A 57,671-nucleotide genomic window follows, 5' to 3' on the forward strand; every position below is an offset into this window, starting at 1 on the left:
AGCCTTAGCTGGTGCTTCAACTTTAGCTTTAGCAGGAGCAGTTGTTTCTTGTTTCTCAATTACAGGTGCTGTACCTGTTAAGAAAGGAACATGAACATAAGCTGTTTTCCCGTTATATTCAAATTGTAACCACTCATTTTGTACTTGGTTCGTTGTTTCGATTACATCGTCTTTCTTCAACTTTCCAAGAATTTCTGAGTTTGTGTTCGCTTCAGCACGTACGTTTAATACGTTAGCTGTTACGTAGTAGATGCTTTTTGTGAACTCTGCACTTACGAATGCGTCTTTACCGTCTAAAGTAACTTTTGACCATCCGTTCTCTGTATTTTGAACATCTATTTTATTACCGTTTAGTAATTTACCGACAACTTTTGATTCAGTAGTAGGGTTTTCGCGTACGTTTAGTACGTCTGTTGTTACAACAGTTTCTGCATTAGCAGATGATGTGAAAATCCCAAGACCAAAAACTGCTGCTGTTGCTATTCCAATTAATTTTTTCATGATAGCCTCCATTGCGTTTGTTTTCGTGTCCTCATTATAGCAACAGATTTTTTCGGATTTGGGGAAAACACACAATTACAAACCATTCGTAATCAGTCGTTAACATCCTGTAATATAACAAAAAATATAGGAAAGCGTTTTTCATTCTATATGACTCATAGGTTGCTGGTTATATTCAAAATATTTAATACAACATATTTTTTTCGACGTAAATAAAAATATTACAGGAATGTTACATGATGTTTACTAAACGATTACATTCCTTGAGTATTTTACCGTTTTATGGGTAATATAGTTATATAAACATAAACATTTTGTTTGTGAAGCTATAAACACGTGCTATATACTAGCAAAAAAACCGCATAATTGTTACAAAACGAAAGGGTTGCAAGGAAGAAATTCGCCCTTTTTTACATATGTAACACATCCTTTTTTAGGAAAATACATTCCTATCCGCGTTTTTCTCACACAATTTGACAGCAGTATTTCTAACTTGTAGCTCTTGCAGAGTGAAAAGGTTATACGAAAGGTAAGGCTGTCTATAAGAATTCGAATTGGTGAAGGTGAAAGTAAGAAAATCACCGCAAAATTATAGTTTTCTATCCGATTTTACATATCGGAATTTATGTTATTTACAAAAGCGAAACCTACGAAGGGGGATTTGATGAGGAAACTGACAAAAACATTCATCGTTTCATTAACATTATGTATTGCATTTACAATTTGGGGGATTATTCCCGAATCTATTATTGGAAAAGGTAGCTTAGGAAATGTAACAACTGCAATTCAAACTGCATTAGTTAGTAAGTTTGGGTGGTTTTATATTATTTCCGTTTCTATTATTTTAGGTGTGTCTATCTTTTTAATTGTTTCGAAATACGGTTCTATTCGTTTAGGTAAAGATGATGACGAACCTGATTATAGTTATATGACATGGTTTGCTATGCTATTTAGTGCTGGTATGGGTATCGGCTTAGTTTTCTGGGGCGTTGCTGAACCATTAAACCATTTGTACGCACCTCCGTTTGGAGAAGGTGCAACTGAGGAAAGTGCGCGCCTTGCATTGCGTTTTTCATTTTTCCATTGGGGATTACATCCTTGGGGACTATATGCGTTTGTAGCGTTATGTATTGCTTATTTTACCTTTAGAAAAGGAAAAGCAAGTACGATTAGTGCGACGGTAGGTCCGTTATTTAAGGGCGGGGAACACGGACGTATTGCTCATTCATTTGATGTGTTAGCTGTTTTCGCAACTGTGTTTGGTGTTGCAACTTCATTAGGTCTCGGTGCAAAACAAATTGCAGGTGGTGTTAGCTATTTAACATCTATTCCGAATTCATTAACGACACAGTTAGTTATTATTGCAATCGTAACAGTTCTTTTCATGTTATCTGCACAAACAGGTCTTGATAAAGGAATTAAATATTTAAGTAATACGAACATTATTTTTGCATTTGCACTTATGATCATTGTATTATTTGCAGGTCCAACAAACTTTATTATGAATTACTTCACTTCAACAATAGGTTCTTATATTCAGGAATTGCCAAGTATGAGTTTCCGTTTAAGTCCATTGGATGAAGGCGGAAATCAATGGATTCAGTCATGGACAATTTTCTATTGGGCATGGTGGATTGCGTGGTCACCGTTCGTAGGTACGTTTATTGCTCGTGTTTCACGAGGTCGTACAATTCGTGAGTTTGTTATCGGTGTGTTACTTGTACCGACCGTAATCGGTGCGCTTTGGTTCTCCGTTTTCGGCGGGACTGGTATTCACATGGAGCTGTTTGGTGATGCACATATCTTTGAAAAAATTAAAGAGATGGGAACAGAAGTAGGATTGTTTGCTATGTTCGATCAGATGGGAAGCTTTGGATCAGCTTTATCTGTTTTAGCGATTCTTCTTATTTCTACATTCTTTATTACATCGGCAGACTCTGCAACATTTGTTTTAGGAATGTTAACGACACATGGTAGTTTAAACCCACCAAATCGTATTAAAATGATTTGGGGTATCGTTCTAGCCGCGATAGCTTCTACCTTATTATATATTGGCGGATTAGAAGCCTTACAAACGGCAGCTATCATTGCAGCATTCCCATTCGTCTTTGTTATTTTCTTTATGATGGCAGCATTATTTAAAGAGTTACAAAAAGAAGGACGTATGAAGCGTCATTAATAATAGAAGGAAAAGATTAAAAAATTTAATTTGTATTGGGACCATCGATATTCGATGGTTCTTTTTTAGATAAAGTGTTAATCAGAACTTAACAAGAAATTTACATTTTATAAATAATCGGATAGATAAATTCTGTTATATTAATTTTAGAACAAATGACACCGGTGTCTAAGTGAATTTTATCTTTATTTTTGACACCGGTGTCTTTAAAGGAGGAAGAGGGTTTATTTAGTAAGATATAAGGCTTATAAAAAAATATGTGTAATTCAGGAGGAACAGGAAATGAAGCCAAAAAAATTACTATTAATATTGTGCGCTTTTATCTTAAGTATGTTGGCTGCTTGTGGTAGCAAAACAGGAGGTTCAGAGGAGAAAGAAAGTGTCTCGAAAGCGACTACTAAAAATTTAATTGTGTATACAAATTCCGCATCTGAGGGACGAGGAAACTGGCTGAAAGAAAAAGCAGCAGAGAAGGGTTTTGATATTAAGATTGTGGAAGGTGGAGGCGGAGATATTGCCAATCGCTTAGAAGCAGAGAAAAATAATTCACTAGCAGACGTCGTGTATGGCTTAACACAAATGAACTTTGAAAGGCTAAAATCTGAAAAAATATTAGTGCAATATAGACCGAAGTGGGCTGATGAAATTTCAGAGGAATTTAATGATAAAGAGGCGTATTTTCATCCAATTGTAGAACAGGCGAAGTTTATGATTTATAACTCAGACGTTTATAAACCAGAAGAAGCACCGAAAGATTTCATGGATTTATGGACAAAAAAAGAGTTTAAAGGGAAGTATCATGTTCCAAATAATTTGAAAGGTAATAGTGATAGCGCGATTGTTGCTGGAATACTTGTAAGGTATTTAGATCCTAAAGGAGAATTAGGGGTTTCTGCTGAAGGATGGAAGGTAATTAAGGAATATTTTGCAAATGGTTATAAAACACCAGAGGGCGAAGAGAATTTTGCAAATTTAGCAAGTGGAAAAGTACCTATTTCTCATATTTTTGCAAGTGGATTAGTAGGAAAGGCAAAAGCATTTAATCATAAACCTGGGATTGTATCAGCGTCGATTGGAGTTCCTACAACAGTTGAACAAGTTGGTATTATTAAGGGATCAAAAAATGTAGAAGTAGCAAAAGAGTTCGTTGAGTGGTTTGGAAGTGCTGAAGTTCAAGGAGAATGGGCGAAAAAGTTTGGCTCTGTACCAATAAATGAAAAAGCATTGGATCAAGCGTTACCTGAAATGAAAGAAGTTGCTAAAAATACAGTTCCGCAAAATATTGATTGGAAAATAGTAAATAAATATATGAATGATTGGATTGAAAAAATTGAATTAGAAATTTTATAAAAGAATGTTGAATTTACTATGTTATATATCATTTTTATAGTGGAGGGATTACGCTTGATTCAATTTAATAACCTTCAAATTGTCTTTGATAAATTTGTAGCTATTGAAAACTTAAATTTAAATATAAAAAAAGGTGAGTTTTTCACTTTGTTAGGCCCCTCAGGATGTGGGAAAACAACTACTTTACGATCTTTAGTCGGTTTTATTAAGCCGACTAAAGGCTCTATAGTTGTGGATGGAGAGGATATAACGAATAAACCTGTTGAGAAAAGAAGTATAGGTATGGTGTTTCAAAGCTATGCATTATTTCCAACGATGAATGTATATGAAAATATAGCATTTGGTTTAAAAGTACAAAAATATTCGAAAGAACAAATAAATAAAAGAGTTCATGAAATAGCAGAGATAGTGGAGTTAAACCAGGAACAATTAATTAAGAAGGTATCGGATCTATCAGGTGGTCAACAGCAAAGGGTCGCTATTGCAAGAGCCTTGGCTATGTCTCCTAAAATACTTGTATTAGACGAGCCGCTATCTAATTTAGATGCAAAACTAAGAAAACAATTACGAGTTGAATTAAAAAGGCTTCAGAAGGATTTTGGTATAACGATGATTTATGTCACGCATGACCAAGAGGAGGCTTTAACGATGTCCGATCGAATTGCAGTATTTAACAATGGGGTAATTGAACAAGTAGGAACGCCTGAGGAAATATACAATCATTCAAAAACAGAATTTGTATGTAATTTTATAGGAGATGTAAATGTAATTGCATCAGATATTGTAAGGAAGATTGTAGAGGAAACAAAGTCCTTATTATCGTTAGATAAAGTTTCCTATATTAGAACGGAAAAAATTAAAACAAAAGTTTTAGAAGGTGAAGGAAACGTATTTAAACTAGCAGGAAAAGTTGTATCAAAAGAGTTTTATGGAACGAATTCGCAGTATCGATATGAGGTTTTTGGAGCTTATTTAAGGAATATTGAAAAGGAAGATGGAAACATTCGATATAACGTTGGCGATTCAGTGAATTTATATATTAATCCGGAAGATATATTGCAGTATTAGAGGTAGGAATATGATGAAAAAAACATTATTAGCCATTAATGATAAAAGAAAGCAAACTATATATTTTTGGATGCTCGGTCTGCTGATAGCCTGGTTTATTATCACTTTGTTACTCGTACCTAATGCTCAGCTAATTTATACGACGTTCTTTGGTGACGGGAATTTTTCAGTGGAAGTAATCAAGAAGTTGTTAAAATCAGAGCGTGCTATGCAAAGTTTGATGAACAGTTTTATGTTAGCAGCAACTTTAATGATAACTGTAAATATTGTAGGGATATTTTTAGTATTAGTGTTGGAGTATTTTGATGTCATTGGATCGAAGGTATTAAAAATAGGTTATTATACTACATTAATATACGGCGGGATTATATTAGTGGCAGGTTATAAGTTTATTTATGGAGATGCAGGATTTTTAACGAAATTTTTGATGAGCATTTTTCCAGGTATAGAGTCGAATTGGTTTACTGGATATATGGCGGTAGTATTTGTAATGACATTTGCCTCAACGTCTAATCATATTATATTTTTATCAAATGCAATGAGGAATATAGATTATCAAACAGTTGAGGCTGCAAAAAATATGGGGGCTTCGACGTGGACAATATTAATTAAAGTTGTGCTACCGGTATTAAAGCCTGTTATTTTTTCACTTTCAATTTTATTATGCTTATCCGGACTTGGAGCAATGTCGGCTCCGCTTATTGTGGGAGGCGAATCCTTCCAAACGATTAGTCCTATAATTTTAACATTTGCTAAAAATATAGGATCGCGTGATATTGCTGCCTTATTAGCTTTAATACTAGGATTAGCTACAATAGTTCTATTGTTTATCATGAGTATATTTGAAAAAAACGGAAATTATATGTCGGTTTCTAAAGTGAAGACTAAAATTAAGAAACAAAAAATAAATAATAGGTTTGTGAATCTAATAGTCCATATTTTAGCATATGTACTATTTGTTATTTATGTATTACCGGTCATCTTTATTATCATCTTTTCATTTACTGACGCGTATAGCATCTCGACTGGCACATTAACTTTAGCAAGTTTCACATTAGATAATTATATAAAAGTATTAACGGATATACATGCATATCAGCCATTTTTAGTAAGTATGGCTTACGCTGGATTATCAGCTATTATCACGGTTAGTTTCATCTTATTTATTGCTCGTTTAATTTATAAGCATAGTAATAAATTAACTGCTTTATTGGAGTATATGCTACATATCCCTTGGTTATTGCCATCAACATTAATAGCTTTAGGATTAATCATGACATTTGATCGGCCTCAACTTCTCATGGGAAATCAGGTGATGACTGGCACATTAGTATTGATGTTGATTGCATATATTTTAGTGAAAATTCCATTTACATTGAGAATGCTGAAAGCAACATTTTATTCAATCGATCCTTCGTTAGAAGAAGCTGCAAAGAATTTAGGCGCAAAAACGTTTTATACATTTATGAAGGTTGTTTTACCAATTATTTTACCATCTGCATTAGCTATTTTAGCTCTTAATTTTAATAGTCAACTTGCTGATTATGATTTATCAGTATTTCTGTATCACCCATTATTTCAACCGCTTGGCATAGTGATTAAAAATAGTACAGAGCCAACAGCTTCGGCCGATGCTAGAGTATTAACGTTTGTTTATTCGGTACTATTGATGATTATATCAGCAACAGTAATCTATGTTGTTTATGGTAGAAAAGGGTTTGGAAAATAGAAAACAAGAAAAGAGAGAGCATATGAATATAATTGAGCAATTTTCTATGTCAAAAACGGGAATAGAAATAGAAAACGAAGATTCTATCGTTATAACAGATTCATTTGTTTCAATTATTGATGGGATGACTTCAAAAGATAACTCACTTTATCAAAATGAAACTTCCGCAAGAATTGCAACAGAGTTACTTAAAAAGGAAATTCATTCTTTTCCTAGAGATCTTACTTATCAAGAAGCTGTGTATAGATTAACGAAATGTATTTGCAGTTATTATAAAGAAAATAATATTTTTAATGTAGTGCTGAAAGAACCTCATAAAAGGATGGCAGCCAGTATTATTATTTTAAGTAAAGAAAGAGAAGAAATCTGGATAGTCGGAGACTGCCATTGTTTGATAGATGAATTGCATATCACAAATGAGAAATTAGTAGATTACATCATATCAGAAATAAGAAGCGTAATTATAGAAAAATATTTGTTAGAGTATTCTACGGATGAACTGTTAGAGAAGGACTTATCGAGGGAGGATATTCGCCCATTCTTAATTAGTCAGTACTTATATCAAAATAATAGGGCATACTCTCCTCTATCTTACGCCGTTATAGATGGTTTTCCGATAGAGAATAGGATGGTTCGTGTTGTTTCTTGTAAAGATGCGAATTGTATCGTTCTTGGGAGTGATGGCTATCCACAATTAAAAAGGAACCTGAGGGAGACAGAGCTGGAATTACAGAAATTATTACAAAAGGATCCGCTTATGATTAAAGGATATAAATCTACAAAAGGTTTAGTAAATGGAAATAAATCATTTGATGATAGAACTTATATTAAAATAAAACTCTAAACATCCATATATAATGATTTACATTGAAGTTTATTTATCATATATACGCATTAAACTAAGTCTATGAGGAGTAGGTTATGAACACGCAAAAAAATATTGATTATAAATATGAGTGTGAAAATTTTCAATCCTTTTATTCTCAATTTAAAGAATTAGGAAAAGGTTTTTTTCTAGCGATGCATCGTGGGAGTTTTGAATATGCACCTGAAAATTCATTATCGGCAATTCAAAAAAGTATGGAGCTAGGGCTATTTATTATAGAAATTGATGTTCAAATGACAAAAGATGGAGTCATTATTTTAATGCATGATGATTCGATTGATCGTATGACAAACGGATCAGGGGAAATTTCAGAATTAACATATGAACAAATTAAGTCGTTCTATTTGAAAGATAATAATGGAGGTACGGATGCACCTATAACAAAGGAGAAGGTTCCAACATTAGTGGAAGTTATGAATTTAGTTAAAGGGAGAGCTATTGTAAATATTGATAAGTGTTGGGGAATTAGAAATAAGGTTTGTGAAGTATTAAGAGAAACGGGCACTTTTGATTATGGATTACTTAAAAGTGATGCCGGTATTGATGAAGTGAAAGAATTTTTGAATAGCAATGGTGATAATCTACTATATATGCATAAGATAAATGAGGAAAGTATGTATCAATTAGAATTGATAATTGAAGAAATTGCTCCTATTGCCTTTGAAGTAGCATTTATTAATGATAGAAGCCCAATTATAGCAGATGATATGATTAGTAAAATGAAAAAACATGCCAATGTTTGGGTAAATTCGTTAGATGTTTCAACTAATGGAGGGCATACAGATACATTGTCGCTTAAAAATCCTGATGAGGGTTGGGGATGGTTAATAAATAAAGGGGTTAATATTATTCAAACAGATTATCCTTTATTGCTACAATCCTATATGAAAGGAAAAAGGTTAAAACAAAAATTATAGATGTTTTGTAATTAAAATAAATGAAAACCCAAAGTTAAAGATAAGATTCTAACTTTGGGTTTTTTTACGTGTACTATCTCGAATAATTAATTCCGTTTCAATTTTATAAGAAGAAGTAGCTTCATTATTTAATTTTTGTAATAGCTTTTGAAGAAGACTTTGTCCAATTTGGGCAAAGTCTTGTTCTATTGAAGATAATTCTGGAAATATCTCTGTACAAATAGGCATATTTCCAAAGCTAATCATATTCAACTTTTCTGGGCATGGAATATGATACTTGTTAACGGCTTTTATAGCACCTAATGCTGCGAAATCTGAGAAAATGATTAATCCATCCGGGAGTTTTTGTTCCTTAAAGCTTTTTTCTACATATTGAAAGACATCGGCACTATTGTGTAATCCAGTAATAATGTGATTGGAGTTAAAAGGAATATTGTATTCTGCATGGGCCCTTTTAAATCCTTTTATCTTCTCATCATGAGTTGGCCAATTAGGATTATCAAGTAATAACCGTATATTCTTCGCACCAATACTTAATAAATAATTAACAGCGTTATAGGCACCTGTTTCATGATCTGTTCCTACATATGTAAATTTATCATTTTTACCAGATACAATAACTGGAACACCTAATTTTTCAACCTTTTCTAGCAGTACATTGTTGCGAGGGGAATTTAATACGATCATGCCATCATAGTATCCTTTTTCTAAAACGCCCATATAATTTGATTCTAATTCATCTAAGTTATTAATAATTATTACTTTGTATTTGTGATGATTTGCTTCTTTAATAATATTATTAATAATAATACTTGTTCTTTGAACTGGATAAGTATCTCTATCAATATCAGAAACGACAAGAATTTGAAAGGTCTTATTTTGGGATAAACCTTTAGCATAGTAATTCATCGTATAATTCTTCTCTTTAAGGACTTTTTCAACTTTTTCTCTTGTTTCTTTTCTTACACCACTTTCATTATTAATGACCCTTGAAACGGTTTTAAAGGAAACACCAGCTAGTTTTGCAATATCTCGCAATGTATATTTTGATTCCAATTGTATGATCCCTACCTCTATCATGTTATATTTTATAATATCATAAGAGACTCATTATGACACCGGTGTCTATACAATTAAAATATAAAATTTACATTTTATTTAGGATAGGGACAATATATTCTTTTTTATATAGAAGGAACTTTAACTGCAAGTTAGGGAAATAAAATACTTTACTATATAAGTAGTATGCCCTTTATATGAAGAAAAAACGATAGGTTTCGACAATATTCGATACCTTACGAATTCTATTCGTATTTTTGTCAAAAATATGTCGGAAATGTGTTGTCACTTTTATGTATATGTGCTATATTATTTCCTGTAAGCGATTTCAGATAGTTTTAAAGCGCATTCAAGGGGGACATCTAGAATAATGAAACGTTACGAAAGAAAGTGGAAGCATATTTGTTTGAAACGTGTGGCACATCGTAGTGTCCAAGAAAGCACGGAACCTAAGACTGAAACGCGCAAAGAACAGCAAGAGAAGCAATTGGTTCTACAAAAATAGCAATCACTTTTTCGTATATAAATGAAGGTCGATCGTTCGTTGGGGGATGGACGTGAAATTACTTTCAGCTAAGGGGTATTGTCTGATATATAATTTATACGGCAATAAATAAGCACAGAGCATACGGCGCTCTGTGCTTATTTTTATTTATCTTTTTTAAATCGAACTGTCTTATCCCAGCCGATGACTTGTTTCTTGCTCTTTGCACGTAAATATAAGATTAAGCTGCGAATAAATAAGTACGTAAAGAGCTGTGCATACGTAAAGTACATAATAACGCTAATAAAAATATTAGTCGGTGTAAAGGTTCGTTCGACACTCTGGGCACTAAATAATTGTGAAACATATGTAATATATGCTACATACCACATAAATAGTAGCGGAATGCTATATTGAATTTGGAATATCCCGAGTAGCCCAATTACAAACCAAACGTTTGAAATGATTAGGAATAGCCAAAATACAACATACACTAGAACTTGTTGTAAGGAATGAACGAGCAGTTTTCCTTTAAAGAAACTTAATGACGAGAACATTTTTTCTAAAATGTATAAATTTCCTTGGAGCCAACGTGTACGTTGTTTAATAAGAATTTTTAAATGCTCTGGTTCTTGTTCCCAAGTAACTGATTCTGGGACGATTGGTAAGAGATAACCTTTTTGTGTAATTCGTAATGTTAATTCAGCATCTTCTGCAATTGCATAAGGGTCATAGCCACCAAGCTCTTCTAGTGCAGAGCGACGAAGAAGCATGTTTGTTCCTGTCAGTGAACCCGTTTGGAGTAGTAACCAGCGTCCAGATTGCATAAGGAGCTGGAAGATTTGAAATTCTAGCGAAATCATTCGCGTCAGCCAGTTTCTTTTTTCATTTACAGTACGAACGTGTCCAACTGCTCCAACCGCATCTTCAGTTGTTTCAGCGTGCTCTACAAGCATTCGCAGTGCGTGTGGTTCAGGTTGGTTATCTGCATCGTAAACACAGAAGTATTCACCATCTGAAATACTAAGCCCATAGTTTAGTACACGTGATTTACCCTTCGGTTCACCGGAGGGAACACGAATGTGGCGAATATGAGCATAAGCTTTGTCGAAATCATCGCCGATTTCAGGTGTTTCATCTTGAGAGTTATCATTTAATAAATAAATAGTTAGCTTTCCTGGATATTCAATCTTCGCCATCGCCTCTAAAGTATCTTTAATAACGACCCCCTCGTTATGGGCAGGTATGAAAATATCGACGCTAGGATAATGTTCTAGTGTACGATCTTTTCGTTTGCTATTTCGGTGAATTAAACCCGCGATTGTTAAGAAAGAGTAGTAAACGAGTAAGCCAGAGAATAGAAAGGCCGTAAAAATAAGTACATATTTAATTGAAAATGTGATACTGATCCAAAAAACGAGTACGCAAAACAGAAGAAATAAAAGAAGTATAACGAGAGTCATCATAACAATGTCTGTCCTTTGTTTCCAATTTGCTCGCGTGAAATTTTTATATCTTGGATTGCTTCAGCTGCAAGCCATTTTTCTAATTTTGGCTGTAGACGGTTCATTACTATATCTGCACCAGCCTCATTTGTGTTCTGTAATAAAATAACTAATGTACTCTCATCATATTCAGCAGCAAGGTCAAAATCATTCCTTACCGTTTCAACTAATAAGGAAGCTACACGATCCATAACACTTTCCTTCGTATATTTACTAAAGGAAGTGAAATCAAAGTAAACGATAACGCCTGTTTCATTACGACGATTCATTGCAGTCGTTAATAACGCTTGGCGTCTCTCGAATTCTTGTCTAGTTAATAATTTTGATTCTCCAATATATTGTTCCAACGTTCTCACACGCTCAGTTAAAGTTTTATTTTCATGAATCACTTTTTTTAGTAGGTGAGTTGTTATATATACAATGAAGAAGTTAGCTACCATCAGGAAGTGGGTAATCATATATTGCCATTGATCTGATGTACTCCATAAATGAAGCCATGCTTGATAAAATAAATAAAATACGGAAATAATGGTTCCTAGTATGAAGAAAATAAATGCTGTTTTATCAGCTAAAAATAAGAATAGTACATTTACGATTACGTATATTATTGTAAAAATGAGCGCATGCTCATAATTCGTCACATGTACAGTAGTAAAATAAAATACAATTTGTAGAATCCACATAGAGAGGATTTTATAGAACTTATCTTTCACAAAACTTTCCTCCTTAAAGCTATTTCATCCATAGATACTTGTAGTATGCGCAATTATTAAGAAATTGACTATGTCGTTAAATTCTTTTGAAGGGCAACAACAAGTAGTATCTCTATTTTCATAAGAAAAATAAAAAGACTTAAACATTATTGTATCATAATGTTCTCATATTTGGGATAAGGTGATTGATAGATACATAAAAGGCGTTTGGAGTGCATGAAAAAAGTCTTCTCTTGGAGAAAGAGAAGACTCTATATAAGTTTATAGGAACATCATACCTGCAACTGCTGCATTTAAGAAGTTAGCTAATGTACCAGCGATAACTGCTTTAATCCCTAATTGTGCAATTTGTTTACGGCGAGTAGGAGCTAGCGTTCCTGTTACACCTAATTGAATTGCAATAGAAGAGAAGTTTGCGAATCCACAGATTGCGAATGTTAAAATTAGATTTGTTTTGTCAGAGAACTCTGCCATATGTGGTCCTAAGTTTGCGTATGCAACGAATTCGTTGATTGCAAGTTTTTGACCGATAAAGCTTGCTGCTTGTACAGCTTCACCTGGAGAAACCCCGATTAAGATTGCAAATGGTGATAATAAGTAACCGAAGATTAAATCAAGGCTAAGTTTAATATGGAATAAAGACCCAACTAATCCTAATAGACCATTTAATAAAGCGATTAATGCAATGAAAGCCATTAACATTGCTGCTACGTTAATAACAAGTTGCATACCTTCAGATGCACCACGTGCAGCTGCGTCGATAACGTTTGCGTCTTCACGTTCTGTAGAAAGTTCAACGTTATTATCTACTTTTTCTGTCTCTGGCATGATTAGTTTCGCAATTAATAAGCTTGATGGAGCTGCCATAATTGCAGCTGCTAATAAGTGCTCTAACGGAATACCCATTGCTGCATAGCCGACAAGAACTGATCCGGCAACAGCTGTCATACCGCTTACCATAATAGTGAAGAATTCACTATTTGTTAAGCGTGCTAAGTAAGGTTTAATTAAGATTGGAGCTTCAGTTTGTCCTAAAAATACAGTCGTTACTGAGTTTAAGCTTTCTGCTTTAGAAGTTCCAAGAAGTTTACTTAATGCACCACCAACGACGCTAACAAATTTCTGCATAATACCGAAATGATATAAGATTGCTACTAATGAACTAATAAATACGATTGGAAGTAGTGCTTGAATAAAGAATACAAATCCCCAAGGTCCTTTTGCGTTGACTAAATCCCCAGCAACGAACTTAATTCCCTCGTAAGAAAAATTAATTAATCCTTGAACACCGTCAGCAGCGTGTTTTAAACCTGCTTTACCAGCATCCCATCGTAATACGATAAATGAAAATGACATTTGTAATGCTAGCGCAATTAAAATTGTGCGCCAATTAATAGCTTTGCGGTTGGAAGATAGTAAGAAAGCAATTGCTAATACTCCAATCACGCCGCCAATTCCCCATAAAAGATTCATGCAGTGTATGCTCCTTCCTCATAGTAAAAACAGTGTATAAACCAGTTGTCTATACATTTACGAATATAACATCTTAAGTAACTTATCATAATGGACATCAGAGGTCAAACGTCTAATGAAAAGTTTAAATAAAAAGAAAATTCTTCAAAAAAACACATATAAAATAAATAGACATGAAATAGGTTATGTTTTTTATGAAAATATATACATTATGATAACGTTATGCATTGTTTTTGCAGAATAAAGTGTATGAAATAGAAGAATGGATACATTATTTTTGTAGAGAGAAACTAGGGGAAAGGGAGTAATGTGTTGAACTCGTAACAAAAAAGCCTTCTAGTAAACTAGAAGGCTTTGAAACTATTAATTAAGGTGCTTTCGTGTATCCTAAGAAGTGGCTCTTCCAATAAGAGTTACTTAATGAAGCGATTGCTACACCTTTATCTCCAGCTTGGATAAATGATCCGCCCCCAAGGTAAATACCCATGTGAGAAGGACCAGATTTATAAGTGTTTTGGAAATAAATTAAGTCACCAGGTTGTGGACTTGAAGTTTTTGGTAGGCTACTCCAATATCCCGCAACACTTTGACGGCTAATGTTATGACCAAATTTCTTAAATACATGGTAGATGTAGCCACTGCAGTCTACGCCGTTAGCAGAAGTTCCGCCCCAAACGTATGGTACACCTTGCATTGATTTTGCATATGCAAGTACGGAAGAACTGTCGCCACTATTATTGCCTGTATTATTATTATTATTATTATTGTTGTTATTGTTTTGATTGTTATTTTGGTTATTGTTAGGCTTATTATCTACTGCGCCTCCAACTGGTGTTTTAGATAGGTAACGTGTTCCGATATAACCAGTTTGACCGTTGTAGTTAATTTTGCTCCATCCAGAGTTTTCAGAGATTACTTGAACCTTCTGTCCTTGTGGAAGTGCACCTATGATTCTATAATTTGTACCTTCGCCGCTACGTACATTTAGTGCAGAAGCATTGATGTAGTAGTCGCCAATTGCACCTTGGTTAGGTTTTTCAGGTTGTTTTGGTTGCTCAGGAGTAGTAGTACCACCTTTAACGAATTTTACAAATTCGCTACTAACAAAGCCTGTTTTTCCTTGGTAATTTACTTTAAACCAACCGTTTTCAGATCCAACTACGTTTAATGTTGTACCGTTTAAAACACCACCAATTACACTATGGTAAGCAGCAGGGCCTGTACGAACACGTAAAGATGTAGCGTTAACCACGTAAGAACCGCCAGTTTGAATAGTTCCATTATTATTGTTTTGCTCTTGTTTGTTGCCTTCTGTAACGTTTTCGTTAGAACCGCCTTTTGTTACGTAGTCTTTGCTTATATAAGCAGTTTGTCCTGCGTAATTGATTTTGAACCAATCTTGAACTTCCCCAACAACTTGTACTACTTGTCCTTTTGTAACAGAACCTACAGTTGTGTGAGAAGTACTAGGACCTGTACGAACACGAAGGGAAGATACATTTACTGTATAGTTTCCGCTTGCTGGTTTTACTTCTTGGTTGTTATTGTTATTATTCGTATTGTTGTTTGAAGAACCCGCATTAGAAGAAACGCCAGATACGAATTCGCCACTTACATAACCTACTTGTCCATTATGGTTAATTTTCACCCAACCATTTTCTTGTCCAATTACGTTTAATGTTTGTCCTGCATATACACGTCCAGAAACAGAACTAGAAGTGTTAGGAGCTGTACGTACACGTAATACATCAGCAGTAACTTTATTGTTTCCGCCTGTGCTTACATTGTTGTTTATTGCTCCACTTTTTGATACAAATTCGCCACTAACAAAGCCTGTTTTTCCGTTAATGTTAATTTTGAACCAACCATTTTCTTCGCCAATCACGTTTAGTGATTGACCGTTATAAACGCGTGAGATGATGTCGTGAGAAGTGCTTGATCCCGCACGAACATGTAATACGCTCGCGTTTACCTTATAAGATGAGTCGTTTGATGCAGAAGCTTGGACAGTTGTAGCAGCTTTTTGTGTATTTTGTTCAGGTGCAGCTTGAACACTATCAAGTGTAGGTGCTGCTCCTCCTGCTACAGACACTGCCGCAAGACCGGCAAGATACTTTTTCATAATTTGTCGATTCCTTTCTGTCTGTAATGTAGTGAAGAAATATTTACCAACTGTTAAAAATTCTAAAGAGCATGTCGATTACTGTCAAGACTTATGTAGGAATCTGAATATGACAAAAAGATTACAAAAAAAAATCAAGGCATAAATTTACACCTTGATTTCCATTTAAATGTATATATTGAATATGAAAGGACAGAAATTATTCGTGTTTAAGAAGATGCCATATTGGATTGTAACAAGATTTGATTAAAAGATTTTTGCAGTTTTTTGGTGATAGGCCCAACTTGCCCATCTTGAATCGCGGTTCCATCAAGGTGGGTCATTGGTAAAATTTCAATCGTTGTGCCTGTAAAAAAGCATTCATCTGCTTGATAAACGTCACGAACGCTGAAAAGTTCTTCCTGTACAGGAATGTGAAGAGTATTCGCTAAAGAAAGGACATATTGACGAATAATTCCATTTAGAATAAGGTGATTGGCTGGATGTGTGTAAAGAGTTCTGTTTTTAATTAAAAAGAAGTTGGAATGGCTTCCTTCCGTTACGATACCATTCCTTATGAGAAGTGCCTCTTTACAGCCTTTACGTTCAGCTTTCGTAGCAGCTAGTACGTTTGGTAATAAATTTAATGATTTAATGTCACAGCGTAGCCATCGAGTATCGGGTTCTGATATAGCGCGTATACCATATTCAATCCATAATGCTGGTCTTTCTTTTTTTGTAATATAGGCATAAATTGTCGGAGGGGTGTCATATGAAAATACATGTGTGCGAGCTTGTACACCGCGAGATACTTGCAAATAAATTGTGCCATCTTCGTGGAAATGGTTTCGTTCAATTAATTTGTAAAGTAAAGTGATGAGTTCAGCTTTTGAGAAAGGGAGCGATAATTCTACTTCTTCCATGGATCGATATAATCTTGTTATGTGCGGATCTAATAAGTGAAAGTTCCCTTTATATAGGCGAATAACCTCGTAGACACCATCTCCGAATTGCAAACCTCTTTCTTCAAGTTCTATGTACGTTTGTTGTTTTGTTGTATCAATAACTTCATCATTCCAAAGTACAAATTTTTCGTATGCCAATTTCCGTCCCATCCTTTCGTAAGTACGTAAATAACGTGAAACTTTCATTCATGCGAGATAAAAATCACTATAGTAATTTTTATGTAAGCAATTCTCTATATATGACCGTATATGTATTTGTAAATCATAGAGAAGTAAGGACGATTTCCCCCGCATTAACGGGCTGATTAAAGTTTCACTTTACAGCATTTTGTATATACAAATTCGAAAATAAGAAATGAGAATCCTGCTTTTAAATAAAAAAAAGCAACATTCTTATGGAATGCTGCACAAGGAGGGTAGCTATCTTTCATAGGGACATTGTCTCGTTGAATGCTTTGTGTATGGAAACAAAACATGTTGAAAGACAATTATAAGAAAGTAGAAACAAGAGATTTACACATTTCTTTAAGGGATCTTACGAAAGATGAGAGGTAAGAAATATGTAGAACCTTGTTTACATATTTTATTATAGAGATTCTTCATTAACCCTATGTGAATATTTGGTAAAGGTTATGTAATTTTAAAGTTAATGAATATAAGCAGTTGTATGGAAGAAAATAAAAAAAGAGGCTGAGATTATGAACTGCACCCCAATTGTTAGACACAGTCTAACAATTGGAGGTGCAGTTTTTCTATGGCTAAATTTACAGCTGATGAAAAAATACAAATCGTTCTACGTTATTTGAACGGAAATGAAAGTTATCGAGAAATGGGTAGATCGCTCGGTATAAGTGACACAATCATTTTGAATTGGGTAAACCAATATAAACAGAATGGTCTGGAAGCTTTTCTAAAACGATGTACAAATTACACACAACAATTTAAACTAGACGTACTAAACTTTATGATTGAAAACGGTATGTCCTTATTTGAGACGGCAGCTATCTTTAATATTCCTGCCCCTTCAACGATTTCTGTTTGGAAAAAACAGCTCGAAACACAAGGAATTGATGCCCTTCAATCTAAGAAAAAGGGGCGTCCATCCATGAAAAAAGATTCAAATAAACAATTAAAACAACATTTAGCTGAAGGGTCAGTCGAAGCACTTGAAGCACGCATTAAACAGCTTGAGATGGAAAATGAGTACTTAAAAAAGTTAAATGCCTTAGTTCAAAACAAGGAAAAATCACAAAACAAGACAAAGCGCAAGTAATCTATGAATTAAGGCATAAATATTCGGTGAAGGCACTCGTGGAGCTAGCTACTATTCCTCGAAGCACGTATTATGATTTAGTAAAGAAAATGAATCGTCCAGATGTAGATGCCGATTTGAAAGCTGAGATTAAAGCGATTTATGAGGAAAATGAAGGTCGTTATGGTTACCGTCGCATTCGTGATGAATTAACGAATCGTGGCCAGAAAGTGAACCACAAGAAGGTTCAGCGCATTATGAAAGAGCTTGGGTTAAAGTGTGTTGTGCGTATGAAGAAATATAAATCCTATAAAGGAAAAGTCGGTAGAATTGCACCTAATATTTTAGAGCGTAATTTTCATACAGATGCACCGAATCAAAAGTGGGTAACAGACATCACAGAGTTTAAATTGTTTGGAGAAAAACTGTATGTATCACCTGTATTAGATTTGTATAATGGTGAAATTATTACCTATACAATTGGTTCTAGACCGACGTATTCGCTTGTTTCAGACATGTTAGAGAAAGCATTGGAACGTTTACCTGAAACGCACCAGCTACTGATGCATTCGGATCAAGGATGGCATTATCAAATGAGACAATACGTCCGTACACTAGAATCAAGAGCTATCGTCCAGAGTATGTCTCGAAAAGGCAACTGTTACGACAACGCAGTAATAGAAAATTTCTTTGGGATTATGAAATCGGAGTTCCTCTACATAAAAGAATTTGAAAATGTAGAGCACTTTAAAATAGAATTAGAAAAATATATAGATTATTATAATACGAAACGGATTAAGGCAAAATTAAAAATGAGCCCGGTACAATACCGGACTCACTTTTATCAAGCTGCCTAATCAAATAACCGTGTCTAACTTTTAGGGGTCACTTCATTACTCAGCGCTCTTCTTTTCTTCTTTAATAGCTGTTTTTACTTCACCAGTTTTGATCTTATTACTTTCAGAGAAGCGAAGTAAGTCACCTTCAATGATTTTATCAGACATGTGCAATTCATTTTGGGCACGATCAATTAGTGGTTGAGATTCTTCTTTCGGTAATTGTACAACTTCGCCAGTAGCACGGTCGTAGAATGTACTGTTTGTGTACATGTATTTATCTGTAATGAAGCTACCGTCACGAAGAACAACAAATCCTTTATTATCAGGTGAGAATACATCATGACCGAATCGAACGTCATTTGTAGAATCTACACCAAGTAAGTTTAGAATAGTTGGTTTAATATCAATTTCACCAGTTGGTTTCGAAATTGTTTTACCTTCTTTTTGACCTGGAACGTGAATAAACATCGGTGTTTTTTGTAAGTTCATATGGTCAAATGCAGTGATTTCTTCTTTTCCTAAGAACTGTGCCATTGCACGGTTATGGTTTTCAGAAATACCGTAGTGATCACCGTAGAATACGATTACTGAGTTGTCGTAAATACCTTCTGCTTTTAGACGCTCAATAAAGTGTTTCATTGCTTCGTCTAAGTAACGAGCAGTTACCATGTAACGGTCAAATACTCCATCACCAGAATTATATTCGTCGATTAATTTTGTACTGTCATCGTAAGTGAATGGGTAATGATTCGTTAAAGTAAGGAAGCGAGTATAGAATGGTTGCTTCACTTCTTTCAACATATCAATAGATTGATCGAAGTATTCGATATCTTTTAATCCCCAGTTTAATTTTGTTTCCGGCGTAATCTTGTAATCAAGCTCGTTGTAGTAACGATCATAACCAAGTGCTGGATACATAATGTTACGGTTCCAGAATGTTGCGTTGTTTGCGTGGAATACCGACGTGTGATACCCTTGCTGACGTAAAATTTCTGGAGTTGCTGTATATTCATTGTTACCGTGTGTGAAGAATACAGCACCGCGGTCTAGTGGATATAAAGAAGTATCTACTAGGAATTCAGCATCAGATGTTTTACCTTGCCCAGTTTGATGGAAGAAGTTATCAAAGTAATAACTTTCTTTCGTAAATTGGTTTAAGAACGGTGTAACTTCTTGTCCGTTAACTGTTGCGCCAATTAAGAATGTTTGTAATGACTCAAGAGAGACAACAATTACGTTTTTCCCTTTTGCAGTACCGAACATATTTGGATCTGGTTTACTTTGTGTTGTTTTCACGTAGTTTTCTGTTTCTTGTAATTTACTACCGTCAGCGAATGCTTTTTGTGAACTTGATTTCGCTTGTAAGCCAAGATCGTATACTTGGTGTACATATAATCCTAAGTTTTTAACAAGCATAACGCGGTCGAATGAACGTGTTAATAGTTCTGGGCGTTCAGCTTCTGCAAGTCCTAAGTTTGCGAAGAAAATAGCAACTGTTGATACGAAGTATAGAGAACGCATCGGGCGTGCTACACGCTCTGTAGGTGCAAAGTTTTTCATTTTCTTCAATAGAACGAAGAATACGATAATGTCTGCGAATGCAAGAATAATTTTGTAGTTAAATAATTCTTTCACACTAGAACCTAAACTTCCGAAGTTAGATGTTTGTCCGAGTACTGGTAAAGTAACGAAGTCATTGTAGAATCCGTAGAACATTACGTTACCAACAAGAACGATTGTTAAGACAAAGTTAATTCCAAGTGCTATATAGTTACGTTTTTTCCCTTTTGCAAATAATGCAAGACCAACAAGCAGTAATGATGCTGCTAATGGGCTAAGGAATAAAATGAATTCTTGCATGAAAGATTCAAGTTTTAAATCAAAGCTTGTGCGTGTAATAATGTAAGTTTTCAGCCATAAGGCTAAAGCTACGAATACAGTGAAACGCACATTTTGAAATTGCGATTTCAAGGTTTCTTTCATTCATTTCCACCCTTTCTCTATCAGGCTTGGTCGATTTTGGAGCGAAAAATGCTAAAATAAAAAATACATAGTTTTCTTGGCCATAATTAAAGGTTCTATATTCACCCATATACGACTATAACTATGCATACCCTTTTGGTTTCTTTTGTTGCTCATAAGCATAACGTCATTTCTGTATTATACAACAAAATTCATTTCTGAGAAACACTATAACATTTTACATTTTTTGTATAAGATTTGTCACTACCAGAGAAAACTTTAACATTCGTTTATATGTCCGTCAACTAGAAAATATAACAAAGATAGAGCAGAATGTTAAGTGGAAGTGAAAATTTCTTTGTTGAGAAATAAGAAACGAAGGTGGATAAGGGTTATCTAGAAATCTATTATATGAAGGAAATTGTGTAAAAATTAACGAACACTTGTTCTTTTTTGGTTTATTTGTTACAATGAAAGTTCATTGATAGGTTTTGTGTAATTTCCATGAACTTTTACTGATAACATATTGTAGCTTATTTCTTTTTAAAAATAGGGAGGCTTTTACATGAAACAAAAATTTTCAGTTGAAGCGTTTTGGAAGAAAGTAAAACATGTTGCAAAGCAAGCAGGGCAGTCGGTCATTTATACAAGTTTATTACTGTTTTACGTTTTGCAAAGACCCGATGTTCCAAAACGAGTGAAAATTATTGTAATTGGAGCACTTGCTTATTTTATTGCACCGATTGATGCGATTCCAGATTTCATTGCTGGAATTGGCTATACGGATGATTTAGGGGCGTTAACGGCCGCACTAATACAGGTGTCGTTATACGTCAATGAAGATGTGAAAGATAAGGCACGAGTGAAGTTGGCAGAATGGTTTGGTTCGGATATAGACACAACATTTATCGATCAGAAATTAGGTCAATAGGTGAAATCTGTCATAAGGTGACAGGACGAACGTAAGCGAGGAAGTGCATTATGCCATCAGGAAGAACGCATACGAAAATAAACTTAATATCCCTTCCGGTTGTTTTGTTTTTGCTCTTTTCGTATGGATTAACAAATTTTGATTTTTTATTAACTTTTGCAATTGGTTTTTTAGTAGGTACTTCATTTTTAACACCAGATTTAGATACGTACAGTAATGCTTATAACAAATGGGGTTTCTTACGTATATTTTGGTATCCTTATAAGAAAGTAATGCCACATCGATCTTTCTTTACGCATACGATTATACTTGGTGATGTGATTCGTATTGCGTACATGTTAATCGTCTTTTCTCCATTTTTATTCCTATTAAATGTAATCGCACTGGATGGTAATTTAATAGAAATTGCGAAGAAACATGAGGTTGAAATTGTAACGTTCTTAATGGGAATTGTTGTGGCAAGTACGCTCCACATTATAGCGGATAAGGTGAATACGCGCCGAAAGAAAATGATGAGAAAAAAGAAGAAACGCAGAAGATAAAGTAACTAATCGGGAAAAGGACCCTTGCAATTTGCAAGGGTCCTTTTTTAAACAAACGTTTGTTTAAAATTAAGCTTTCAGTACTTTAATTCCTTTTACAATGTTCCAGATGAAGTAGTATAAGCTGATGATTCCGCAAATAGCTAAGACAATCATTGCTCCAATTCCAAGTGTTACATCTGGTTGGTCAGATCCTATGCCCATAATTCCTAAAATGGTTAAGCCGATAAATGTAGCGATACTTGGAATGATGTGTGTCCATAGAGCACGTTTTGCGTGTGGCTTTGTTTCAGCGTCTCCTACAATCCAAACGATAATAGGGAATAAGATAGGGGCAAATAGTACACTAAAGTATGATAACGCAGCTAATATTTTATTTCCGTTCATATATATCACCTGTTATGAAGTGACCTTTGTCAATAGTTTTTCACCCATAATATTTTTCTTGATGGCATACAAAAGCTTCAGAAATAAGATCTATCGACAGTTAACCACTCTGTTATTCGTGGATTGGTTACCTCAGGTTAATGGTTCGTCGTTAGGCTCTTATAATCTCACTGCGTGGATCACACCTTTTCAAATTCTAATAAATAGCTTGTTTATCAGAATTTCAGCCATGCCAGAAGAGGTGAGTCATAGATAGCCAGACCTGTAATTCACTATCTCTGAAGCTCATCTATGCCATCAATTGATACCTTTGATTTCTAACTATGAATCAATCAACTTCATATCCTTCCCTCTTTATTTTCGGTGAATTTTACCTGTTTCTAATCCCCATATAAAACACCCCAGTTCTCTTGCGATAGCTGTAACGGCAACATTTCTAGGCTTCCCTTGATATATCATGCGATAATATTTTCTTTGTAACCTTTCTACAGCCTGATCCGCATAAGCAATCACTTCGCTTCGTTGCCCTTTTTGTCTTGCTTTCACTCGCTTCGATTTTAATCCGATTGCTCCTTTTACCAACGCATTTGCACATTCTACAAGAGTAGACCTAACGGTCGAATTTCCTTGTTTTGTAATCGAACGTCGACTGATTTTCTCTCCACTTGAGCTTTCGCTTGGCGTCAATCCTACATAAGCCATAAATGCTTTAGCCGTGGGAAAACGAGTGAAGTCTGCAATTTCCACATGAACAGTCATTGCCGATGTTGTATCTATACCTTTTAAGCATCTTAACTTTGCGATTGGTTCTTCGTACCTTTCACGATGAGATAATTCTTCTAATCTCAAACTGAACCGCTCAATTTTATCGACTAGAACATCATACTGTAATAGGTATTCGCCTAACGTTTCTTTGAATAATCCTTGTAGATCAAGATTCTTTAACCATTTCATATAAGCGATTGTCCAGCTTGATTTCCCTTCATACACATAGCCATGTCTTAAAAGGAATGCTTTTATCTGTTGTTTTATTTTTTTCAAAGATGTTTTAAAATCACCTAACATGCGGATATACTCTTTCACGGCAACATCCTCTTCTTCTGGAACATATACTTCTTTATAGGTGCCATTTGCTAAATTAAGAGCAATCATTTTGGCATCGAATTTATCATTTTTCACCATTTTGTTTTTTGATGAACTGTACATTGTTGTGGGAGCTAAAATATCACAATCAATTCCATTTTGTTCAAGAAGATTATGAAGTGAATACCCTAAACAACCAGCCTCATATCCAGCTTTAATTTTTATATCTTCACCATATTTTGTTTTCAGTTTCTCAACGAATTTTTTTACGAGAGATACATTTGAAGCACATCGTGCTTCTCTTACAATTTCCCCAGTTGTTCCGTGTAGTGCACATAAGCTAAAACTTTCCTTGTGGACATCCATCCCAATATATATTATATTTTCCATAGTGGCCTCCTATTATCATAGGGTATAACCCCATTCATAATGTTTTCATTCATTATTATGGGTTAAAATCCCTGACTTGATAATCTAGGAGGTCACTTCATATTATCTCATGAATAATGTCTGTTGTTATACTATTATTATGCAATAATTTAGTTAAGCTTTCTATCGATGAACATTACAAGAACATGACGATTTTGTAAGATTTTTTTGTTAAATGATAAAATTTTCAAAAAAATCTTTTTTAATGGAAATTGTTATGGTACAGTATAAATGGAAGTTGTTGAAAACGTTTTCTTAAACGTTTTTTATTTTTAGGCTTAAAGGTATGATGACCTGATAGTCTATTGATAAGATTGTATTTATTTAAAAGGGGATTCTTTAGGGGGAGAGGACAATGAACACATGGACACAAGTTTATGATCCGTTCGGTAATATTTGGATTTCAGCAGCAGTAGCACTTATTCCGATTATCTTTTTTTTCTTAGCTTTGGCGGTTTTTCGCATGAAGGGGTATGTGGCAGGATTTATTACAGTTGTACTTACAGTTTTAGTAGCATTATTCGCTTATAAAATGCCGTTCACGATGGCAATGGCAGCAACCGGGTACGGTTTTTTGTACGGGTTATGGCCAATTGCTTGGATTATCATTATGTCGGTATTTTTATATAAAATTTCTGTAAAAACAGGTCAATTCGATGTGATTCGTGCATCGGTATTATCGATTACGAACGATCATCGTTTACTCGTTATTTTAATTGGATTTTCATTCGGAGCATTTTTAGAAGGAGCGGCAGGGTTTGGAGCGCCAGTAGCGATTACAGCAGCGCTTCTTGCTGGTCTTGGGTTAAATCCTTTATACGCAGCAGGTCTTTGTTTAATTGCAAATACTGCACCAGTGGCGTTCGGAGCGATGGGAATTCCGATTACAGTTGCTGGACAAGTAACAGGTATTGATCCACATAAAATTGGACAAATGGCTGGGCATCAATTACCGTTCCTATCATTATTTGTTCCATTCTTTATCGTATTTTTAATGGATGGATTTAAAGGGGTAAGACAAACGTGGCCTGCGTTACTTGTAGCAGGTAGTTCATTTGCGATTACGCAGTTCATTACAGCGACGTTCTTAGGACCGGAACTTCCGGATATTACGTCAGCACTTGTAAGTTTAGTGAGTTTAGCACTGTTCTTAAAAGTTTGGCAGCCGAAAGAAATTTATCAATCCGGGCAAGCAAATAATGAGGTAGCAGCAACAACGACAGCAGCATCGATGCCGAAATTAACGTTTGGAAAAGTAGTGAAGGCATGGTCCCCATTTATCGTATTAACGGTTATGGTAGTCATTTGGAGCCAAAATTTCTTTAAGGCATTATTTGCTCCAGGAGGGGCTTTAGAAAGTCTTGTATTTAAGTTTGAAATTCCAGGTCTGCATAATCTAGTAATGAAAGCAGAGCCAATTGTAAATAAACCAACGCCTTACGAGGCAATTCTAAAGTTTGATGTATTATCGGCAACTGGAACAGCGATTTTAATTGCTTGTATCATTTCCATGTTTATTTTGAAAATGAATGTAAAAGATGCAGTAGTGACATTTAAAGAAACGTTAAACGAATTAAAAATGCCAATTCTATCTATCGGATTTGTACTAGGGTTTGCATTTATCGCAAACTATTCTGGCCTATCTTCTACGTTAGCGTTAGCATTAGCTGGAACAGGCGGACTATTCCCGTTCTTCTCACCATTCTTAGGCTGGATTGGCGTATTCCTAACAGGGTCTGATACGTCTGCGAATGCACTGTTCTCAAATTTACAAGCCATTACAGCGCAGCAAGTCGGCGTATCTGAAGTGCTTCTCGTTGCAGCAAATACAACAGGCGGTGTAACAGGTAAAATGATTTCCCCGCAGTCGATTGCCATCGCTTGTGCAGCAGTTGGTCTTGCTGGAAAAGAATCGGATTTGTTCCGTTTTACAGTGAAGCATAGTTTATTCTTCGTAATTATTGTTGGTATTATGACGTATGTACAGGCATATTATTTAACGTGGATGATTCCATAAAAAACAAAAGAAATAAACTTTGAATTTTTCAGATTATAGTGTATGATGGGAAAGTATTGAAAATTAAATCAGTGATAAACTAGGGGTGCCTAACGTATGCGTAGGCTGAGAGAGAAGCGCGTGAACTTCTTAACCCTTTGGACCTGATCTGGCTCGTACCAGCGTAGGGAAGTTAACGGCTTTACATAATGATGTCTTTATGAGCCAGGTCCTTATTTTTTTATGGACCTGGCTCTTTTTATTTTGGCATGCGCTGGCCATATCTTGTCCTTGTCACGAACAGGGGGGCAACAAAATTTATGAAACAATCTGTTTCAGCTGAGCAAATTGAATTGAAATCGAGTTTACCAGGGAGTAAGAAAGTATATGTGGATGGACCACGAGAAGGTATGAAAGTGCCGATGCGTGAGATTGAACAAAGCGAAACGAATGGCGTCCCAAATCCACCAATCCGTGTGTATGATACGAGCGGTCCTTATACAGATCCTGCGTATAAGGTCGAGCTGGAAAAAGGCATTCCAACGCCGCGCCACTCCTGGATTATGGGGCGTGGTGATGTAGAAGCATACGAAGGGCGTGAAGTAAAACCAGAGGATGACGGTGTGAAAGTGGCTTCGAAACATACACCTGTTTTCCCGCAAATGGATCGTAAGCCGCTTAGAGCAAAGCAAGGTGCAAATGTTACGCAAATGCACTATGCGCGTAATGGCATTATTACGTCTGAGATGGAATACGTTGCGATTCGTGAAGGGGTAGAGCCGGAGTTTGTTCGTAAGGAAATCGCAGAAGGCCGTGCTATTTTACCAGCGAATATTAATCATCCAGAAGCTGAACCGATGATTATCGGGCGTAACTTCCATGTGAAGGTCAATGCAAATATCGGAAACTCTGCTGTATCTTCTTCTATTGCAGAAGAAGTAGAGAAGATGACGTGGGCTACTCGCTGGGGTGCAGATACGATTATGGATTTATCTACAGGTAAAAATATTCATACGACGCGTGAGTGGATTATTCGTAACGCGCCTGTACCAGTTGGAACTGTACCAATCTATCAAGCGCTGGAAAAAGTAAACGGAATTGCAGAAGATTTAACGTGGGAAGTATATCGTGATACGTTAATTGAGCAGGCGGAGCAAGGCGTTGATTACTTTACGATTCACGCTGGTGTATTGCTTCGTTACATTCCAATCACGGCAAAGCGTACGACAGGTATCGTTTCACGCGGTGGTTCGATTATGGCGCAGTGGTGTTTATTCCATCATAAAGAAAACTTCCTATATACTCATTTTGAAGAGATTTGTGAAATTATGAAACAGTACGATGTTTCGTTCTCTCTTGGAGATGGATTACGTCCAGGGTCTATTGCAGATGCAAATGATGAAGCACAGTTTTCTGAGCTTGAAACACTTGGTGAATTAACCAAAATTGCTTGGAAACATGATGTGCAAGTTATGATCGAAGGACCTGGACACGTACCGATGCACTTAATTAAAGAAAATATGGAGAAAGAGCTTGATATTTGTCAGGGCGCGCCGTTTTACACACTTGGGCCACTAACGACAGATATTGCACCAGGTTATGACCATATTACATCGGCGATTGGAGCTGCGATGATCGGTTGGTTTGGAACGGCGATGCTTTGTTATGTAACGCCGAAAGAACATTTAGGTTTACCGAATAAAGATGATGTACGCACGGGTGTTATTACGTACAAAATTGCAGCGCATGCGGCTGATCTTGCGAAAGGACATAAAACGGCTCATCAGCGTGATGATGCACTTTCAAAAGCACGCTTCGAATTCCGTTGGCGCGATCAATTTAATCTATCTTTAGATCCTGAACGTGCGATGGAATATCACGATGAAACGTTGCCTGCAGAAGGGGCAAAGACAGCTCACTTCTGTTCAATGTGTGGACCGAAGTTTTGTAGTATGAGAATTTCACATGATATTCGTGAATATGCAAAAGAAAATGATTTAGAAACGACAGAAGCAATTGAAAAAGGAATGAAAGAGAAAGCAGAAGAATTTAAAGAAGCTGGTAGTCATTTATATCAATAACACGTTACACCTCTTTACTTGATTGATCACACTGTAGTACCTAACTTTATTATAGAAGAATCCCCATTTGCTAAGACGGTAGCAAATGGGGATTCTGTTGTTTATCCCGCTATTTGTGGGCAGTAAGACCCCCACCTCAAAATTCAGCGGAAGCAAAGAAGTTAGGTCGGGGTCGGGCTGCCCGTAAAAGCCCGATTGGTTAGGGCTAATAATCAGTGGGGGATGAACAAAACCCCCACTGATTAAAGTTTCACTTTATAAGGCAAAGAAGAGGTGTACCCAGTAGAATAAGAGGAATAGTGTGACGACTGTTGTGAGCGGGATAACGATAAGGGATACACTTAAATAGTCTTTCCATTTTACTTTAATTTTGTTTTGTTTCAGAATATACATCCAAATGAGTGAAGCTAGCGTACCAATTGGTAGTAATAGTGAACCGATGTCACTACCAATGATGTTTGCGAGATAGATTGTTTTTAATGTGACTGGATCTAGTCCCATTTCTGTTAATGTGATCGTACCAATCATAAGGGCAGGATGGTTATTGAAGACGTTAGAGAGGATGGATACAAGTCCGCCCATCGCAAAGCTAGCATAGAGTAGATGCTGATTCACAACTGGCTCGAGCCATTGTACAAGTGCAGCTGTTAATCCTGCGTTGTGGAGTCCGTAAATAATGACGTACATAGAGAAGGCGAAAATTAAAATGTGCCACGGTGTCTTTTTCAAAATGTCGACAGGATTTGTTCGTAAGTAGTACCATCTCCAAATGAGAAGAACGAGTGAACCGAGTACCGCAACGATTTCAATTGGTATGGATAAGAAGGATGCAACGAATAGAAGACAGCGCATAAGGAAGACAAAACCTAATACTTTTAACATGAATCTTGTCCGTTTTTGTTTCGTATCAACAGAATTATTTCCTTTTAGTGGATGGAAGTTTTTCGTGAAAAAAATTTCTTCAATATCATATGAAGAAACAGGTAATTTTTTCGGAAGTTTTTTCTTCAAAACTGTATACATGAGCCATGACATAAATAATAAGCCTAATGTTGCAGGTACAAACATCATAGCAGTATGCATATAAAGAGTCATATTAACGATATTTAATGCAATTAAGTTTACGATATTACTTACACCAATTGGTGCACTAGACGCAGTAGCGATTAAAGCGCCACTTAATAAATAAGGAATTTGTTGATGTGGTTTTAATTGAAGGTTTTTTAGAAGAAGAATTAAAATTGGAGTTGTAATTAAAATACTGCCGTCGTTATTAAATAAAAGAGTCATAAGAAAACATAGTAATTGAATATACCAGTATAAACGGTGACCGGACCCTTTTGCTAAATTTGCTAGTTTCGCTGCGGACCAATGGAAGAAGCCGAAGCTTTCTAATATAACTGCCATAACAATAGTCGCTAATATTGTTATGGAGGCTCCTCCTATTTTACTAACAATATCTATGACGTCTGGTTTTGACACAAGTCCAGTAATTAGGATAATGCCAGCACCGATTGCTGCTGGCCACGCCTCATTTAAACCTCGAGGCCGCCAAAAGATAACAATCATTGTTAAGAAGAATACAATAATAGTAATCCATATTTCAATGCTCATATTTTGCCTACCTTTCTATTTTCCCTTAAACAGATGTAGCTTGTCTCAAGTTTATATTGGTAGTATATTCAGCAAAAAATAAGAAGAACTAGACGTATAACGAGATGAAGCGAATATGTGTTTTTCATGCTAAAGGACAAGTGTCACTAGTAGTGAAATAACTATTGTGATAGGAGTCTATAAATCGATTGGGCAGTAAGGTAGGAAATGAGATTTATATCAGAAATTTTTAAAATATATCGACTTAACGACAAAATATAACAAGAGGAGTCTATCCCAAAATACCTTTTGGAACAGACTCCAAGGCTATATTATTTTTCCTTCAAAAAAGTACGATCCTTCAAGAATAAATTCCAGAAGAAAATAAATCCTGGTAATAAAATTGCAATCCCAATTGCGTATAGAATGAGCAGTGCATAGAACGTTTCTTTCGTTGTAAAGCTTGTAAATACAGTTACGTCAGGGTAAATAATATACGGTAAATGCGCGACCCCGTAAGCATAGCTTGCAAATGCATATTGAGCGACGACAGCTAAAACAGCAATGCGAGGGAATCCTAGTGTGTTATACTTCTTGTTTGTCCACCAAAGGGACGAGTATCCGATAACGAATAGAACAATAGAAACTGTAAACCATGGGAATTGCTTTATTAATCCTTGCATAAGCCAATGTGTTTCTGGATCCATTACAACGAGAGCGATAATCGCCGTAACAAGTGTTGCAGGGCCAAGTATGATGGCATTCCTTCTATAAAGTTTGTATGCATCTTCTGAACCTTGCTCTCTCGCAAAATCAGCAAGAAAGAGAGAGGAGAGAAATAGTTCAGACGTTAGTCCGAAGAGCATATAACAATAGATAACCGGGCTAGAAAGAAGTTTTCCATACAGGAGTACTTCTCTTCCTTCAGACATTGTAATATACGCTCCCTCTGTAACGGGTAAAACGGTAATTAATAGTGCTGGAATTAAGAGACCAGTAATACCTGAAATAACCCGAAGAAGGTACTGATATTTTGGCAAGGAGTAAGCAAATACCATAAATGTACTACGTACTGCAACGAGTACTAAAATTAACATAACTGGTACGAACATAACGGTTGCAAGAGTAAAGGCCGCTTTCGGAAAGAAGCCGAGAAATGCGACAACGACGAAAACGAGAAACGTATTTGTTACTTCCCAAGTTGGTGATAAGTACCGATTGGCAAGTTTGGCAGCGAGCGTTGGATGTTTTGCGTATACCATACCCCAAAAACCAGCTCCAAAATCGATGGACCCTAATATACTGTATACGAAAATAAGGGCCCATAAGATGATGATTGCAATACTTTCCTCATGCACGAGAATCGCCTCCTTGGTGTTGTAAATCATTCTTTAATGGATGTCTTCTAAAGAATGTCCGTAGAACAAAGACTGTTAAAATAGCGAGTCCAATATATAAAATGATGAATAAAACAAATAAAGGACCGACGAAATCAGCGCGAGTAGAAGCATCGACTGTACGTTGCATACCATAAATTGTCCATGGCTGACGACCGCTACAACTGAAAATCCATCCGAATTCAATACCGAGCATCATAATTGGTCCGCATGCGGCAGCCCCCCAAAGTAGCCACTTCGGTAGTTCTGTCCCCTTTTTTCGGTAAACAAAGTACCAATATAAGAGAGCAATTGCTGCAACTGCAAAGGTAAACGCAGCAGTGCCGACCATTAAGTTGAACAGTGTATGTGTATAAAATGGTGGCCATGTTTCTTGTGGGAATTCATTTAGACCTTTTACGACAGTGCTAGGGTCTAGTCCCACTAATAAGCTAAGCATGTTTGGAATTTCAAGTGCATAGTTTAGTTCAAGCGTATTAGGATCCACAATCCCGCCAATGGATAGCGGTGCGTGTGATGTCGTTTTAAATAAAGCTTCAGCAGATGCAAGTTTTTCAGGTGAGTGTTTATGTAGGGCGATTGCCGATTCGTGCCCTGAAAGCCACATCGTAGCGCCTGTAATAAATGTCACGACAAGCCCTAATAGTAGCCCCTTTTTATGATAAGCAATTTCACGTGTACTTAAATTTTTCTTCAATAATTTAAATCCAGCGATAGAAGCAATGACAGCCGCACCAGTTGCATAAGCCGTAATAACGACATGGAATGCACTTGTGCCAAAACTCGGATTAAAGAAAGCTTTCCAAGGATCAACGTTAAAAACAGATCCATCTGGATTCATTGAAAATCCTGCTGGTGTATTCATCCATGTATTTGCTGATGTAATAAGAACGGCGGATGCCGTGGCACCAAGCATGACGAAAAATAGCGAGATTAATCTCATAAATGGAGGAAGTTTATCGGCTGCATATACGTAAATCGACATGAATAAAGCCTCCAAAAAGAAGGCAAAAATCTCAATTTGGAAGGGAACAGAAATAACTTGCCCAACAATTTTGGCAAAACCAGGCCAAAGAAGTGAGATTTGCACACCGACAATTGTTCCAGTTGGAATTGCTACACCGAGAAGAATAGCAAACGCCTTTGTCCATCTTTTCGCCATAATGGCATAGTCGGAGTCTTTCTTCCAGTGATAGAGTATTTCGCTTATAAAAATCATCAATGAAAGTCCAACGCCAAGTGTTGCAAAGATAATGTGGAATGCTAATGAAGAACCAAAAAATGCTCTTGCTAATGTTACCGTATCCATATGTAAACTCCTCTTCTTTTTTGCCATTATTTTCTGATTTAATTGGAAGATTTATTCAAAAAAACTACCAAAAATATATATGTATTTAAAAAGTGAATATAATAATATAATGTTGTAATATTTTGAATAGAAAGAAATAAGTAGTTGCTTATATTTTGTTTGTTTTTTGCGCAGGAATCTTTTATAATCTTTTATGCGAACATAAGTTCTGTTTTTCGAAAAAGAAGTTTATGTGAAATGGAGAGGGTGTTTTATGTATCCTGAAGTCATTAAAAAGATGGCATTTTCAAAAGAGCATAGAGATTTATTATTGAAGCTATATAATAAAGAAATTACACGTCGTGAATATGATCGACTTGTACAATCGCTATATAAACCTTCTAAAGAGGTTTGTGGGGGATAGAAATGGGGGAGACAATCTAATAGATTGTCTTTTTTAAATTTATGTATGTTCTGATAAAATTAAGGTTAGCCTTACTAGGGAGGTGAAAAGATTGCGGAAACGTTTATATATAGGGATTGGAGTTATCTTCTTAATCGCTTTAGGTGGAATTGTATTTTGGTCAGCTTTACAAGGAAACCGTACAGAAAATTTTATTTTAAGACATATGGTGAATGAAAATGGAACGCTTGCCACGTATCGTTTAGTAGATACTAAGGCAGGTACGGGTGAAGCGAAGGGACGTGAAGCTTTATCAGAATCGGCGGGATTATGGTTACAATATACACTTGATAAAGATGACCAGGCGTTATTTGATGAGCAAGTAAAGGTTATTCAAGATAATTTCGTATATAAGAATCATATCGTTTTATGGAAACTCTCTGAAAAGGGAGAGAGGCAGTCAGCTACAAATGCACTTATAGATGATCTTCGTATTATAGAACAATTATATCGTGCTTATGAAATGTATAAGGAAGAGCGTTATAAAAACCTTGCCGATCAATTAAGTGATGCTGTACTTCGTTATAATAAAAAAGATAATTATTATGTTGATTATTATGATGCAGATGCAGGGAAACAAAATAATTTTGTAACAACATCATACATAAATCCGCGTGCATTCTCTTATATGAAGAAGTACGGTAAAGTTTCTGCTCAGCAATATCAGGAAATTGTTCAATTTTTAGCGGATTATCCAAGGCATGGCTGGGCATTCCCAAAAGAATATAAAGAAGATGGTACATTTAAGTACGATAAAGAAGTGAATCTTATTGACCAATCATACGTTGCATATCATCGAAGTTTAGGTGGTCTTTCATCAGCTGCTTATTTGGAATTTATAAAGAAGAGATTCCAGGAGGATGGAAAGCTATACGGTCGTTACAATTTAGAAACGGGAAAACAAACTGTGAATTATGAATCGCCAGCCGCGTATGGACTAACGATTTTGTACGTACTACAAACAGGTGATACAAAGTTTGCGAAGGAATTGTATGATCATATGTCCACATTCCGAAATGACAACGTATTTAGTAGATATTATGGTGGATATGTAACAGGTGAAAATAATAATACGCATATTTTTGATAATGTACTACCACTTTTAGCTGAAATGGAATTAAAAAAGAGTGACCAATAAAAGGTGCCACCATATGAGGGTGGCACCTTTTATTGGTTGATATAATTTTGCGTCCTAATATTAGAGAAGTAGTCAATCACGAATTCACGGAATTGCTGAGCTGTTTTTGATAAGTATCGCTTTTTTGACCAACTTAATCCGATGGTTCGCTTACAAGCGGGTTCAATAATACGCAACTTGTTTGCTGCTAAAGTAGAGTTTTTTAATAAAGTTAAATTTGGAACAAAAGCGATGCCGAGACCTTGCTTAATGAGGTCGCTAATCACTGTCGGTTCATCTACTTCAAAAGCAATATGCGGAGTGAAACCAGCTTCTTTACAAAATTCATCCGTTAAGTGCCGAAATCCATAGCCAGTATTCATACTAATAAACGGTTCGTCTTTTACTTCATGCAGGTGGATACTTTCGCGGTTTGATAACCGATGGCCTGAAGGAACGACTAAGAAAATTTCTTCTGTAATAAGTGGTTCCCAAACAATTTCTTCTCCTTCAACTGGTACAGAGGAAAGACAAAAGTCAATTTCCATATTTTCCAGTTGTCGTTTCATAGAAGGAGTAGACGCAAGAAATTGCTGGAATCGAACATTAGGATGTTCTCGTAAAAAAGAACCTAGTAGTTCTGGTAATATTCTTGGAATAGAAACGGCCATTGTAATAGAGCCTTGTTGTAATTCGGCTAAATCTTTAATTTCTCGTTCCCCTTCACTTAATTCATGAAAAATACGTTCTACCCGTTTTAAAAATACCTTTCCGAAAGAATTTAAAGTAATCTGTCGGCCTTGGCGATCAAATAAAGGGACGCCTAAATCCTTTTCGAGTCTAGCGATTGTTTTGCTGAGTGAAGGTTGCGCGATATGCAATTCTTCAGCTGCCTTTGTCATATGTTCTAGTCGTGCAACTGTCTGAAAGTATTTTAACTGGAGCAGTTCCATTTCGAATCTCCTTTCTATAGACCAAAAGGAATGAATTGATAATTAAAGATGTATTATACAGTATGGAAAGTGACGTGTATAGTAAATCTGTTAAACCATTGTAATGGTGTGAAATTAGGAGAAGGAGTATGTTTCATGAAAGGAATTCAACTTATATTTAAAGATTGGAAAGCGATGTGGCACCATAAACATGGACGTATCGCTTTAATTTTTTTATTAATCGTTCCGTTAATTTATTCAGGATTCTTCTTGGCTGGATATTGGGATCCGTACGGAAAATTAGATAAATTACCTGTTGCAGTTGTGAATTTAGATAAGGGTGCTGTGATGGATGAAAAAACAATTCATGCAGGAGACGATTTTGTTAAAAATTTAAAAGAGAATAAGGAACTGGCTTTTCATTTCGTATCAGAAAAAAATGCTGATGAAGGGTTAAAAGAAGATAAATATTATATGGTTGTTACGATTCCAGAGAATTTCTCTAAAAAGGTAAGTACACTTATGGATGAGAAACCAGAGCCAGCAAAGTTACAGTACAAAGTAAATCCAGGTAAAAACTTTGTAGCAGCTCAAATTGGAACGACAGCTGTTGAAAATATGAAAACAAAAATCTCAAATAGTATTACGAAATCTTATACAGAGGGTGTCTTTTCAAAGTTTCAAGATTTGGCACAAGGATTGAGTGATGCAAGTAATGGGGCTGAGAAGTTACATGAAGGAACGACCGATGCAAAAAATGGAGCGAATCAGCTTGCGGATGGTATTGATCGTTTAAGTGATGGGACATCGAAATTGAAAGAGGGAAGTGAAAAGCTTGCATCCAGTCAATCTGCTTTAACCGGGGGGGCAAATGAGCTGAGTCAAGGAGTGACATCACTTCATAGTGGTATGGAGTTATTAGCACAAGGTGAAAAAACGTTACAATCAGGAGTTAGTGAATTAAGTGCTGGTACAAATGAATGGGTGAGTGGAAGTGAGAAGCTTGCTGAAGGCCAAGTAAAAGCGGATGGTGCAGCTAATAGTGTAAAACAACAATTAGAAGAGTACGTGAAAAATCATCCAGAAGTGCAGCAAGATCCCGCTTTTCAAAAAATTGTTGCTACGTCTAATGGACTAGCTAAAGCAACAAGTACTTTAAATAATAGCCAACAACAATTGACACAAGGAGCGAAGAAGCTTACTGAGGGTCAACATAAGATTGAAGAAGGCATGAATACATTCGGAGTTAAGTTAAATGAAGCTACTGCTGGAACGAAAAAGGTAGCAGATGGTGCATCGAATTTAGCTGATGGATTTACGAAGTGGGGAAATGGATTTACAACAGTACAAGAAGGTGTAAATCAGCTTGCGAGTGGTGGAACGGAGCTGAATAACGGTGCTAGTAAATTAACAAATGGACTTGCTAAACTTGATGATGGTGCGAAAGAACTTTCTACGAAATTGGGAGAGGGCGCAGAGAAGATAGCGGATGTCCGTAATGATGATGCACGCAATACGATGTTCTCAGAGCCAGTTCAGTTAGTGAAGTCAACAGTTTCTGACGTTCCTAACTACGGTTCAGGCATTGCACCATATTTCTTATCACTTGCATTTTATGTTGGCGGAATTATGGCATCGAATATTTTACCTCTTGGCCGCAGACAAAATATGAAGGTAAGCGGAACGGTACATTTTATTAATAAATTAGGATTGGTATATTTAATTGGACTTATTCAAGCGCTACTCGTAGATGTAGTTGTGCTAGGTGTTATGAAACTAGAAGTTGCCAGTGTGCCACTTTTTGTTTTATCAAGTATTGTTATTTCCTTTACGTTCATGACATTTATTCTTATGTTAGTAACAGTATTTGGTCTTGTTGGAAAGTTCTTAGCGGTAACGCTTCTTGTCCTGCAATTAGCGACGAGTGGAGGTACTTTCCCAGGAGAATTAAACATAGCTGTGCTTAGCAAAATTGGACAGTTTCTCCCAATGTCCCATTCTCTTAGAGGATTACAAGATGTTATCTCTTTAGGAGATTGGTCGCAATTACAAATGCAAATTTTAATATTGTTATGTTATCTCGTTGTTGCCGGTGGAATTGCTTGGATCACGAGCCATATACAGCATAAAGAAACGAATGCAGAACAAGTTTCTTAAAATGAAATAAGCTATCCGATTTTTTCGGATAGCTTATTTTTTATTTACGTTCCATTACTGCAAAGTAATTATTTTCATTATCAGCAAAGTTGAATGCTCTACCAGTAGGTAAATCTACAACTTGTCCAACTGTGACATTTTTCTCTGAAAGATCTTTATACAGTTGATCTAAGTTATTAGAGAAGAACATAAGTGAAGGAGTACCTAAGTTTAATTCAGGTTGCATCTTCGCGATTAACGCTTTATCGTGAAGGACGATGCTTGTTCCTGCTTCTTTCGCCGGTGCAATTTCAATCCAGCGGAATTCGTTTCCGTTATTCTCTTCCGCAATGATTTGGAACCCTACTTTTTCTGTCCAAAATTGTAATGTTTCGTCTTGGTTATTTACATATAGCATAATTTGTCCAACTTGATTAATCATAGGTGTCTCTCGCTTTCTTTTTATATGCGTATCATTATATCAAATATATGGCTTGAATAGTTTTTTATGATTTTTTCGGAATACAACCTTCGTCCATTTCATCTTTGTTGTAGGAGAAGGCCCTGTAATCCAAGTATGAAATGGTATTGTGCTACAAATGACCATTGTTGAAATAGAGATAATAGCCGTTAACACAAATAGTAATAGGCTATATAATATAGTATTTTCTTGCAGTGTGAATAAAGAAAGAAACTTTGTGCATAGTTGCAAGAAGAATAAGTGAGCTAAATAAGCACCATACGTGTAATTTCCAATGAAACGTAACGTTTTATATAAGAAACCACGACGCTGTACTATCATAATAGATAACATATACAGTATGATAATTTCGCATACGATATATAAAAACATAGATGGTTTTAAATAGGTAGAAACAGTTAAATGAATAGAGTTTGCTCCGTGAAAACTAAACAACTCATAATTGATGAATAAAAATAAGATGAAAAATAATATTGTTATAAGCGGGATATGTTTCATGACGAATAGACGCCAAGTTTTTAGTGCTACAGCGGCAATGCCACCCATAACGAAATAGAATGAGTAGAATAGAAATGATCGATCTGTATAATGTAAAATTGTTGAACTTGTTAATTTTTCTCCATTAAAAATATAGTGAGAAGAGAACCACATTAATAGAAAATATAGGCACGCGAAAAAGGTCATATATTTATATATGTCTTTTTTATTTTCTGTTCGTTTTTGAAACCAATAAAAAAGTGTGCATAGTAAAGGGAACAATAAGTGAATTTGGAACATCATAATAACGTACCAAAGATGGGGCGCGGCTGTTCCGAGTAATAAACTTTTTATTCCACTTTGTAACGTAATAAGATCGTTTGTTGTTAATAGGTAAAGAATAGACCAAAAGAAATAAGGAATGAGTAAGTGTGTCGCTTTTTCAGAAATATATTCTTTATATACTAATTGCTTCGTATAGTGCCGAATTAAGTGAAATCCAACGATAAATATGAATGCTGGTGCTGAGAATTTTGCAAGGTTGAATAGCATGCCCATAATGAGAGATTGCTCAAGTAAGACATTTCCTTGATTCATTGTATATAATAAGGAACTTTGCAAAACAACAGCGAGAAATGCAATGCTTTGCAAAACTTTAAATTCTGGTGCGCTTTGAGTCATTATTTCCATCTCCTTTTCCATACATGATTATAGTACGGAGAATGGATAATGGATGTGGAATATTTGTGAAGATTGTAACAAATTTGTGGCGAGAGGAGATATCAACTTATCAACAAATAACGACAAAAAGAGGATGCTCTAAACGAGCATCCTCTTTCTATCTATTAAGCAAATTTGTTTTTGATCCAATTCTTACCTTCTACAAGGCGAGCTGTCATTACCGCACAAGCGTTATCTGCTGTTACGTTTAACATCGTTGCAGGTGGATCAATGATTGTACTAATTGCTGCAATAATTGGCAATGCTTCTGGCGGGAAACCGTATAGAGATACGATTAACATTTCACCAATCATACCACCGCCTGGAATAGCACCCATTACTGTTCCTACTAATAAAGAAACAACAAGTGCGATTGCTAATGTTTTCGGTCCTTCGAATTCCATGTTGAAAATACCGAATAAGAAAGCAATTTTTAATACGCCGCCTAAAACAGATCCATCTTTATGAAGTGTAGATCCAAGAAGGACAACTGTTTCACGAACGTCTGAAGAAATACCCATTTTCTTCGTTGCTTCTAAGTTCGCTGGAATACTTGCGGCACTACTACAAGTTGCAAGTGATGTAACTGTAGGAGAGACCATGTTCTTCCAAAATACTTGTACACCTTGTTTGCGACCTGCAAGGTATGCATAGAACGTGAAGAATACAAAGAAGTAGATAAGAGAAGCTGGATAGTATACCATTGCTGCTCGGAAGTAAGTTCCAAGAAGTTGTGGTCCGAATTCACCAACTAATGCTGCGAAGTAAGCAGCAAGTCCGATTGGAGCGTAGTACATAATGAAAGATACAACTTTCATTGAAATTTCTGCACCAGCTTGTAGGAATGTAGCGAATGGCTTTCCTTTTTCGCCAACTGCTGAAGTTGCAATCCCCATTAAGATAGAGAAGAAAATAAGAGCTAACATATTTTCACGAGATAGTAACTTAGAGAAGTCAGATACTGTTAAAATACCGACGATTTGATCTGCAACACTAACAGCTTTGCCGGCTTTGTCAGGTTGTGTTAGTTCTAGTACAACACCTTGTGCTGGCGGGAATACTTTCACGACAATAATCATAAAAATAGCAGCTAAAATACTTGTAAATAAGAAAGTCCCAGCCATACTAGACATAATTTTACCGAAACGTTTTAATCCATCCATATTAGCAATAGACGATGCGATGCTAAAGAACACTAGAGGTACAACAATCGTAAACATTAAGTTTAAGAAAATATCACCAAGCGGCTTTAAAGCAACTGCATCGGCACCCATGAAATAACCAATGAAACCACCAATTAGGATAGAAGATAATAAAATAAGTGGAAAGCGATATGCCTTCATAAATATATCCTCCTATCAATTAAAAAATCATACTGAATCATTATAGCGAGTTAGAGTCCTCTTTACTAGGAGAATACGGATAAATGGAATAGCGTGAAAACCAAGAAATTTTTGTTTTTAAGCTCGGCATACAGCAGGAAATCTAGACATATATATTTGTAACCTAGTGGTGGCAAGGGATGCACCATAACTTAGGTTTAGAAAAAGGGGGAGGGAAGCGGAATGAATATTTTGCTTTGCTGTGCAGCGGGAATGTCTTCCAGTTTGATTGTTACAAAGATGGAGAAAGCAGCAGAGGCAAGAGGGATAGAAGTGAAAATCTGGGCAGTATCAGGTTCTGAAGTGAATAGTCATATTGATAAAGCTGATGTCCTTTTACTTGGACCGCAAGTACGTTATTTATTACCGAAAATGAAAGAATTATGTAAGGAGAAAGGGGTACCTGTTGATGTTATTCAATCCGTCCATTACGGACTTTGTAATGGAGAAGCTATCTTGCAAGCAGCTTTGTCAATGAAACCATGAGGAGAGTGGGATAGATGATACGGTTTTTAGAGAAGTATGTGATGCCGGTGGCAGGGAAGGTTGCAGAGCAGAGGCATTTACAAGCAATTCGAGATGGAATTATTTTAACGATGCCTTTCTTAATTATTGGATCGTTTTTCCTCATTATTAGTGCACTGCCGATACCGGGATATAACGAGTTTATGGCAGGTTTGTTTGGTGAGAATTGGCAGAGAGCTTTAGGGTATCCAGTTAGTGCAACTTTTAATATAATGGCTTTAATAGCTGTTTTTGGAATCGCTTACAGGCTTGGAGAGTATTATAAAGTGGATGCTTTAGCATCCGGGGCATTGTCGCTTGTGACGTTTTTACTTGCGACTCCATTTCAAGTTGCATATATTATACCAAGTACAAAAGAGAGTGTACTTGTAGAAGGCGCTATCCCAGCTGCATTAATGGGAAGCCAAGGGTTATTTGTAGCAATGATTATTGCACTTATATCTACTGAACTTTATCGGTTTATTGTACAAAAAAAGATAATTATAAAGATGCCAGAGACAGTTCCACCAGCTGTCACGCGTTCATTTGCGGCACTTGTTCCAGGTTTTATTGTTGTAACAGTTATTTGGATTTTACGCTTAATTATAGAAAATACTTCTTTTGGCAGTATCCATAATATTGTAGGACAAATTTTACAGGAACCACTTAGTGTACTTGGTGCTAGTCTTTGGGGCGCAATAATAGCAGTTATTCTCGTTCATGTTCTTTGGTCGTGTGGAATTCATGGTGCTACTATTGTTGGTGGTGTAATGAGCCCTGTTTGGTTGTCGTTAATGGATCAAAATCGAGTTGCTTTTCAAGCTGGGCAAGATGTACCAAATACCATTACGGCACAGTTTTTTGACTTATGGATTTATATGGGCGGTTCTGGTGCAACGCTGGCTCTAGTTGTCGGAATGTTACTATTTGCACGAAGTCAACAATTAAAAAGTTTAGGGAGATTGTCAATCGCGCCTGGTATATTTAATATTAATGAGATGGTAACTTTTGGTATGCCAATTGTAATGAACCCAATTTTATTAATTCCATTTATATTGGTTCCAGTTGTGTTAACAATTGTTTCTTACTTTGCAATGGAATGGGGATGGGTCGCACGTCCGAGTGGGGCGGCTGTACCTTGGACGACACCTATTCTTTTCAGTGGATATTTAGGATCGGGTGGGAAAATTTCAGGTGTTGTTTTACAACTCGTCAACTTTGCGCTTGCATTCTTCATTTATTTACCGTTCTTAAAAATATGGGATAAACAAAAAGTAGCAGAAGAAAAGGGGGAGTGAAGAAGTAAAATGGATACGATAGAGACGAAAGCTTTTCATTTAATTTTGCATGGAGGAAACGCGAGAAGTTGTTCAATGGAAGCAATTGATTGTGCGAAGCGTGGGGAGTTTACAGAAGCAGAAGCTAAATTACAAGAAGCGCTAGAGGAATTAAAAGAGGCGCACCGTGTACAAACGGAGCTTATACAGAAAGAGGCTGGTGGCGAAAAGACCGAAGTTACTCTTTTAATGGTACACGCGCAAGATCATTTAATGAATGCAATTACAGTGAAAGAATTAGCAAGTGAGTTTGTAGAGTTATATAGGAAGATGTCGGTGGATGAATGAACCTTGCTTATGCAAGGTTTTTTTATCCCGCATTAACGGGCAGTAAAACTCCCACCTCAAAATGTGGCTGGAGCAAGGAAGTTAGGAGGGAGCTTAACTGTCCGTAAAGGCCCGATTGGTTCAACTAATAATTAGTGGGAGATGAACAAAGCCCCCACTAATTAAAGTTTCACTTTATGTATATGCCTGTACCATCAGTGGAATGTTCATCCCACTGATGGTATTTACAATCCTCCTTTTTCCGGATGAGTAAGAGTTATAATTAATCGGCAGTAACAATTTCTCCTATACCACGAATTAATCTTTTTATATGCATCCGCTCCGGTTTTAATATATTTACGATATAATCAATCGCAATTTGTGGTTCAACGGTTGTACCGCAAGTATAACAGTCAATAGCTGCAAAATTTTGTTCCGGGTAAGTGTGAATGGAAAGATGGCTTTCTGATAATAACACTAATACAGTAACACCATATGGCTGGAATTCTTTTTTACTTACGTTTAAAACATGGGCACCAGAGCAATCTGCAGCTGTAACTAAATGATATTCTAAAAAGTGCGTATCATCTAGTAGAGAAAAATCTACTCCCCATAAATCTACTATTATATGCTTGCCAAAAGTAGAATATTCCATAGGCAACACTCCTTACTATAATATCGTCAAAACTTCATTTCCTGTTTGTAGCATTGATGTAGGGTAACTACTCAGCCACCTTTCGGTGTCTTTTTTAAATTTTACTAGTTTCATATGCCTCCCATTTGTAAATACTGAGTATATCAAACAGGGGAGGTGAATCTTATGGTCGATCGAAAAATTATTTTAGATACATATAAAAAAGGACCTGAAGCTGTTATTTCTTTATTTGAAGAAACATTTTCTAAGTTAGAAAAACGTATACAAGAACTAGAAAATGCTTCAAAAAAAAACTCCAAAAATAGTCATAAGCCACCTTCTACAGATGGTTTGGGTAAGCCCGTTACAAAAAGTTTGCGCAAACCGTCTCATCGTCAAACGGGTGGCCAGTTGGGCCACAAGGGACATACTCTTGGTTTGACAGCGACTCCAGATCATACGATTACACATTCTCCTACATATTGTACTTGTTGTCATACTTCCTTGAACCACGAGCCTGTAAAAGGGTATCGCATTCGCCAAGTGTATGACTTACCACCTATTCAGATCGAAGTGACAGAACATAAAGTAGAACAGAAAGAATGCCCACATTGCCATTCTATCCAAGAAGCCCAATTTCCTTCGACAGTATCTCGTCCTGTTCAATATGGTCCAAATATAAAAAGACTGATTCCCTATTTAACGCATTATCAATGCATTTCTTTGAAGCGAACAAAAGAATTCTTTCAGGATTGTTTTGGACATTCTATAAGCGAAGGAACCCTGGTAAATCATACACAGGCTTTCGCTTCTCAATTGCAGCCATTCATAAAAGAAGTAAAGGAAAAGATTCTGCAGTCTCCTGTTGTCCATTTTGATGAAACTGGTATGCGTGTAGAAAACAAAACACAATGGTTACATACTGCCAGTACACCGGAGGTGACATTGCAACATATTCATCAAAAACGTGGAAAAGAAGCAATGGATGCTGGAGAAATCTTGCCATCTTTTTCTGGAATTGCGATGCATGATGGTTGGAAATCGTATGATGCGTATACAGATTGTCGTCACGTTTTATGTAATGCCCATCTCTTACGAGATTTACAAGGAATTATAGATAGTACTGGAGAACAATGGGCACAACAGATGCAGAAATTTCTAACGCAAGCGTTGACGATGAAAAAGCAATCCGAAGGTACCATGCCAAAAGCGACGCAAAAGAATCTGTTTATTATGTATCAATCCATATTGAAAGAACAACAGATTCTTTCCACGAAACAAAAGAAGAAAGGAAAGCAGACGCCTTCTCAAAATTTATGGAATCGCTTCGTCAAGTATTCTGACAGAATTCTAGCGTTTTTAGAACATCCAGCCATTCCATTTGATAACAATCAAGCAGAACGGGATATTCGGATGACGAAAGTAAAACAGAAAGTGTCTGGGACTTTCCGAAGTAAGAAAGGCGCAGAATCTTTTTGTCAGATACGAAGCTTTATGAGTACCATGAAAAAACAAAAACAATCGGTCTTACAAGCGATAAACCAAGTCATAGAAACTAGAACGGTTCCTTGGAATAACACGACTTCATAAGAGAATTTCTCTATTTGGCATAGATTCTTTCTCTGATTGGAGTATTTTCTTTTCATGTTTTCGAATCGGAAACATGTATTTGGCCTGTTTTTTTAAAAGATAAGAAAGTATAAGTTTTTAAGCACGAATTGCTTCCTTGGAAAGCTTGTTATGTAAGGGATTTTGAACAATATTTGGAATTTCCATAATGCGCTAGATTGTGATATTTTTTAGTTATGGAAGCAAATATATTAAAACGTATTTTCTTTGATGAACATAATCATTGGGAACGATTTAAAGATAAATATGGAGCGAGGATCCGTCCAGTTGTTTTGAAAGAAATTGAAAAATTTAGAGGGTGTGGAGACCCTGAAAATGGATTTAAATTGTTTGTATGTGAAGGGTGTCATCATGTTCGAAAAGTTCCTTATCGTTGTAAAGGACGATTTTGTACAACTTGTTCTGTAGGAGAAAGTGAAGAATGGAGTAGACTTCTTTCAGAAGACGTACTTCAGGTGAATCATCGTCATGTTATTTTTACCGTAGATGAAGGACTTCGAGATATTTTTCTTTTGCACCGCCATTTATTAAAGATTTTTATGGATGAGGCCGCCAGGCTGTTGGTGGATTATTTTCAAAAGAAAATTAAGGTAACACCCGGTATTATCGTAGGTCTTCACACCTTCGGCACTAGAATTAATTTTAATCCGCATGTTCATATACTTGTTACAATGGGTGGGATGACAAAGATTGGAGAGTGGAAAGGGTATGATTTTCTTCCGTTTGAGATGCTTCGGAAACAGTGGCAAACCATCGTGTTAAAACTGATTCGAAAAGAGCTCACGGTGGCAGAAAAAAAGCCAATTCAATCGAAACTTCAAAAAGCATTTTCTGATAATGGGAAAGGCTTCTATGTACATGCTCCGAAACAGAAAGGAAACGTAAAAAAACAACTTCGGTATATTGGCCGCTATATTCGTCGACCTGCTATTGGGTTGAACCGGATCGAGGAATATGATGGGCAATCTGTTTCTTTTACATATACGGACAAATTAGATGGGAGGAAAAAAGTAGAAACGATATCTGTAGAAGAGTTTATTTCTCGATTAATTCGTCATATTCCAGATGAGCAATTCAAAATGATTCGTCATTATGGCATGTATGCACGTCGAATTAAAACATTATGTAAAAAACTATTAAATGAATGGCAAAAGAAAGCCAGACGTTGGATAATAAAAGTGAAAAAAACACTACGTCGTCAGACGTGGAGGGAACGAGTTATCGCGAGTGGAAAAAAAGATCCTCTTCTTTGTCCAAAATGTGAATCATTTTATGAATACAAGGGGGAAGTCTGCCTAGAAAGCAGAGAATGGAAAATAAAAGTAGCTTTATGCCAAAATACGCGAAATTATTTAAAGAGGGTGATTGATTATTTCGCCAGTAAGCAAACATCGAAAAAAGAAAAAGAAGAAAAACACAGTTGGACATAAGCGAATTAGCTATGTACAGTATGTTTGTGTAGGCTGTGCTCAAACAGAAAATATTCCCGATTCTGTGGTAAGAAGATTTGATATCATGGATGTAGGAGATTCGATTGTTCCGCCTAGGTTTTCCTGTGAACGATGTGGTGAAGATATGTATCCGCAGGATTACACAGGGATTGATGGGATTATGTACAATTTATCGGATTTTCGCTAGACGAAAAAGGACCGGGTGGTTTTCCCGGTTTTTCTTATTTGAAGAAGCTGAGTAGTTACGATGTAGGATAAGGTTCGATTCTGAATTTAAAAGAGCGAGGTTGCGTTGTTCTAGATGTTCTTCTTTAAATTGAAATAAAGGAAAAAGAAGAGCAGGCAAGGTTCGAGGAGTTGGTACTACATATAATTGTTCAATTTGATCTAGTACATAGGCAGAATTAGCAGCGATATGAAATCCCCAGTCAGTTCCAAAAGAAGGAACGATTGTATGATAACTTTTCACAGTTAGTCCAGCATGTTCAATTGTATTACCGATGCTCCAGTATACTAGAGGTGCATCAGCAGGTGAATTAGATTGGCAGACGAATGCGCCATCTTCTGTTAAGAATGTAGCTATACGAGCAAAAAGTTCGCTTGTATATAAAGTACTTAACAACTCTGTCGCTGGGTCTGGGAAATCAATAATGATTACATCGTATAAAGAGGAAGGAGAGCTTAAAAACTCTTTTGCATCGCATACGTGTGTATTTACACGATTATCAAAAAATGCACTTTTGTTTAAAGAAACTAATTCTGGAACATTACGAGCCATATCAATCATCGATCCATCTAAGTCAACAAGGTCTACATGTAGTACAGTTTCATATTTTAAAACTTCTCGCAGGGCAAGACCATCGCCACCGCCTAATATGAGAACACGTTTTGGATCAATTACTTTTGACATAATTGGATGTACAAGTGCTTCATGATAAATTTGCTCATCGACGGAGCTGAATTGTAGTTGCTTGTCCAAGTATAAGCGAATATCGTTTACTTGGACTAAATTAATATTTTGATAATTACTCTTTTCTTTAAATAAATTTGTATGTTCACCAGCTTGTATTTCCTTTAGAGAAATTTCATCCCACACATCTAAGTTGTGTGAATCTGTGGGTACTATAATTACATTTTCTGATTGTACTTGTTTATCCTGTTCATCTTGTTTGTCTTGTGTATCGTGCTTGTCCTGCTGTTCTAGTTCAAATTTGTCAGAGTCTACTTCAGAACGCTTGTCTTTTTTATAGCTTTTTATTCTATAAATCTTTATTTTGCTTTGTTTTCTATGTTTTGGCATAGGAATCTCCTTTCGAATTGTGTTATTTTACTCTATTCTATGTAATCTAGTAGAATTTGCTTGGACAATAGATAGAAGAGTGTGTTCAAGAGCATGTTGTTTTTTTACTAGATTCTACGATGAAAGATTTTTTTAGTGTTTTTTTATGTTAAGCATAACTAGACAACTAAACACTAATCTATTTTCATACAGTTATGTGTTAAAAGCGTGTTGTTTTATAACACACTGTGTGTTTTTTGAGTAACACACTAATTGAAAGCGTTAACACACAAAGAAAACAGTCGAAAAAGCACTGATTTTATTGATTTTAAAAAGTTGGCACGCTAATTGCATTAATAAATAGCGTAAAGAAAAATAAATAAAACATAAATTTTTTATACTACACAAGGGGGATTTTCAAATGAATATTTTATTATGTTGCTCAGCAGGGATGTCTACAAGTTTACTAGTTACAAAAATGGAAGCGGCCGCAAAAGCTCGCGGTCTAGAAGGAAAGATTTGGGCTGTATCTGGGGATGCAGTAAAAACAAATATCGATCAAGCAGATGTATTATTACTAGGACCACAAGTTCGTTACATGCTTTCTTCAATGAAAACGCTTGCTGACGAGAGAAACGTTGGAATCGACGTTATCAATCCAATGCACTACGGCATGATGAATGGAGAAGCAGTTTTAGATCACGCATTAACACTTAAAAAATAATTAGGGGGGAAGTAAAATGCAAAAGTTTATTGCATTTATGGAGAAGTACATGGTTCCGATTGCTGGTAAAATCGGATCGCAACGTCACTTAGCTGCGATCCGAGATGGATTTATTGCAGTTATGCCACTTATTTTAGTTGGTTCGATGGCAGTACTAGTTAATGGTTTACCAATTCCAGCATTCCAAAATTTTATGAAAGATTTATTCGGTGAAACTTGGACACAAATTGGTGCTGGTATGTGGACAGGGTCCTTCGGGGTATTAGCTCTGATGGTGGCGGTTACCATAAGTTATAACTTAGCAAAATCTTACGGTATTGATGGATTGTCAGCAGGTATTATTTCGTTTGGTGCATTAATTATTCTTACACCAACAACACCAAAAGAAGCTGGAATAAATATGCTTTGGACAGGCGCACAGGGTTTGTTCGTTTCACTTATTGTCTCCATACTCGTAACGGAGATATTCCGCTTCTTTGTTCAAAGAAACATTACAATTAAAATGCCTGACGGTGTACCACCAGCAGTAATGAAATCTTTCGCTGCTTTAGTTCCAGCATTTGTGATTTTAACAGGTATTGCAAGTATTCAATTAGCAGTAAAACTAGCAGGTACAAGTGTTCATGAGTATATCTTTAATACATTACAAGTTCCATTACAAGGTTTAGCGGGTACGTTACCAAGTGCAATCTTTATTGCATTATTAGTACATGTACTTTGGTTCTTCGGTTTACATGGTCCAAATATTGTTGGTGGTATTATTGAGCCACTTTATTTACCAGCATTAGAGAAAAATATTAAGTTATTCCAAGATGGTACATCTGCATTTGATGTTCCAAACATTATTACAAAACCATTCTTTGATACTTTCGTATATCTTGGTGGTTCTGGTGCAACATTAGCGTTTTTAGTAGTTGTATTAATTGTAGCGAAAAGTGCACAATTACGCGGTGTATCTCGTCTATCAATTGGACCTGGTGCATTTAACATTAACGAACCAGTAATCTTTGGTACACCAATCGTATTAAATCCAATTTTATTCATCCCGTTCGTATTAACACCTGTTGTGTTAGTTATTACATCTTATACAGCAATTTACTTAGGATGGGTACCAAAAACAGTAGCGATGGTTCCATGGAACGTTCCACCAATTATTAGTGGGTATCTTGTAACAGGTTTACATCCTTCTGGTGCGATTTTACAATTATTCAACTTTGTTGTTGCAATGGCGATTTACTTCCCATTCGTTGTCGCATGCGATCGTTCAGTTATCCGTACTGAGAAAGCAGCACAAGAAAATAACAACTCTGTACCTATGTAACATAGTAATTGTTCTCATAGACAACGATATCTGTGAGAACAATTACCTTTATATCATGTTCAAAAAGATGAAAAACATCTATATGAACACTAAACTATCATTAATAAATTCATACTTTAATAGACATGTTCAAACTGAAGGGGTATTTAAATCGGTTGAACCTTATAGAGAGGGCGGTAATTATGATGACTACAGCAGAACAAATTCCATTCCAATTGATTTTAAATAGTGGTAACGCACGAAGCTTTGCGATGGAGGCACTTCAATTTGCCAAACAGGGGAAAATGGTAGAAGCAGATGAAGCGATGGTAAAGGCGAAAGAAGCGATTAATGAAGCGCATCATTTCCAAACAGAGCTCATACAATCAGAAGCAAGAGGAGAAAAAACAGAGGTTAGTGTTCTTTTAATTCACGCACAAGATCATTTAATGAATGCGATTACAGTGAAAGAATTAGCAGCAGAGTTTATCGATCTTTATAAAAAGCTTGAAGCGAAAGGGGAATAAAGCATGACTGGAATTAAAATTGCTACAATCGGCGGTGGATCTAGTTATACACCAGAGTTAATTGAAGGATTTATTAAACGTTATGATGAGCTTCCTGTTCGTGAAATTTGGTTAGTAGATATTGAGGCAGGAAAAGAAAAGTTAGAAATTGTTGGTAACTTAGCGAAACGTATGGTGAAAAAATCTGGTTTACCAATCGAGGTACATTTAACACTTGATCGCCGTGAGGCATTAAAAGATGCAGACTTCGTAACAACACAACTTCGCGTTGGTTTATTAGAAGCACGTGCAAAAGATGAAGCAATCCCATTAAAATATGATGTAATCGGTCAGGAAACGAATGGTCCTGGTGGTTTATTCAAAGCACTGAGAACGATTCCTGTTATTTTAGATATTTGTAAAGATATGGAGGAGCTTTGTCCGAATGCATGGCTAATTAACTTTGCGAACCCAGCTGGTATGGTAACAGAAGCTGTCCTTCGTTATACAAATATTCAAAGAGTAGTTGGTCTATGTAACGTTCCAATCGGAATCCGCATGGGTCTTGCAAGATTACTTGAAGTAGATGCAAGTCGTGTCCACGTTGATTTTGCAGGTTTAAATCATATGGTATACGGACTAGATGTATACTTAGATGGCGTAAGTGTAATGGATCGTGTGTTAGAGCTTGTAACAGATCCGGAAAAGCAAATTACGATGGAAAATATCGCAGCGCTTAACTGGGAACCAGACTTTATTCGCGGCCTTCGTGCAATTCCATGTCCATATCATCGTTATTACTACAAAACACGTGAAATGTTAGAAGAAGAAAAAGAAGCTTCTGTTGAAAAAGGTACACGTGCAGAAGTAGTAAAACAATTAGAAAATGATTTATTTGAGTTATATAAAGACCCGAATTTAGATATTAAACCACCACAATTAGAAAAACGTGGCGGCGCTTATTATAGTGACGCAGCATGTAGCTTAATTACGTCTATTTACAACAATAAAGGTGATATCCAGCCTGTTAATACACGAAACAACGGAACAATTGCAAGCTTACCAGATGATTCTGCTGTTGAAGTGAACTGTATTATTACGAAAGAAGGTCCAAAACCAATTGCGGTCGGAGATCTTCCAGTACCAGTTCGCGGTTTAGTACAGCAAATTAAATCATTTGAGCGCACAACAATTGAAGCTGCTGTTACAGGTGATTATCATAAAGCGCTGCTTGCTATGACAATTAACCCACTTGTACCATCAGATACAGTTGCAAAACAAATTTTAGATGAAATGTTGGAAGCACATAAAGAATATCTTCCGCAGTTCTTCAAAAAGGTAGAGAAGTAAAAGCGGCGCTATTTAGCCCGCTTTTTTTATTCTATCCCACTTTAATGGGCAGTAAGACCACTACCTCAAAATTCAGCGAAAACAAAGAAATTAGGTGGGGGATCAACTGCCCATAAAAGTCCGATTGGTTCAACTAATAATCAGTGGGGGGGAGAAAACCCCCCACTGATTAAAGTTTCACTTTATTAGGAGGTATTACGATGATTAAGTTAATTGTAAACGCAGATGATTTCGGTCTTACAGAAGGTACAAATTACGGCATTATTGATGGGCATATAAACGGACTTGTAAATTCAACGACGATGATGATGAATATGCCAGGAACAGAGCATGCGGTACGCTTAGCCAAAGAGTATGAAACGCTAGGAGTAGGAGTACATCTTGTATTAACGGCAGGAGAACCACTTCTTGGAGACGTACCATCACTTGTAAGTAGCGATGGATTGTTTCATAAACAAGGTGTCGTAAGGGAAGGAAATATAAATCCAGAAGAAGTTGAGAGAGAGTGGACTGCTCAAATTGAGAAATTCCTATCTTACGGATTAACACCAACTCATTTAGATAGTCATCATCATGTGCATGGTTTACCGATTTTACATGATGTTCTTGAGAGATTAGCGGCTACATATAATGTTCCGATTCGTCGTTGTGAGGAAGATAGAGCGGTGCGCCCATTTTCTGATGTGTTTTACAGTGACTTTTATGCGGATGGTGTGACGGAAGATTACTTTGTGAAGTTAAAAGAAAGAGTACAAGGTGAACAAACGGTAGAAATTATGGTTCATCCAGCTTATATTGATCCAGAGCTTGTGAAGCGTTCTTCTTACGTAATGGATCGTGTGAAGGAATTGCGTATTTTAACAGAGAGCGAATTACCAGAAGGAATAGAGCTTGTGAAGTTTTAATAGAAAAACGACGGCTACATCATGCCGTCGTTTTTTATTTATAAAATGGATAGAGCATATCCGCCAAATGCCCCGAGTATAACGATAACCCAAGGTGGTGTTTTCCAAAAAGCGAGCAAGCAAAATAGAAGAGATGCAAAAACAAAATCTACAGCGTTCATAATTGTGCTTGTCCAAATAGGATCATAAAAAGCTGCTAGTAAAATACCGACAACAGCTGCATTGACTCCAAGTAGTGCGCCTTGTATGAATGATATTTTTCTCACGCTGTTCCAAAATGGTAAAACACCAATAACGAGTAAGAAAGCAGGGAAGAAAATTGCAATTGTTGCGAGTAATGCCCCAAGCGTCCCGTTTAACACTGCTCCTATATAAGAGGCGAATGTAAACAGTGGTCCTGGTACTGCTTGTGTTAATCCGTATCCAGCTAGGAACTGTTCTTTCGTCATCATTCCGTTTTGTACGAACTCACCTTCAAGAAGAGGCAGCACGACATGTCCTCCTCCAAATACAAGTGCGCCAGAGCGATAGAAACTATCAAATAAAGCGATGTAATAAGAGAACGGTCTTAATATTGGTAGCAGTAGTAATAGTCCAAAGAATAAGACGAGACAAGAAACTGCTATCTTTTTTGAAATAGGTACTTTTATATTTTGAGATTGGCTAATTGGTTGGTTGCGATATAAAAACCAGCCGATAAAGCCACATATTATGATGAGGGTGACTTGTGTCCAACTACTTGGCCATAATAAGGCGATTGCGGCAGTTACAATCGCAATCGTTGCACGATTTCGATCTGGAGTTAACTTCCGCGCCATTCCCCATATGGCATGAGCGACAATAGCGACTGCTACAAGTTTTAGTCCATGAATCCAGCCAGCACTTCCAAGATCGAACTGATTAAGGAATGAGGCGAAGAAAACCAAAACAAGCACAGACGGTAAAGTGAATCCAATCCATGAAATAATAGCTCCTAATAGCCCGCCCCGTAATAATCCAACCCCCATACCGACTTGACTGCTGGCAGGACCGGGAAGGAATTGACATAGTGCTACTAAATCTCCATAGCTTCGTTCATCCATCCATTTTCTTTTTTGCACGTATTCGTGGTGGAAATAGCCGAGATGAGCGACAGGACCGCCGAATGAAGTAAGTCCTAATTTAAATGAGACGAGAAAAATTTCTAATAATGTATGAAAAGTGTATTTGTTAGTTTTCAATGGAACCTCCTATAATGTTTTTCTATGTGCATTATACAAGAGACTTTCAATCTACAGGAACAATTACAATGTAAAGATTTTGTGAATCTTTTCTTTGTAATTAAAATTGAAAAAGTCATAAATGATTATGTCTAAACCATAAAGTAGTAGAAGTAGTGCTGGGAAATTTATATAAGGAGAATGCCTTATGACAACACATTTCTTTGCCAGGTTAACAGGTAAGAGGGAAGTGCCTCCTGTAAATACAGAAGCTTTTGGGGTAGCAGAGTTTATTTTTAGTGATGATTTAACGAAATTGCATTACAGAGTAATACTAAAAAATATAGAAAAGGTTACATCGTGTCAAATTCATTTAGGGAAGTCTACTCAAATTGGTCCTGTTGTTTTATATTTGTATGGTCCACTGGAGCAAGGTATTAGCTTGAACGAGGGAAGCATTACTGGTGTAGTGAATGTGGAGGATTTTGAGGGACCTTTACAAGGGAAATCATTTGTACATTTACTTCAAGAAATTATTCAAGCAAATGTATATGTTAATGTCCATACGAAATCACAAAAAAGAGGAGAAATAAGAGGGCGAGTTAGAAAAGTAAAGAAATAGAGGAAAAGGCTGTCCATATGTTGGAACAGCCTTTTCTTCTTAATATAAGGTGCTAGTTTTAGCGATTATTGTCGGTAAAGCGATATATTTTGAAAATCGCTGATATAACTCGCGTTACGGTCGATATTTTTAAAAACTGCCTCGATTAATTTTTCGCAGGCTGATTTTTAATAAAGAAGTCCATAACGTAAAATACTTCGTCATCAGGTATTTGTATTTCAAATGTATTTTCAATTGGTTGCAATGCTTTTTTTACTTTCATATACATCCAGTATTCATCTTGTCTTCTTTTCTCTTTATCAGGATGAGGAAGAAGGCTGTCTCCTTTTTGAAGACGGTCAACCATACAGCTCATATGCAGAATAACACCCATTAAGCTATCAGGAGTTAGCTGTAAGGAAATTAATTCTTGAATTGTATTTAATGCGTAACGAATTGTTTTGATCAGTAATGCCCCATCGTTACGCTGCATTTGTTGTTCAAGAATATCCGCCATTTTTGCATATGTTTCTTCATACGTAATTAATTCTTGAATGGGCTGAATTACTGTGTAGTTTACGATGTCTTGGAAATGATATGTTAAGCACGGCACTTGCACATCGAAATTCGTGACGATACAAATGATGTTACGCTCTTTTTTTATGTTCTCAATCATTTTCGTTAAATCTTTTTCATGGACGATACTAATCGGAATAATTTCAATTAAGTCTTTATCAAATCTTAAATAGTTTTCTAACATTTTTTGAATAGCTAAAGCACTTCCTTCACCAGTTAAACAAGCTGTTAAAATAACAGATTTCATTGGAGAGAGAGGTTTTTTCTTTTCTTCTTGTACGTTTAAGTAAAATGGTGTTAAATTTTTTACTGTTTCATACAGCGCATCTAATGAATAACCGAGCTGAGCTTTTCGAGCTGCTTCTAGTGCATGTGGTGTGCTCGTCATCGAGAGAACACGTACAGGGATTTTGAACTCCGTTTCTAATATGTCACCGATATAAGCAAGTGACCCCATATCAACAAGTAAGAGAAGCCCATTTACATTTTGTAGTGTTTTCATATACACTTTCACACGTTCCAAGAAATCTTTCGGTGATTCGTGTAACGGCATATCAATACCGGTTACTTCCTCAATGCCGAGAAGTTCGTTTGCAACGTTTGCCATTTCAGTTGCGATGCCATTACCGTGTGCTAATATTAATACTTTTACTTCTGTTTGTGAGGCAGGAATTGGATCAACAACGAAGAACATTGTTAAAAAGCCAGCTTCATCAATAGGCATTGTTATTTGTAATTCTTCCTCCAGTAGTTGAATGCATTGCATAGCGACGGAAAAAGCTTCTTTATATTTCGTACGAATTTGATTTAATTGTGGGTGATGTATTTGTTTTCCGCTTTGTAAACGTTGTAGAGTTGTCTGTACATGTAAACTTAAAGCGAGAAATACTTTTTCATCAAACGTCTTAGATAAATGCTTTTCAGCAAGTTCCGCTATTTTTTCACATACGGAAACGATATTACGATCCACAATTTTAAAAACATTTTCATGGCTTGTTTTTTTGGATATTTGGTTAAAATATTGTACGAAAAAGCTTTGAACATCATTTTCTATTAGTAATTCTAATTCTTCCTCTTCAATACCACGGGCTTGAAGTTCTTCGTATTTATAGTCAATATAATCGTAAATAGAAGAGCGTTTTTCATCTTCTGTTTTATGATTACTCCAACCTTCCTCACCTGTAAATACAAATGTTTCATTTGGTATTTGGTATAAGTGACGGCTCTTCCTTTCAATGAACAACCCTTCTTTCATATACCAAGGTAAATCTGTACTTGAAACATAGACAGAATCACGTTTCTTTGTGACCAAATCAGAATAGGCTTTCGCACAGGCAATTTGAACATCTGTTTTTAATTGACCAATGTTATTGGGACAATTATAAAAGACGAAAGCACGCATTGCATTTGGGCTAACGTGAATGTCTTTTCGCAGACGAATTGCTTCATTTGTGAAAAATAGCTGTAGTAAAGCAAAGCGCTCTTTATGTGTACGCTCACGAAGTGGTGGCAGCGTAACAGTCATCGGTATACGTCTTGTAAATGTTTTTAATAAAAATGAATTTGGTTCTTCTGTTGTTGCAGTAATGATTAATACTTGTGCTTTACGTTCGTTCTCTGTTTCTCCAAGGCGGCGGTACACTCCGCGGTCAATAAAGGTGAAAAGCATTTCTTGTCCCTCTGGAGGTAGGCGATGTACTTCATCTAAGAAAAGAATTCCTTCATGTGCTTTTTCAATTAATCCTTTTTGATCACTTGCTCCTGTGTAAGCTCCTTTTTTAATCCCAAATAATTGCCCGAGTAGTAGCTGTGGATTATTTGCGTAATCAGCACAGTTAAAGACGATAAATGGTGCATTTTTAGGAAGCTGTTCAACTTCAATTGCATATTCGTGCATTAAAGAAGCAAACATAGACTTTCCGACCCCTGTTTCTCCCAGTAGTAAAGTATGCATACCGTTTGGAGGATAGAGCATAGAAGCTTTCGCTTTTTCAATTGCGATTTTAAGGCTCGTATTTTCAATTGCAAATGTATCTAATGAAGTTACTTCTTTTGAATGCGTTTCCAACGAAGTGTTCGTTTCTATGTAAAAACGAACAGGTCGCGTATTTGTTTTTAATAAACGTTTATCTTTTACAAGTTTGTTTAAGTCGCTACTTACATTGGCGCGATCTAGTTGCAACAGGGTAGCTAGTTCTGATGCGGTTACACCTTCTGTATAATTGCCTTCTTGTATTGCGTTAAAAATGAGATCTATTCGTTTCATTTCTATTCACCTCGAAACTTCATCACTATTTAAAATTTTACACAAAAACGGGAAGGGTGGGAAGAGAAAAATAAAACAGCTTTAGCACATAGGCACTAAAGCTGTTACAATCTTGTGTCTTTCCAAAAATTTACCTTGAGATGAGAAGAAGGATTATAGGGAAGAAGTTTGTATCCTTGTGACTGTAAATAATCAATTACTTTTGGCAGTATTTGTACGGTTACACTCGAATCATGCATTAAAATGACTTCTACTTGTTCATCACTTTGATTACGTACTCTTTCGAGTATGGCAGAAGGATTGTCATAGCTTTTCCAGTCGTATGTATCGATTGTCCAATCCCACATTTTATACTGGGCCGATACAAGTGCGTCACGGTAATTCTTTTTTAAGTAAGGCATACTACCATATGGAACGCGAACGAGATGTGTATTTAATTTCGTAACTTGCTGGACAATGCTTTGTGTTTGCTCCATTTCTGCAATTAAAGTGGAAGGGTCACCAGTGTAAAGGCGTTTTACATCATGTGACATGCTGTGGAGACCGATATAATGTCCTTCTTTAATTAATCTTTGCATCGTTTTTGTGTAATGTGGCACTTTTCCGCCAATAACAAAGAAAGTTGCTTTTCCGTTCTTTTCTTTTAAGATGTTTAAAATTTGTGTAGTATATTTGTTTGGCCCGTCATCAAATGTTAAGTACGCAATTTTTTGTGTAGGAGAGGT

Annotated in this window: 48 protein-coding genes and 1 riboswitch (2 of these 49 running past the window's edge); of the genes, 26 read left to right on the forward strand and 22 right to left on the reverse strand. The window is 36.2% G+C overall.

Features of this window, described 5'->3' with window-relative positions; all coding sequences use genetic code 11:
- On the reverse strand, positions 1-501 hold the 5' portion of the coding sequence (locus tag MHI28_RS19470) for a cell wall-binding protein EntA (protein WP_000733341.1). 384 nt of this gene lie to the left of the window's left edge; only the first 501 of its 885 coding nucleotides appear in the window; it begins with the start codon at positions 499-501; its stop codon lies beyond the left edge, outside the window.
- Between the two features lie 664 nt (positions 502-1,165).
- Between MHI28_RS19470 and opuD the strand changes: the two genes are divergently transcribed.
- The 6 genes from opuD (at position 1,166) to MHI28_RS19500 (ending at position 8,630) form a co-directional block, all read left to right on the forward strand.
- A complete protein-coding gene (opuD, locus tag MHI28_RS19475; protein ID WP_001230116.1) occupies positions 1,166-2,680 on the forward strand; it encodes a glycine betaine transporter OpuD in 1,515 nt (504 codons plus the stop codon).
- 282 nt (positions 2,681-2,962) lie between these two features.
- Entirely contained in the window at positions 2,963-4,030 is a 1,068-nt protein-coding gene (locus MHI28_RS19480; protein ID WP_000802851.1) for an extracellular solute-binding protein, read from the forward strand.
- 54 nt (positions 4,031-4,084) lie between these two features.
- The gene (locus MHI28_RS19485) at positions 4,085-5,098 is read left to right on the forward strand and encodes an ABC transporter ATP-binding protein (RefSeq protein WP_000614091.1); all 1,014 of its coding nucleotides are present in this window, start codon (positions 4,085-4,087) and stop codon (positions 5,096-5,098) included.
- Positions 5,099-5,108: 10 nt separating this feature from the next.
- Positions 5,109-6,827, forward strand: a complete 1,719-nt coding sequence (locus tag MHI28_RS19490) for an ABC transporter permease (protein WP_000976697.1) — start codon at positions 5,109-5,111, stop codon at positions 6,825-6,827.
- Positions 6,817-7,671 (forward strand): hypothetical protein, encoded by an 855-nt coding sequence (locus tag MHI28_RS19495; RefSeq protein WP_000431562.1) that lies wholly within the window; start codon positions 6,817-6,819, stop codon positions 7,669-7,671. The genes MHI28_RS19490 and MHI28_RS19495 overlap by 11 nt, the downstream gene beginning before the upstream one ends.
- A 77-nt stretch (positions 7,672-7,748) precedes the next feature.
- Positions 7,749-8,630 (forward strand): glycerophosphodiester phosphodiesterase family protein, encoded by an 882-nt coding sequence (locus tag MHI28_RS19500; protein ID WP_001095972.1) that lies wholly within the window; start codon positions 7,749-7,751, stop codon positions 8,628-8,630.
- Between the two features lie 48 nt (positions 8,631-8,678).
- Here MHI28_RS19500 and MHI28_RS19505 read toward each other — a convergent pair whose 3' ends face one another.
- Positions 8,679-9,686 carry a LacI family DNA-binding transcriptional regulator gene (locus MHI28_RS19505; protein WP_000444517.1) on the reverse strand — a complete coding sequence of 336 codons (1,008 nt, stop codon included), beginning with the start codon at positions 9,684-9,686 and terminating at the stop codon, positions 8,679-8,681.
- A gap of 373 nt (positions 9,687-10,059) precedes the next feature.
- Between MHI28_RS19505 and MHI28_RS19510 the strand changes: the two genes are divergently transcribed.
- Positions 10,060-10,194, forward strand: coding sequence for a hypothetical protein (locus MHI28_RS19510; protein WP_000833067.1), 135 nt, complete (start codon positions 10,060-10,062; stop codon positions 10,192-10,194).
- 143 nt (positions 10,195-10,337) lie between these two features.
- On the opposite strand, the gene MHI28_RS19515 is transcribed toward MHI28_RS19510, so the two are convergent.
- The 5 genes from MHI28_RS19515 to MHI28_RS19535 form a co-directional block, all read right to left on the reverse strand.
- The gene (locus tag MHI28_RS19515) at positions 10,338-11,639 is read right to left on the reverse strand and encodes a glycosyltransferase family 2 protein (RefSeq protein WP_340828193.1); all 1,302 of its coding nucleotides are present in this window, start codon (positions 11,637-11,639) and stop codon (positions 10,338-10,340) included.
- Positions 11,636-12,391 (reverse strand): diguanylate cyclase, encoded by a 756-nt coding sequence (locus MHI28_RS19520; RefSeq protein ID WP_000653230.1) that lies wholly within the window; start codon positions 12,389-12,391, stop codon positions 11,636-11,638. The genes MHI28_RS19515 and MHI28_RS19520 overlap by 4 nt, the downstream gene beginning before the upstream one ends.
- 261 nt (positions 12,392-12,652) lie before the next feature.
- Complete coding sequence (locus tag MHI28_RS19525; protein ID WP_001051018.1) at positions 12,653-13,864, reverse strand: NupC/NupG family nucleoside CNT transporter; 1,212 nt, start codon at positions 13,862-13,864, stop codon at positions 12,653-12,655.
- Between the two features lie 367 nt (positions 13,865-14,231).
- Positions 14,232-15,986: a C40 family peptidase gene (locus MHI28_RS19530; protein WP_340828197.1), complete on the reverse strand. Its 1,755-nt coding sequence runs from the start codon at positions 15,984-15,986 to the stop codon at positions 14,232-14,234.
- A 209-nt stretch (positions 15,987-16,195) separates the two neighbouring features.
- Positions 16,196-17,080 (reverse strand): D-amino-acid transaminase, encoded by an 885-nt coding sequence (locus tag MHI28_RS19535; RefSeq protein WP_079997269.1) that lies wholly within the window; start codon positions 17,078-17,080, stop codon positions 16,196-16,198.
- Between the two features lie 604 nt (positions 17,081-17,684).
- Between MHI28_RS19535 and MHI28_RS19540 the strand changes: the two genes are divergently transcribed.
- Positions 17,685-19,039, forward strand: a protein-coding gene (locus MHI28_RS19540; RefSeq protein ID WP_208730123.1) for an IS3 family transposase whose coding sequence is annotated in 2 segments (ribosomal slippage) — positions 17,685-18,138 and positions 18,138-19,039 — 1,356 coding nt in all. Because the reading frame shifts where the segments join, the coding sequence is not laid out codon by codon here.
- A 36-nt stretch (positions 19,040-19,075) separates the two neighbouring features.
- Here MHI28_RS19540 and MHI28_RS19545 read toward each other — a convergent pair.
- Complete coding sequence (locus MHI28_RS19545; RefSeq protein WP_000665344.1) at positions 19,076-21,004, reverse strand: LTA synthase family protein; 1,929 nt, start codon at positions 21,002-21,004, stop codon at positions 19,076-19,078.
- Between the two features lie 544 nt (positions 21,005-21,548).
- Between MHI28_RS19545 and MHI28_RS19550 the strand changes: the two genes are divergently transcribed.
- Entirely contained in the window at positions 21,549-21,914 is a 366-nt protein-coding gene (locus tag MHI28_RS19550) for a YkvA family protein (RefSeq protein WP_000810378.1), read from the forward strand.
- 50 nt (positions 21,915-21,964) lie between these two features.
- Positions 21,965-22,456 carry a metal-binding protein gene (locus MHI28_RS19555; RefSeq protein ID WP_001139059.1) on the forward strand — a complete coding sequence of 164 codons (492 nt, stop codon included), beginning with the start codon at positions 21,965-21,967 and terminating at the stop codon, positions 22,454-22,456.
- Between the two features lie 69 nt (positions 22,457-22,525).
- On the opposite strand, the gene MHI28_RS19560 is transcribed toward MHI28_RS19555, so the two are convergent.
- Positions 22,526-22,843 (reverse strand): DUF4870 domain-containing protein, encoded by a 318-nt coding sequence (locus MHI28_RS19560; protein WP_001014091.1) that lies wholly within the window; start codon positions 22,841-22,843, stop codon positions 22,526-22,528.
- Between the two features lie 354 nt (positions 22,844-23,197).
- Complete coding sequence (locus tag MHI28_RS19565; RefSeq protein ID WP_277548338.1) at positions 23,198-24,316, reverse strand: IS110 family transposase; 1,119 nt, start codon at positions 24,314-24,316, stop codon at positions 23,198-23,200.
- 394 nt (positions 24,317-24,710) lie between these two features.
- Here MHI28_RS19565 and lldP point away from each other — a divergent pair, with 394 nt between their 5' ends.
- Positions 24,711-26,372: an L-lactate permease gene (lldP, locus tag MHI28_RS19570; RefSeq protein WP_001099345.1), complete on the forward strand. Its 1,662-nt coding sequence runs from the start codon at positions 24,711-24,713 to the stop codon at positions 26,370-26,372.
- Positions 26,373-26,443: 71 nt separating this feature from the next.
- Positions 26,444-26,559: riboswitch (TPP riboswitch) on the forward strand.
- Positions 26,560-26,671: 112 nt separating this feature from the next.
- Positions 26,672-28,432 (forward strand): phosphomethylpyrimidine synthase ThiC, encoded by a 1,761-nt coding sequence (gene thiC, locus MHI28_RS19575; protein WP_000814477.1) that lies wholly within the window; start codon positions 26,672-26,674, stop codon positions 28,430-28,432.
- A gap of 255 nt (positions 28,433-28,687) precedes the next feature.
- Here thiC and MHI28_RS19580 read toward each other — a convergent pair whose 3' ends face one another.
- The 3 genes from MHI28_RS19580 to cydA all read right to left on the reverse strand — a co-directional run bounded on the left by MHI28_RS19580 (position 28,688) and on the right by cydA (position 32,731).
- Positions 28,688-30,046 (reverse strand): arsenic transporter, encoded by a 1,359-nt coding sequence (locus tag MHI28_RS19580; protein ID WP_000021125.1) that lies wholly within the window; start codon positions 30,044-30,046, stop codon positions 28,688-28,690.
- A 311-nt stretch (positions 30,047-30,357) separates the two neighbouring features.
- Complete coding sequence (locus MHI28_RS19585; RefSeq protein ID WP_000544189.1) at positions 30,358-31,383, reverse strand: cytochrome d ubiquinol oxidase subunit II; 1,026 nt, start codon at positions 31,381-31,383, stop codon at positions 30,358-30,360.
- Positions 31,376-32,731 (reverse strand): cytochrome ubiquinol oxidase subunit I, encoded by a 1,356-nt coding sequence (gene cydA, locus MHI28_RS19590; RefSeq protein ID WP_000381988.1) that lies wholly within the window; start codon positions 32,729-32,731, stop codon positions 31,376-31,378. Before cydA ends, MHI28_RS19585 begins: the two co-directional genes overlap by 8 nt.
- Positions 32,732-32,984: 253 nt before the next feature.
- On the opposite strand from cydA, the gene MHI28_RS19595 reads away from it, so the two are divergent.
- Both MHI28_RS19595 and MHI28_RS19600 read left to right on the forward strand, forming a co-directional pair.
- Entirely contained in the window at positions 32,985-33,134 is a 150-nt protein-coding gene (locus MHI28_RS19595) for a hypothetical protein (RefSeq protein ID WP_000283180.1), read from the forward strand.
- A 91-nt stretch (positions 33,135-33,225) separates the two neighbouring features.
- Positions 33,226-34,311, forward strand: a complete 1,086-nt coding sequence (locus MHI28_RS19600; protein ID WP_001231674.1) for a hypothetical protein — start codon at positions 33,226-33,228, stop codon at positions 34,309-34,311.
- Between the two features lie 29 nt (positions 34,312-34,340).
- On the opposite strand, the gene MHI28_RS19605 is transcribed toward MHI28_RS19600, so the two are convergent.
- Positions 34,341-35,243: a LysR family transcriptional regulator gene (locus MHI28_RS19605; RefSeq protein ID WP_000421919.1), complete on the reverse strand. Its 903-nt coding sequence runs from the start codon at positions 35,241-35,243 to the stop codon at positions 34,341-34,343.
- A gap of 135 nt (positions 35,244-35,378) precedes the next feature.
- Here MHI28_RS19605 and MHI28_RS19610 point away from each other — a divergent pair, with 135 nt between their 5' ends.
- Entirely contained in the window at positions 35,379-37,379 is a 2,001-nt protein-coding gene (locus MHI28_RS19610) for a YhgE/Pip domain-containing protein (RefSeq protein ID WP_000676321.1), read from the forward strand.
- 40 nt (positions 37,380-37,419) lie between these two features.
- On the opposite strand, the gene MHI28_RS19615 is transcribed toward MHI28_RS19610, so the two are convergent.
- From MHI28_RS19615 to MHI28_RS19625, 3 genes are all read right to left on the reverse strand, one after another.
- Positions 37,420-37,800 (reverse strand): VOC family protein, encoded by a 381-nt coding sequence (locus MHI28_RS19615; RefSeq protein ID WP_000610154.1) that lies wholly within the window; start codon positions 37,798-37,800, stop codon positions 37,420-37,422.
- 39 nt (positions 37,801-37,839) lie between these two features.
- A complete protein-coding gene (locus MHI28_RS19620; RefSeq protein WP_000194338.1) occupies positions 37,840-38,997 on the reverse strand; it encodes an acyltransferase in 1,158 nt (385 codons plus the stop codon).
- 164 nt (positions 38,998-39,161) lie between these two features.
- Positions 39,162-40,379: a dicarboxylate/amino acid:cation symporter gene (locus MHI28_RS19625; RefSeq protein ID WP_000649376.1), complete on the reverse strand. Its 1,218-nt coding sequence runs from the start codon at positions 40,377-40,379 to the stop codon at positions 39,162-39,164.
- A gap of 222 nt (positions 40,380-40,601) precedes the next feature.
- On the opposite strand from MHI28_RS19625, the gene MHI28_RS19630 reads away from it, so the two are divergent.
- The 3 genes from MHI28_RS19630 to MHI28_RS19640 are packed head-to-tail and all read left to right on the forward strand — an operon-like array spanning position 40,602 to position 42,547.
- On the forward strand, positions 40,602-40,904 hold the full coding sequence (locus MHI28_RS19630; RefSeq protein ID WP_001023546.1) for a PTS sugar transporter subunit IIB: 303 nt from the start codon (positions 40,602-40,604) through the stop codon (positions 40,902-40,904).
- A 14-nt stretch (positions 40,905-40,918) separates the two neighbouring features.
- The gene (celB, locus tag MHI28_RS19635; protein WP_000617788.1) at positions 40,919-42,220 is read left to right on the forward strand and encodes a PTS cellobiose transporter subunit IIC; all 1,302 of its coding nucleotides are present in this window, start codon (positions 40,919-40,921) and stop codon (positions 42,218-42,220) included.
- 9 nt (positions 42,221-42,229) lie between these two features.
- On the forward strand, positions 42,230-42,547 hold the full coding sequence (locus MHI28_RS19640; RefSeq protein ID WP_000379645.1) for a PTS lactose/cellobiose transporter subunit IIA: 318 nt from the start codon (positions 42,230-42,232) through the stop codon (positions 42,545-42,547).
- Positions 42,548-42,809: 262 nt separating this feature from the next.
- Here the strand turns inward: MHI28_RS19640 and speD are convergent, their stop codons facing one another.
- Positions 42,810-43,181, reverse strand: a complete 372-nt coding sequence (gene speD, locus MHI28_RS19645; protein WP_000456838.1) for an adenosylmethionine decarboxylase — start codon at positions 43,179-43,181, stop codon at positions 42,810-42,812.
- Positions 43,182-43,346: 165 nt separating this feature from the next.
- On the opposite strand from speD, the gene tnpC reads away from it, so the two are divergent.
- Entirely contained in the window at positions 43,347-44,750 is a 1,404-nt protein-coding gene (gene tnpC / locus MHI28_RS19650) for an IS66 family transposase (RefSeq protein WP_100910632.1), read from the forward strand.
- A 215-nt stretch (positions 44,751-44,965) separates the two neighbouring features.
- Positions 44,966-46,219, forward strand: a complete 1,254-nt coding sequence (locus MHI28_RS19655; protein ID WP_100910182.1) for an IS91 family transposase — start codon at positions 44,966-44,968, stop codon at positions 46,217-46,219.
- Positions 46,220-46,409: 190 nt separating this feature from the next.
- Here MHI28_RS19655 and MHI28_RS19660 read toward each other — a convergent pair whose 3' ends face one another.
- On the reverse strand, positions 46,410-47,540 hold the full coding sequence (locus MHI28_RS19660) for a polyamine aminopropyltransferase (RefSeq protein WP_340828204.1): 1,131 nt from the start codon (positions 47,538-47,540) through the stop codon (positions 46,410-46,412).
- A gap of 400 nt (positions 47,541-47,940) precedes the next feature.
- Between MHI28_RS19660 and MHI28_RS19665 the strand changes: the two genes are divergently transcribed.
- The 5 genes from MHI28_RS19665 to chbG all read left to right on the forward strand — a co-directional run bounded on the left by MHI28_RS19665 (position 47,941) and on the right by chbG (position 52,304).
- The gene (locus tag MHI28_RS19665) at positions 47,941-48,243 is read left to right on the forward strand and encodes a PTS sugar transporter subunit IIB (RefSeq protein WP_001023569.1); all 303 of its coding nucleotides are present in this window, start codon (positions 47,941-47,943) and stop codon (positions 48,241-48,243) included.
- Positions 48,244-48,259: 16 nt separating this feature from the next.
- A complete protein-coding gene (gene celB / locus MHI28_RS19670) occupies positions 48,260-49,564 on the forward strand; it encodes a PTS cellobiose transporter subunit IIC (RefSeq protein WP_340828205.1) in 1,305 nt (434 codons plus the stop codon).
- Between the two features lie 182 nt (positions 49,565-49,746).
- Positions 49,747-50,070 (forward strand): PTS lactose/cellobiose transporter subunit IIA, encoded by a 324-nt coding sequence (locus tag MHI28_RS19675; protein WP_000989059.1) that lies wholly within the window; start codon positions 49,747-49,749, stop codon positions 50,068-50,070.
- Positions 50,071-50,073: 3 nt separating this feature from the next.
- On the forward strand, positions 50,074-51,399 hold the full coding sequence (gene celF, locus MHI28_RS19680) for a 6-phospho-beta-glucosidase (RefSeq protein ID WP_000145760.1): 1,326 nt from the start codon (positions 50,074-50,076) through the stop codon (positions 51,397-51,399).
- Positions 51,400-51,599: 200 nt separating this feature from the next.
- Complete coding sequence (gene chbG / locus MHI28_RS19685) at positions 51,600-52,304, forward strand: chitin disaccharide deacetylase (RefSeq protein ID WP_000593462.1); 705 nt, start codon at positions 51,600-51,602, stop codon at positions 52,302-52,304.
- Between the two features lie 38 nt (positions 52,305-52,342).
- Here the strand turns inward: chbG and MHI28_RS19690 are convergent, their stop codons facing one another.
- Entirely contained in the window at positions 52,343-53,524 is a 1,182-nt protein-coding gene (locus MHI28_RS19690; RefSeq protein ID WP_000856215.1) for a chromate transporter, read from the reverse strand.
- A gap of 187 nt (positions 53,525-53,711) precedes the next feature.
- Here MHI28_RS19690 and exsM point away from each other — a divergent pair, with 187 nt between their 5' ends.
- Positions 53,712-54,125 carry an exosporium regulatory protein ExsM gene (gene exsM / locus MHI28_RS19695; RefSeq protein ID WP_000207046.1) on the forward strand — a complete coding sequence of 138 codons (414 nt, stop codon included), beginning with the start codon at positions 53,712-53,714 and terminating at the stop codon, positions 54,123-54,125.
- Positions 54,126-54,270: 145 nt separating this feature from the next.
- Here the strand turns inward: exsM and MHI28_RS19700 are convergent, their stop codons facing one another.
- Positions 54,271-56,946: a PRD domain-containing protein gene (locus tag MHI28_RS19700; protein WP_340828206.1), complete on the reverse strand. Its 2,676-nt coding sequence runs from the start codon at positions 56,944-56,946 to the stop codon at positions 54,271-54,273.
- A 104-nt stretch (positions 56,947-57,050) separates the two neighbouring features.
- Positions 57,051-57,671 carry the 3' portion of a polysaccharide deacetylase family protein gene (locus tag MHI28_RS19705; RefSeq protein ID WP_000597185.1) on the reverse strand. It continues 117 nt past the right edge of the window, so 621 of the gene's 738 nt are visible here — the last part of the coding sequence; its start codon lies off the right edge, out of view — the gene reads right to left on this strand; its stop codon occupies positions 57,051-57,053.

Origin of the sequence: Bacillus sp. FSL K6-0268 (assembly GCF_038005425.1) — a bacterium.
Classification (GTDB): Bacteria; Bacillota; Bacilli; order Bacillales; family Bacillaceae_G; genus Bacillus_A; species Bacillus_A thuringiensis_S.

Bases quoted from the DNA above. Each gene is read 5' to 3' on its own strand.
- opuD (WP_001230116.1), top strand. From the start codon at position 1,166: ATGAGGAAACTGACAAAAACATTCATCGTTTCATTAACATTATGTATT.
- MHI28_RS19480 (WP_000802851.1), top strand. From the start codon at position 2,963: ATGAAGCCAAAAAAATTACTATTAATATTGTGCGCTTTTATCTTAAGT.
- MHI28_RS19490 (WP_000976697.1), top strand. From the start codon at position 5,109: ATGATGAAAAAAACATTATTAGCCATTAATGATAAAAGAAAGCAAACT.
- MHI28_RS19500 (WP_001095972.1), top strand. From the start codon at position 7,749: ATGAACACGCAAAAAAATATTGATTATAAATATGAGTGTGAAAATTTT.
- MHI28_RS19510 (WP_000833067.1), top strand. From the start codon at position 10,060: ATGAAACGTTACGAAAGAAAGTGGAAGCATATTTGTTTGAAACGTGTG.
- MHI28_RS19515 (WP_340828193.1), bottom strand. From the start codon at position 11,639: ATGATGACTCTCGTTATACTTCTTTTATTTCTTCTGTTTTGCGTACTC.
- MHI28_RS19525 (WP_001051018.1), bottom strand. From the start codon at position 13,864: ATGAATCTTTTATGGGGAATTGGCGGCGTGATTGGAGTATTAGCAATT.
- MHI28_RS19530 (WP_340828197.1), bottom strand. From the start codon at position 15,986: ATGAAAAAGTATCTTGCCGGTCTTGCGGCAGTGTCTGTAGCAGGAGGA.
- MHI28_RS19535 (WP_079997269.1), bottom strand. From the start codon at position 17,080: ATGGGACGGAAATTGGCATACGAAAAATTTGTACTTTGGAATGATGAA.
- MHI28_RS19545 (WP_000665344.1), bottom strand. From the start codon at position 21,004: ATGAAAGAAACCTTGAAATCGCAATTTCAAAATGTGCGTTTCACTGTA.
- MHI28_RS19550 (WP_000810378.1), top strand. From the start codon at position 21,549: ATGAAACAAAAATTTTCAGTTGAAGCGTTTTGGAAGAAAGTAAAACAT.
- MHI28_RS19555 (WP_001139059.1), top strand. From the start codon at position 21,965: ATGCCATCAGGAAGAACGCATACGAAAATAAACTTAATATCCCTTCCG.
- MHI28_RS19560 (WP_001014091.1), bottom strand. From the start codon at position 22,843: ATGAACGGAAATAAAATATTAGCTGCGTTATCATACTTTAGTGTACTA.
- MHI28_RS19565 (WP_277548338.1), bottom strand. From the start codon at position 24,316: ATGGAAAATATAATATATATTGGGATGGATGTCCACAAGGAAAGTTTT.
- lldP (WP_001099345.1), top strand. From the start codon at position 24,711: ATGAACACATGGACACAAGTTTATGATCCGTTCGGTAATATTTGGATT.
- thiC (WP_000814477.1), top strand. From the start codon at position 26,672: ATGAAACAATCTGTTTCAGCTGAGCAAATTGAATTGAAATCGAGTTTA.
- MHI28_RS19580 (WP_000021125.1), bottom strand. From the start codon at position 30,046: ATGAGCATTGAAATATGGATTACTATTATTGTATTCTTCTTAACAATG.
- cydA (WP_000381988.1), bottom strand. From the start codon at position 32,731: ATGGATACGGTAACATTAGCAAGAGCATTTTTTGGTTCTTCATTAGCA.
- MHI28_RS19595 (WP_000283180.1), top strand. From the start codon at position 32,985: ATGTATCCTGAAGTCATTAAAAAGATGGCATTTTCAAAAGAGCATAGA.
- MHI28_RS19605 (WP_000421919.1), bottom strand. From the start codon at position 35,243: ATGGAACTGCTCCAGTTAAAATACTTTCAGACAGTTGCACGACTAGAA.
- MHI28_RS19610 (WP_000676321.1), top strand. From the start codon at position 35,379: ATGAAAGGAATTCAACTTATATTTAAAGATTGGAAAGCGATGTGGCAC.
- MHI28_RS19615 (WP_000610154.1), bottom strand. From the start codon at position 37,800: ATGATTAATCAAGTTGGACAAATTATGCTATATGTAAATAACCAAGAC.
- MHI28_RS19620 (WP_000194338.1), bottom strand. From the start codon at position 38,997: ATGACTCAAAGCGCACCAGAATTTAAAGTTTTGCAAAGCATTGCATTT.
- MHI28_RS19625 (WP_000649376.1), bottom strand. From the start codon at position 40,379: ATGAAGGCATATCGCTTTCCACTTATTTTATTATCTTCTATCCTAATT.
- MHI28_RS19630 (WP_001023546.1), top strand. From the start codon at position 40,602: ATGAATATTTTGCTTTGCTGTGCAGCGGGAATGTCTTCCAGTTTGATT.
- celB (WP_000617788.1), top strand. From the start codon at position 40,919: ATGATACGGTTTTTAGAGAAGTATGTGATGCCGGTGGCAGGGAAGGTT.
- MHI28_RS19640 (WP_000379645.1), top strand. From the start codon at position 42,230: ATGGATACGATAGAGACGAAAGCTTTTCATTTAATTTTGCATGGAGGA.
- speD (WP_000456838.1), bottom strand. From the start codon at position 43,181: ATGGAATATTCTACTTTTGGCAAGCATATAATAGTAGATTTATGGGGA.
- tnpC (WP_100910632.1), top strand. From the start codon at position 43,347: ATGGTCGATCGAAAAATTATTTTAGATACATATAAAAAAGGACCTGAA.
- MHI28_RS19655 (WP_100910182.1), top strand. From the start codon at position 44,966: ATGGAAGCAAATATATTAAAACGTATTTTCTTTGATGAACATAATCAT.
- MHI28_RS19660 (WP_340828204.1), bottom strand. From the start codon at position 47,540: ATGCCAAAACATAGAAAACAAAGCAAAATAAAGATTTATAGAATAAAA.
- MHI28_RS19665 (WP_001023569.1), top strand. From the start codon at position 47,941: ATGAATATTTTATTATGTTGCTCAGCAGGGATGTCTACAAGTTTACTA.
- celB (WP_340828205.1), top strand. From the start codon at position 48,260: ATGCAAAAGTTTATTGCATTTATGGAGAAGTACATGGTTCCGATTGCT.
- MHI28_RS19675 (WP_000989059.1), top strand. From the start codon at position 49,747: ATGATGACTACAGCAGAACAAATTCCATTCCAATTGATTTTAAATAGT.
- celF (WP_000145760.1), top strand. From the start codon at position 50,074: ATGACTGGAATTAAAATTGCTACAATCGGCGGTGGATCTAGTTATACA.
- chbG (WP_000593462.1), top strand. From the start codon at position 51,600: ATGATTAAGTTAATTGTAAACGCAGATGATTTCGGTCTTACAGAAGGT.
- exsM (WP_000207046.1), top strand. From the start codon at position 53,712: ATGACAACACATTTCTTTGCCAGGTTAACAGGTAAGAGGGAAGTGCCT.
- MHI28_RS19700 (WP_340828206.1), bottom strand. From the start codon at position 56,946: ATGAAACGAATAGATCTCATTTTTAACGCAATACAAGAAGGCAATTAT.